Genomic DNA, 55615 nt, shown 5'->3' on the forward strand with positions numbered 1-55615 from the left:
GGGGGGGTTGGGTGGGCTTTGCCCCCCCTCCAGGGCAGATGGGGCTCTCTTGGTTTGGGGGGGGGGTGTGGGGGAGTTTTTTGGGGTTTTTGGTGGCCGGTTTTTCGGTTGTGGCCGCTCCCTGGGCCCCCCCCACGGCGGTGATCACCCGCACCGGGGACGACCCCTTCGGCACCTATCTGCACCAGGAGCTGAAGTCCTTCGGCGTCGACGACCGTTGGGTCACCCCGGTCGAGGCGTACCCCACCCCGATCACGTTCTGTGAGATCTTCCCGCCCGACGACTTCCCGCTGTACTTCTACCGCCGGCCCAAGGCCCCGGACCTGGAGATCCAAACCGACGAGCTGGACTTCTTCGCGATCCGCGGGGCCCGCATCTTCTGGATCACCGGCACCGGCCTGAGCGAGGAGCCGAGCCGCTCCGCCACGCTCGCCGCCCTCAAGGCCCGTGACAAGTCGGGCACCACCGTCTTCGACCTCGACTGGCGGCCGATGTTCTGGCGCGACCCCGACGAGGCCCGCCCGTACTACCGCGAGGCACTGCGCCACGCCACGGTCGCGGTCGGCAACCTCGAGGAGTGCGAGATCGCCACCGGCGTGCGCGAACCGCAGGCCTGCGCCGACGCGCTGCTGGAGGCGGGCGTGGAACTCGCCGTCGTCAAGCAGGGCCCCAAGGGCGTGCTCGCCGTGCACCGGGACGGCACCCGGGCCGAGGTGCCGCCCGTGCCGGTCGAGGTCGTCAACGGCCTGGGCGCGGGCGACGCCTTCGGCGGCTCGCTCTGCCACGGTCTGCTCTCCGGCTGGGACCTGGAGAAGATCATGCGCCACGCCAACGCCGCCGGCGCCCTCGTCGCCTCCCGCCTCGCCTGCTCCTCCGCGATGCCGACCGAGTCCGAGGTCGCCGGCCTCCTCGCCGAGGCGCCGTCGCCGAGCACGAGCCTCTGAAACGGAGCCCGCATTGAACATCGGCATCCCCGACCTCACCACGGTCAGAGCCCGTAACCCCGAGGCGGTCGCCGAAGCGGCCGCCCGCCGGGTGCGCCGCCCGCTGATCGGCGACAGCGGCCGGCTGATGATCGTGGCCGCCGACCACCCGGCGCGCGGCGCCCTCGCGGTCGGCGACCGGCGCCTTGCCATGGCCGACCGCGCCGATCTGCTGGAACGGCTGTGTGCCGCGCTGTCCCGGCCCGGCGTCGACGGGGTGCTCGCGACCGCCGACATCCTGGAGGACCTGCTCCTGCTCGGGGTGCTGGAGAACAAGGTCGTCATGGGCTCGATGAACCGCGGCGGCCTCGCCGGGGCCTCCTTCGAGATGGACGACCGTTTCACCGGTCACCGCGCCGAGGACATCGCCCGGCTCCGCTTCGACGCGGGCAAGCTCCTGGTGCGCATCGACTACGACGACCCGGGCTCGCTGACCACCCTGGAGTCCACGGCCCGTGCGGTCGACGCCATGGCGGCCCACCGGCTCCCCCTGTTCGTGGAGCCGTTCATCTCCCGGCGGGTCGACGGCAGGGTCCGCAACGACCTGTCCGCCGACGCGGTCACCCGGTCCGTCGCCATCGCCTCGGGGCTGGGCGGCACCTCCGCCTACACCTGGCTGAAGCTGCCCGTCACCGACGACCCGGACGACATGGCCGAGGTGCTGGAGACCTCCACGCTGCCCGTCGTCCTGCTCGGCGGCGAGGTGGGCGAGGACCAGGAGGGTGCCTACGAACGCTGGCGCAAGGCCCTGCGCCTGCCCACCGTCCAGGGGCTGGTCGTCGGGCGTTCGCTGCTCTACCCGGCCGAGGGCAGCGTGGAACAGGCGGTGGACACGGCCGTCGGCCTGCTGTGATTCAAGTGGCACCTGCTGTGATCCGAAAGGCACACGATGACGTATCACCTTCCCGCGGGTAAGGCCCTCGGCGGCCCCTACATCGTCGACGTCACTCCTGAGAAGGCGGGCTGGGGCCATTCCAGCCTGCGGATCCTGGAGCTGCCGCCGGGCGGCACGCACTCCTTCGAGACCGGCGACAGCGAGTGGATCGTCGTCCCGCTGAGCGGCGGCTGCACCGTCGCCGCGGCGGACGACTTCGGCCAGGACACCTTCGAACTCCAGGGCCGCCGGGACGTCTTCAGCGGCGTCAGCGACTTCGCCTACGTGCCGCGCGACGCCCGCGCGAAAGTGACGTCCGCCGCCGGGGGACGGTTCGCGCTGACCGGCGCGCGCTGCGACCGCCGGCTGCCCGCCCGCTACGGAGCGGCCTCCGACGTGCCCGTGGAGCTGCGCGGCACCGGGAACTGCTCCCGGCAGGTCAACAACTTCGGCGCGGCGGGCGTGTTCGAGTGCGACAAGCTCATCGCGGTCGAGGTGATCACGCCGGGCGGCAACTGGTCGTCATTCCCGCCGCACAAGCACGACGAGCACCGGCCGGGCGAGGAGTCCGTGCTGGAGGAGATCTACTACTTCGAGTTCGCCGGCCACGACGGCACGCCGGGCCTCGGCTACCAGCGGGTCTCACCGTCCGGGCAGGGCCGGGGCACCGATGTGCTGGCCGAGGTCCGCGACGGCGACGTGGTCCTCATCCCGGACGGCTGGCACGGGCCCTCGATGGCCACCCCCGGCCACCACATGTACTACCTCAACGTCATGGCGGGCCCGGAGGCCGAGCGCGCCTGGCTGATCTGCGACCACCCCGACCACGCCTGGGTCCGCGACACCTGGCCGAACCAGCCGGTCGACCCCCGCCTCCCCCTCTACACCGCCCCGGAGACCTCCGCATGAACGCCCGCACCCGCCGACTGACGACCGCCCAGGCCCTGGTGCGGTTCCTGTCCGCCCAGTACACCGAGCGGGACGGCGTGCGGCGCCGGCTGATCGCCGGGACCTGGGGCATCTTCGGCCATGGCAACGTTGCCGGGGTCGGCCAGGCCCTCCTCGAGGCGGGCGAGGAGGTCATGCCGTTCCACCAGGGCCGCAACGAGCAGTCCATGGTGCACGCCGCCGTCGGCTACGCCCGGCAGCTCAACCGTCTGTCCGCGCAGGCCGTGACGACCTCCATCGGCCCGGGCGCCACCAACCTGGTCACCGGCGCCGCGCTGGCGACGATCAACCGGCTGCCGGTGCTGCTGCTGCCCGGCGACTACTTCGCCTCGCACGCCCCCGACCCGCTGCTCCAGCAGCTGGAGCACCCCGTCGAGGCGGATGTGTCGGTCAACGACACGCTGCGCCCGGTGTCGCGGTACTTCGACCGGATCACCCGACCCGAGGCCCTGATCCCGTCGGCACTCCAGGCCATGCGCGTGCTGGCCGACCCGGCCGAGACCGGCGCCGTCACGCTGGCCCTGCCCCAGGACGTGCAGGCGGAGGCGTACGACTGGCCGGAGCAGTTCTTCGCCGAGCGCGTCTGGTACGTACGGCGTCCCGCGCCGGACCCGGTGGAGTTCACGGCCGCCGTCGAGGCGATCCGGTCGGCCGGGCGGCCGCTGATCGTGGCGGGCGGCGGCGTCCACCACAGCGAGGCAGAGGGGGCGTTGAAGGCACTCGTCGACGCCACCGGCATCCCGGTCGCCTCCACTCAGGCCGGCAAGGGATCGCTGCGCTACGACCACCCCGCCGACCTCGGCGGCATCGGCCACACCGGCACCGCCGTCAGCGACGACCTCGCCCGCACCGCCGACCTCGTGATCGGCGTGGGCACCCGCTACACCGACTTCACCACGGCCTCCGGCACGCTCTTCCAGAACCCGGAGGTGCGGTTCCTCAACCTCAACATCACCGGCTTCGACGCGCACAAGCTGGCCGCGCGCACACTGGTCTGCGACGCGAGGTCCGGCCTGGAGAAGCTGCTGGAGGCGCTCTCCGGTCACCGTGTGAGCGAGGCGTACGAGGCGGAGTACCGCGCCGGCAAGGACCGCTGGGAGGAGATCGTCGAGGCCGTCTACCGCGCCGACGACGACAACGCCGTACCCACCCAGACGCAGGTGCTCGGCGCGCTGGACGCGGCCGTCGGCGACGACGACGTGGTGATCAACGCCGCCGGCTCGCTCCCGGGCGACCTGCACAAGCTGTGGCGCACCCGCAGCCCGCGCCAGTACCACCTGGAGTACGGCTACTCCTGCATGGGCTACGAGATCCCGGCCGGCATCGGCGTCCAGCAGGCCGCCCCGGGCACCCCGGTCTGGGCGCTGGTCGGCGACGGCACCTACCTGATGATGCCGACGGAGATCGTCACGGCCGTCCAGGAGGGCCTGCCCGTCAACATCGTCCTCATCCAGAACCACGGCTACGCCTCCATCGGCGGTCTGTCGCAGGAGACCGGCGGCGAGCGCTTCGGCACCGCCTACCGCTTCCGGGCCGCCGACGGCACCTTCACCGGCGCCCCGCTCCCCGTCGACCTGGCCGCCAACGCCGCCAGCCTCGGCATGGACGTGCTCCGCGCCAAGACCGTGCGCGAGCTGCGCGAGGCACTGGCCGCGGCCCGCGCCTCCGACCGGCCGACATGCGTCTACGTCGAGACCGACCCGGCACCCACCGCTCCCCCGGCCGAGGCCTGGTGGGACGTGCCGGTGGCCGAGACCGCCTCCCGCGAGGCCGCCGTGGAGGCCCGCGAGCGTTACGACCGCCAGGTCGCCGATCGCCGCCGCCACCTCTGAACTCCCCGCTGACATCACGCTCCACGAAAGGCCCCGCACACGATGAAGACCATCACCCACTGGATCGACGGCAAGCCCGTCGAGGGCACCTCCGGCCGCTTCGGCCCCGTCTACGACCCGGCCACCGGCGCCCAGGAGAAGCAGGTCGCCTTCGCGACCGTCGACGAGGTGGACGCCGCCGTCGCCTCCGCCAGGGCCGCCTTCGAGAGCTGGGGCGAGTCCTCCCTGGCCAAGCGCACGGCGATCCTGTTCAAGTACCGCGAGCTGCTCGACGCCCACCGCGACGAGATCGCCGAGCTGATCACCGCCGAGCACGGCAAGGTGCACTCCGACGCGCTCGGCGAGGTCGCGCGCGGCATGGAGATCGTCGAGCTCGCGTGCGGGATCTCCGTCCAGCTCAAGGGCGAGCTGTCCACCCAGGTCTCCACCCGGGTCGACGTGGCCTCGATCCGCCAGCCCCTGGGCGTGGTCGCGGGCATCACGCCGTTCAACTTCCCGGCGATGGTGCCGATGTGGATGTTCCCGCTGGCCATCGCCTGCGGCAACACCTTCGTGCTGAAGCCGTCCGAGAAGGACCCGTCGGCCTCCTTCAAGCTCGCCGAACTCGCCTCCGAGGCCGGGCTGCCCGACGGCGTCCTGAACATCGTGCAGGGCGACAAGGTCGCGGTGGACCGCATCCTGGAGCACCCGGACATCGAGGCGGTCTCCTTCGTCGGCTCGACCCCGATCGCCAAGTACATCCAGCTCAAGGCCGTCGAGCACGGCAAGCGCGTGCAGGCCCTCGGCGGCGCCAAGAACCACATGCTGGTACTGCCCGACGCGGACCTGGACCTCGCCGCCGACCAGGCCATCAACGCCGCGTACGGTTCGGCCGGCGAGCGCTGCATGGCCGTGTCGGTCGTGGTCGCGGTCGGCGACATCGGTGACGACCTGGTCGGCAGGATCACCGAGCGGGCGAAGAACCTCCGCATCGGCCCCGGCAACGACCCGGCCTCCGAGATGGGCCCGCTGATCACCCGCGAGCACCGCGACAAGGTGGCCTCGTACGTGGCGAGCGCCGCCGAGCAGGGCGCCGAGGTCGTCGTCGACGGCACCGGCTACTCGGTCGAGGGCCATGAGGACGGTTTCTTCCTCGGCGTTTCGCTGCTGGACCGGGTGCCGCTGACGGCGGACGCGTACCGGGACGAGATCTTCGGCCCTGTGCTGGCCGTCGTGCGCGCGGAGACGTACGAGGAGGCCATCAAGCTGATCAACGACTCCCGCTGGGGCAACGGCACCGCGATCTTCACCCGGGACGGCGGCGCCGCCCGCCGCTTCCAGCTGGAGGTCAAGGCGGGCATGGTCGGCGTCAACGTGCCGATCCCGGTCCCGGTCGGCTACCACTCGTTCGGCGGCTGGAAGGACTCCCTCTTCGGCGACCTGCACATCTACGGCAACGACGGCATCGCCTTCTACACCCAGGGCAAGGTCATCACCACCCGCTGGCCGGACCCGTCCGACGGCGGTATCAACCTCGGCTTCCCGAGCAACTCCTGACGCCCGGAGGGGGGTTCATCCATGGCGAAGACCGGTGACCGGGCCCGCACCACGGCCGCCCCGGCGCTCAGCTCACTGGACTTCGCCCTGGACCGGGGCAGTCCCGTGCCGCTGTACCACCAGCTCGCGCAGCAGCTGGAGGCCGCGATCGAGCACGGGGTCCTCATCCCGGGCAACCTCCTGGGCAACGAGGTCGACCTCTCGGTGCGCCTCGGCCTGTCCCGCCCCACCGTCCGTCAGGCCATCCAGTCCCTCGTCGACAAGGGGCTGCTGGTCCGGCGGCGCGGAGTGGGCACCCAGGTCGTACACAGCCAGGTCAAGCGCCCGCTGGAGCTGAGCAGCCTCTACGACGACCTGGAGGCGGCCGGGCAGGGGCCGGCCACCCAGGTCGTGCGCCACGAGGTCGTCCCGGCGTCCTGCGACGTCGCGGCCGCACTCGGTGTCGCGGAGGGCAGCGAGGTCACCGCCCTGGAACGGCTGCGCAGCACGCACGGCCAGCCGGTCGCCCTGCTGTGCAATTACCTGCCGTCCGCCCTGCTGGACCTCGACAGCGCCCGCCTGGAGTCGACGGGCCTGTACCGGATGATGCGCTCGGCCGGCATCACCCTGCACAGCGCCCGTCAGACCGTCGGCGCCCGCGCCGCCACCGCGGAGGAGGCCGCCCGCCTGGACGAGGAGGAGGGCGCGGCGCTGCTCACCATGCAGCGCACGGCGTACGACGACACCGGCCGCCCGGTCGAGTACGGGACGCACATCTACCGGGCGTCGCGCTACACCTTCGACTTCCAGCTTCTGGTGAGGCCGTGAGGGGAGCCGGTCACCTCTTGCGCAGCATCCGGCTGAACGGTGTGTCCGGGCGCTCCAGGCGCTCGCCGTCCAGCGTGATGTCCACGGTCTCGTTGAAGAAGGCGAGGCGCCCCCGCACCGCCGCCACCGCGGGCAGCGGGGCGGCGTAGCTCCACAGGATGTTGGGCGGCACGTCGCCCTCGCCGCGCCAGGACCAGTACTCGGCGGTGCCCTTGTAGGGGCATCCGGTGCTGTGGTCGGTGGCGTCGAACAGGTCGAGGCGGACGTCCTCGCGGGGGAGGTAGTACCGGGTCGGCAGGGAGGTTTCGAAGAGCAGGACGGGATCCCGGGTGTCCGCGACGACCTGACCCTCGATCTCGACCCGGACGTGGCGGCTGCTCGGCAGCGCGTCCACGCGTTTGTGCGGGTCGCGGGGGTGGATGAAGATCTCCTCGTCCTCCTCGTACCAGTGGTCGAGTCCCGTGTCGGTGCGCAGGAACCACTCGAAGGCGATGTGACCGGCCAGGTCGTCGGCGGGGAACGTCCAGGCCGCGTTGGAGCGGACCTCGCCGTCGGCCTCGAGGTCGTAGAAGATCCGGGAGCCGGTGTGCTTGCCGGTGGGCGGGTTCTTCGCCGGGCGGAGGAGGTCGGTGCGGACGTCCGCGCGCGGGAAGACGTACTGCGGCACCGGCAGGTGGGGCTCCCAGACGAGCACGGGGTGCCGGCTGTCGACGACGGTGACGTCGCCCTTGCGGCCGCGCACCCAGCGGTCGCTGGGCTCCCACATGAGGCCTTCGGGGGTGGTCCTGATCGTCGGGGCGGGGGTGTGGGCCGGGCGGATGGTCATGGCCGGTGCTCCTTCCGGAGGTCCGGATGTCCGGTTCCTTCCACGGTCCCACGGTCCCGACGCCCAGGGCCGGGCCTAAGCTGTAGGGACCGTACTTCAGGCCATGAGGCGCTCGTGATGGCAGGAGAGAGGCGAGGGCAGCATCCCAGGCAGCCGCAGCTGCCCGACCTGCATGTGCGCCTGCGTACCGAGCTGAACCAGATCGACGAGCAGTTGCGCGCCCTGCTGGACGCCATGGACCGGATGCAGGGCCTGCTGGACGCGGTGGTCGCCATCAGCCGGGAGACGGAGCTGACCGCGGTGCTGCACCGCATCGTGACCACCGCCATGGACCTGGTCGGCGCCCGCTACGGCGCGCTGGGCGTGCTCAACGCGTCCGGCGAGCGCCTGGAGGAGTTCATCACCGCCGGTCTGTCCGAGCGCGAACTCGACGACCTGGCCGGCACCGAGCTGCCTCGCGGGCTGGGGGTCCTCGGCCACCTGATCAGCCACCCCGAGCCCCATCGGATCGACGACATCCTGGCCCATCCGTCCTCCGTCGGCTTCCCGCCCGGCCATCCGCGTCTGCGGACGCTGCTCGGCGTCGCCATCAGCGTCCGCGGTGAGATCTACGGCGATCTGTACCTCGCCGAGCGGAGTGACGGACAGCCCTTCGACGTCCAGGACGAGAACGTCGTCACCGCCCTGGCCAGCGCCGCCGGCATCGCCATCGAGAACGTCCGACTGTTCGAGCAGGTGCGGCTCGGAGCCGAGCAGTTCCAGCGGCTCCTGCTGCCCGCCCTGCCCGACCTGCGGCCCTTCAGCGCCGCCGCCGTCTACCGGCCGGCCGCCGAGCCCAGCAAGCTCGGAGGGGACTGGTACGACGCGATCCCGCTGTCCGGCGACATCGTGGCGGTCGTCATCGGTGACGTGGTCGGCCACGATCTGAGGGCGGCGGCCGCCATGGCGTCCACCCGCAACATGCTGCGGGCCCTGCTGTTCGACCGGGGCAGTACGCCGGGCGCGCTCCTGGCCCGGCTCGACCGCACCCTCCAGGCCATCACGACCAACCCCGTCACCACCACCGCCCTGGCCCGCATCGAACCGGAGGGGCCGGGCTGGCGCATCCACTGGAGCACCGCGGGCCATGTCCCGCCCCTGCTGATCAGCCCTGCCGGAGAAGCGGAGTACCTGACGGCCGAGCCCGGACTGCCGCTCGGTGTCGACCTGGAGGAACCTCGCCCGGACCACTCCCGCTTCCTCCTCCCGGACGCCACCGTCGTCTTCTTCACCGACGGGCTGATCGAACACCCGGCCCACCCCATCGACGAGAGCCTGAACGAACTCGCGTGGCTGGCCACCGCCCATGCGCACCTGCCCCTGCACGAGTTCGTGCGGGCGCTGGCCGATCACCACCCGAGCGACGGTCACGACGACATGGCCGTCCTGGCGCTGCGCACCCCGCCCGCCTGACGTGGCGTGGAGGTTCGGACGGAACCGGCGGATGATGGTCGAGGGGATGTCGATGCGGAGGTCCCCGATGACTGTCGCGCGGCATGCCGGGGCCCGGCGTGGTGGCGCGGTCGCCCTGGAGATCTGCGCCGTCGCCGCGCTGTACTGGGGCTCGGCCGAGATCGGACTGCTCCAGCAGCAGGTACGCGGCCAGGTCACCCCGATGTGGCCGCCGAGCGGTATCGCGCTGGCCAGTCTGCTCCTGCGCGGCCCGCGGATCTGGCCGGGGATCGCGCTCGGGGCGTTCCTGGTCAACATCTCGCTGGGGCCGTCGTTCCTGGCCGTACTCGCGATCGCGGCGGGCAACACGCTCGCCCCCGTCTGCTCGTACGCCCTGCTCCGCCGCGCCCGGTTCCGCAGGGAGATGAACCGCCTGCGGGACGCCCTCGCCCTGATCTTCCTGGGCGCGTTCACCGGCATGCTGGTCAGCGCCACGGTGGGCACCGGGACGCTCGTCCTCACCGGTGTGCTGGACACCGGCGGCTTCTGGCCGACATGGTCGGTCTGGTGGACCGGCGACGCGGTGGGCGTCCTGGCGGTCACACCGGTCGTGCTCCTTCTCCGCTCGGCGCGATGGCCAGCGGGCGCTCCGCCGTCCCGGTGGGCGGAGGGGATCCTGCTCCTGGCCGCCACTGTCTGCATCGGCTTCGTCGAGACCAGCACCACGCCGCTGCTGTTCCTCGGCTTCCCGCTGCTGATCTGGGCGGCCTTCCGCTTCGGGCTGGCCGGGGCCGCGCCCTGTGCCCTCGCCGTGTCGACCTTCGCGATCATCGCGGCAGCGCAGAACACGGGCCCGTTCGCCGGGCATGACCTCTTCACCAACATGATCACCCTGCAGGCGTTCAACGGTTCCGTCTCGCTGACCGCCCTCCTGCTCGGAGCGGCGGTCAACGAACGCGCCCAGACCGCGCGGGAGATCGCGCAGGCCTGCGGACAGCTCGCCGAGATGGTCACGAGAATCGCCGCCAGTGACCGACGCCCCGCCCTGGGTCCCGAAATGACGAAGGGCCCCGCCCCACCGAAGTGAGGCAAGGCCCTGCCCGGGGAGAACTCCCGGTCACTCTGTCGGGACGACAGGATTTGAACCTGCGACCCCTTGACCCCCAGTCAAGTGCGCTACCAAGCTGCGCCACGTCCCGATGCGCGCCCACTCGCGGACAAACCGCGTGATCGCGCGAACAGCACCTTACCCCACCCCCTGGCCGCGCCGAAAACGGCCCGGGCGGGACAATCGGCGTATGGGCAGCACAGACAGCAGGGGAAGCAGGGACGACACGGGAGGCACGGGGAGCACCTCCGCGGAGCGGTCGGGCGACGCCCGGGACCGCGACAGCGAGGGGCGGGCCCGCAACGCCCGGCCACGGGACGGTCTCGGGCGGCCCCTGCCTTACGGCGCGGACGGCGTCCCCCGGCAGCCCGAGGGCGTGGTCCGCACGCCGCAGGAGACCGTCGCCGAGGCGCAGCGGCTGCTGGACGAGGGGAAGCCGTTCCACGCGCACGAGGTCTTCGAGGACGCCTGGAAGTCGGGCCCCGACACGGAGCGGGAGCTGTGGCGCGGTCTCGCGCAGCTCGCCGTGGGCCTCACCCACGCCGCCCGCGGCAACCTCACGGGCGGGGCCCGGCTGCTGCGGCGCGGGGCGGGCGCGACCGAGACCTGGGCCTCCGGCTCCGGTCAGCCGCTGCCGCACGGCATCGACCTCGCGGCCGTCGCCGCCTGGGCCCGGGAACTGGCCCAGGACGTGGAACGCGACGGCCTCGCCGTCGACGCGGGGGCTCGGGCGCCTCGGCTACGGGGAGCGGGTACGGGGCGTTGACCCGGGGCGCGGTGCGGGTGCCGGCACCGGTGTGCGGCAGACTCGGGGTGTGCGAAGGATTCATGTCATCGGTATCGGCGCGGGCGACCCCGAGCAGCTGACCCTGCAGGCGGTCAGGGCGCTGCGGAGCACGGACGTGTTCTTCATCCTGGACAAGGGCGAGGTGAAGGCGGACCTCACCCGGCTGCGCCGGGACATGCTCGACACGCACCTCCCGCGGGGGACGTACCGCGTCGTCGAGGCGCGGGACCCGGAGCGGGACCGGGCCGCCGACGGCGCGGCCTACTCCCCCGCCGTCGGGGACTGGCGCAGCGCCCGCGCCGGCATCTACGAGCGGCTCATCGCGGAGGAACTCGGCGAGCAGGAGACCGGCGCGTTCCTGGTGTGGGGCGACCCCTCGCTGTACGACAGCACGCTGGGGATCCTGGAGGAGGTGCTGGAGCGGGACGCGGTGGCGTTCGATTACGACGTGGTCCCCGGCGTCAGCAGCGTCTCGGCGCTCGTCGCCCGGCACCGGACAGGGCTCAACCGCATCGCACGGCCCGTGCAGATCACCACCGGGCGGCGGCTCGCCGAGGGCTTCCCGGAGGGCGTGGACGACGTGGTGGTGATGCTCGACGCCCACCAGGCCTTCCGGCGGTACGCGCAGGAGGACGTCGACATCTACTGGGGCGCCTACATCGGCACTCCGGACGAGATCCTCGTCTCCGGCCCGATCGCCGAGGCCGCGCCCCGCATCGAGCGGTTGCGTGCCGAGGCCCGTGAGCGCAAGGGCTGGATCATGGACACGTATCTGCTGCGCAGGCGCCCCCGGGACTGACCCGGCTATCGTCCGGACATGGAGTCCGTGCGTGCCGCGCTCATCGACATCGACGGGGTGCTCACCGTGTCGTGGCGGCCCTTGCCCGGGGCCGTGGAGGCGTTGCGGGAGATCAGGGCAGCCGGGCTCGCCGTACTGCTGGTCACGAACACGACCTCCCGCACCCGGGCCTCGATCGCCGGGACACTGGCGGACGCGGGGTTCCCGGTGTCCGCCGAGGACATCCTGACCGCCCCCGCGGCCACCGCCGCGTATCTCGCCGAGCACTGTCCCGGCGCCCGGTGCGCCCTGCTGAACAGCGGCGACATCGAGGAGGACCTCGACGGTGTGACCCTCGTGGACGCGGCGGACACCGGGACCGTGCCGGATGTGGTGCTGGTCGGCGGGGCCGGTCCCGAGTTCGGCTGGGAGGCGCTGGACCGGGCCTTCGGGCAGCTGCGGCGCGGGGCCCGGCTGGTGGCGATGCACCGCAACCTGTACTGGCGTACGGACGAGGGGCTGCGGCTGGACGCCGGTGCGTTCCTGGCCGGTCTCGAGCGGGCCGCCCGGGTGGAGGCCGAGATCACGGGCAAGCCGGCACGGGCGTTCTTCGAGGCGGCGCTCGCCCGGGTGGGTGCCGGTGCGGGCGAGGCCGTGATGGTGGGCGACGACGTCGAGTCCGACGTGCTCGCGGCGCAGCGGGCCGGTGTCACCGGGGTCCTCGTGCGGACCGGCAAGTTCCAGCCGGAGGCGCTGCGGGCCGCCGACGGCACGCCCGACCACGTGATCGACTCCTTCGCGGACCTGCCCGGGCTGCTGCGGGGGTCAGCGCAGCAGTAGTTGCAGACCGCCCACGACGGTCGCCGCGATGACCAGCTGTTCGAACAGCCGCTGGTTGATCTTGTTCACCGCCCACTTGCCGAAGAGCGCGCCGGGCACGACGAACACCACGAGCGCCAGGTCGAGCAGGAGCGAGCGGGCGTCGATCAGGCCGAGTCCGGCGCTGAAGGGCAGCTTGGAGACGTTGACGATCAGGAAGAAGAAGGCCGACGTGCCGAGAAAGCCGAGCTTGCGGAAGCCCGCGGACAGCAGGTACATCGACATCACCGGGCCGCCCGCGTTGGCGACCATGGTGGTGAAGCCGCCGAGCACGCCGTAGGAGCGGGCTTTGACCCGGCCCGCCCTGCTGGTGACCGAGTCCGGCTGCCGCTCCGCGTCCTCTGTACGCCGTCGCCACACCGTCACGGCCGCCATCAGCAGCAGGATCGCGCCGATCGAGGTCCTTACGATCGCGTCGTCCGCCCACATCAGGAACACCGTGCCGACGACGACGCCCGCGGCGACCGCCGGGAACAGCCGCCACAGGGTGGGCCAGTGGGCGTGCCGCCGGTAGGTGGCGACGGCCAGCAGGTCCCCGGCGATCAGGATCGGCAGCAGGACACCGGTGGAGGCGCGGGCGGGCAGCACCGCGGCGAAGACGGCGAGGCTGACCGTGTTGGCCCCGCTCACGGCGGTCTTCGAGAATCCGACGAGGAGGGCCGCGAAGGCGAGTGCGGCGAACTCCCAGCCGGTGATGTTCCAGAGCGTCATCGTGTTCATGCGAACACTGATGCTATGTGCACCGAACAGGGCGCCGCAGTGCCGTCTCGCCTGGTGGTTGCGGGGCCCGGTACTACCCCCGCTCGACGAGCAGCGCGCTCCCCTGCCCGACCCCCACACACATCGTCGCCAGCCCCCGCCCCGCTCCCGTACGCCGCATCCGGTGGAGCAGCGTCGTCAGGATGCGGGCGCCCGAACAGCCCAGGGGGTGGCCGAGGGCGATGGCGCCGCCGCTCGGGTTGACGAGGTCGGGGTCGATGCCGAGCTGGTCCACGCAGGCCAGGGCCTGGGCCGCGAAGGCCTCGTTGAACTCGGCCTCCTCCAAGTCGCCGACGCTCCAGCCGGCCCGGGCCAGGGCCTTGCGGGTGGCGGGGACCGGGCCGATGCCCATGACGTCGGGGTGGACACCGGCGGAGGCGCCGGCGACGTAGCGGCCCAGGGAATGGAGGCCCAGCTCGTTCAGTGCCTCCTCGCTGACCAGGAGGAGACCGGCGGCGCCGTCGTTCATCGGGGAGGCGTTTCCCGCGGTGACCGTGCCACCGTCCCGGAAGACCGGCTTCAGCCGGGACAGCTTCTCGTGCGAGGTGTCCTCGCGGACGCACTCGTCGGTGTCGACGAGCACGCCGTCGGGGCGTTCCACGGGCAGGAGTTCGTCGTCGAAGTGGCCGTTCTTGCGGGCGAGGGCGGCCCGTTGGTGGCTGCGCAGGGCGAAGTCGTCCTGGCGTTCGCGCGCGATGCCGTACCGCGCGGCGACCTCCTCCGCCGTCTCCCCCATGGACAGCAGGTCGTGCAGGTCCCGCATCGCGGGGTTGACCAGGCGCCAGCCGAGACGGGTGTCGACGGTCTCGATGCGATGGGGCAGGGCCTCGTCGGGGCGGGGCAGGACGAAGGGGGCGCGGCTCATCGACTCGGAGCCGCCCGCGATCACGATGTCGGCCTCGCCGGCGGCGATGGTGCGGGCGGCCGTGGTGACGGCCTCCAGGCCCGACGCGCAGAGCCGGTTGACCGTCGCCCCGGGGACGGACTCGGGGAGGCCCGCGAGCAGGGCGGCCATGCGGGCGACGTTGCGGTTGTCCTCGCCGGCCTGGTTGGCGGCGCCCCAGTAGACGTCGTCGACGCGGGCCGGGTCCAGCGCGGGCACGTCGCCGACGAGCGCGCGGACCACGGTCGCGGCGAGGTCGTCGGGCCGTACCGAGGAGAGGGATCCCCTGAGCTTGCCGATGGGGGTGCGGCGGGCGGCCGCGAAGTGGACGGGACGCACGAGAGGCTCCTCACACCGCACATTAATTAGCACTGCTAGTTTCGGACTATAGACCCTCGTCCCGCCGCCTGTGAAGGCGTCACGGGTCGCGTTTGCACCCATGCGCCCGGGGCACCCGCGCGGTCATGGAGTGGTTGCGGAGCGCCGCCTGCGTGGACGAGGACCCCGAGTTGTTCTTTCCCGTGGGCACGGCGGGTCCGGCCCTGCGGGACGTCGCGGCCGCGAAGCGGGTCTGCGCGCGCTGCCCGGTGACCGACCAGTGCCTGAGCTTCGCGCTGGGCAGCGGCCAGGCCTCGGGCGTGTGGGGCGGAACCTGCGAGGAGGAGCGCGACGCACTGCTCCGGACCACGAGGAACGACGCGAGAAGGAGAAGCGCCCTATGACGGCCGTGAGGAGCACGCTGCCCGACGAGGCCCGCCGGGTTTCCTGCGAGGCACTTCAGGACACCCTGGTCGACCTGCTCGGACTCTCGCTGATCGGGAAACAGGCGCACTGGAACATCGTCGGACCGCGCTTCCGGTCCATCCACCTCCAGCTCGACGAGGTGGTGTCGGCCGCTCGGAACTTCGCCGACACGGTCGCGGAACGGTCCGCGGCGCTCGGTGTGCCGCCGGACGGCCGGCCGGAGACCATCGCCAAGACCTTCACGCTGCCCGCCCCCAAGGAGGGCTGGGTGCGTGACTCGGACGCCGTGCAGGTGATGGTGGAGTCCCTCCAGGACGCCGTCGGCCGGCTGCGTGAGCGCATCGACGCGACCGAGAAGGCGGACCTGGTCACCCAGGACCTGCTGATCAGCATCACCGCGGAGCTGGAGAAGCAGCGGTGGATGTTCGACGCCGAGAACGTCCCCCGCGAGGGCTGACCGGCGCGCGCACGTACATACGGAAGGGGCACCCGATGACCGACGCCCTTGAACTCGACGCGCTGTGGGAGGACTTCCACCGCGTGGTGAACATGACCTCGCAGGAGCTCGCGGCCTGGCTGCGGACGCGGGACGCCGACGAGGACGCGGAGCCGCTGCCCGACCAGGCGGGGAGCGAGACCGGACAGCACGTCCTGGCGATCCTCCAGAAGCGGCGCACCGACCTGACCGCGGACGACCTGCGCGTGATGCGGAACGTCGTGGACAGGGTCACCTCCCAGGTGGACCTGGAGAACGAACCGCTGCCGGAGGTGACGGCCGAGGACACGCGCCGTCGGCGCCGGCTGATGACGGTCGGCCACGATCCGCTGAAGGGATAGCCGTGGCCCGCCAGGAGCGCGTGGTACGCGAACTCCTCGGCACGCACGGCAGGACGTACGCCGACGAGGCGGGCATCCGGCTGAAGGACACCCCGCAGCCGCTGTACCGGCTGCTGGTGCTGTCCCATCTGCTCAGTGCCCGTATCCGCGGCTCGATCGCGCTGGCCACCGCCCGTGCCCTGCACGAGGCGGGGCTGCGCGATCCGCGCCGCATGGCGGCGGCGGACTGGCAGGAGCGGGTGGACGCGCTCGGCCGGGGCGGCTACCGGCGCTACGACGAGCGTACGGCCACACAACTGGGCGACGCGGCCGAGCTGTTGAACGAGCGGTGGGGCGGCGATCTGCGGCGGCTGCGCCGGGAGGCGGACGGGAAGGTGCCCGAACTGCGCCGCCTCCTGCGGGAGTTCCCCGGGATGGGACCGGCCGGCAGCGACATCTTCTTGCGTGAGGCCCAGGGTGTCTGGCCCGAGACAGCGCCCTACCTGGACGGCAAGGCCCTCCAGGGCGCCGAGCGGCTGAAGCTGCCGAAGGATCCGGAGCGCCTCGCCGAACTGGCCGGAGGAACCGACCCGGCCGTCCTCGCCGCCGCGCTGGTGCGGGCGGCGGTGGACAAGGAGATCGCCGAGGAGACCCTGCGGCGGGCCGGGTGACCCGCCGGGCCCCCGGCCCGGAAGCTCACCCCAGCAGCCAGCCCCCGTCAACGCTGAGTTCGACCGCGTTGACCGAGCGGTTGCGCAGCAGGAAGTCGACCGCGTCCACCACGTCCGCCATCGTGGCGAGGCGGCCGGTCGGTGTCTCGGTGCGCAGCGTGGTGAGCACCTTCTCCGGTTTGGACTGCCAGTACGGGCTGTCGCCGACGACACCCGGATGCACGGAGTTGACCCGGACCGGAGCGAGTTCGACGGCGAGGGAGTTCATCAGGCCGCGCACGCCCGCGTTGACGGTCGCCACCGTCGTCGCGCCCGGATAGGGGCGTTCCTTGGCCTGTCCGCCGAACAGCACGATGGCGCTGTCGTCGTGCAGCCGGGTGCGCAGCGTGTGCACGACCTCGGTGTAGCCGACGAGCTTGAGGGTGACCAGCCGCAGGGCGGCGTCGATGTCGTACTCGGTCACCTTGTTGTCGTCCCGGGAGACACCCGCGATCACCAGATGGTCGACGCGCCCCATGCCGGCCAGCGCCGCCGCGACCTCCAGTGGTCGTGCCAGGTCGAGGGCGAGGCCCCGGGCACCGAACTCCTTGGCGAGCGTGTCGGCCCGGTGGGCGTCGCGGCCGGTCAGGACCACGTCGTCCCCGCACCGGGCCCGGGTCCGGGCGAACTCGAGGCCGATCCCCGACGTGCCTCCGACGACAAGGACACTGCTCATGACTCCTCCTCAAGCGCCTGGCGCAGGTAGTCCCAGTCCCGCGTGAACCGGTAGGAGTGTCGCGACGGCGGCTGCGGCGCCTGGGTCTCCAGCCACCTCAGTGGCCCCTGCCCGGCGTTGACGAACCCATGCACACAACCGGCGCCCGCCCACGCGAGGTCCCCGGGTTCCAGCCGGTACCGCTCGCCGTCGAGGGTGGCCTCCGCCACGCCCTCGAGGATCAGATACGTCTCCTCGAAGGGGTGGTCGTGCGTGCCGATGACGCCGTCGGACGCGTACCGCACCATGAACATCGTCGAGGCGACCGCGCCCAGGTCACCATCGACCATCATCTTCACGGTGATGCCGCTGTAGACCAGCAGCGCGGTCCGCATGCTCGCCGTCACGGCCAGCAGGTCCTGGGACTGTTTGCCGGGATCCATCTGGTCGGGCTCGAAGTGTCCGAAGGTCCGGATGCGGGGGTCGCGGACGTCGACGGGGACGGGGTCGCGAGCGGGCAGCTCCGGCACCGCCTGGGTGTCGTGCCCGTAGCGCGCCCGCGGCACGGGGGCCAGCATGTCCGCCCAGCGCCCGCCGGTGTCCCCGGCCCCGCGCCAGGCGTGCGGGACACCGGTCGGCAGGAGGCCGTAGTCGCCCTCCCGCAGGAGGTACGCCCCCTCGGGCACGTCCAGGATCACGGCCCCGTCGAGGATGTGGAAGGTCTCCTCGTACGAGTGCACATGGGCGGGCACACGGCCGTCCGGGCGCAGCTCGCAGAGGCCGAAGCCGGTGTGCACACTGCCGTCGTCCTCGCCGACCAGCGTCCGCCGCCGGTGGCCGTGGCCGTCGTACGGCGGATCGGGCCGGTCTGCGGCGCGGCGCACCAGGTGGTTCGTCATGCCGTGGCCCTCTCCCCCTTCGCCTCCTTCGCCGCGAGGAGCCGGTCGCGGGACTCCTCGACGAGCCGGCGGGCCCGCCCGGTGTCGGCGAGCAGCCTCCCGTCGCGCTTGTGGATCACGCCGTCGACCAGGACGGTGTCCACGTTGGACACGTCCGCGCAGAGGGTCACCGCGGCTGCCGCGTCGTGCACCGGGGAGACGTTCGGCGCGGTGGCGTCGATCGCGACGATGTCGGCGCGCTTGCCGGGCGTCAGGGAGCCGGTACGGTCCTCGAGACCGGCGACGTGGGCGCCGTTGACGGTGGAAATCTCCAGCATCTGGCGCGCTGTCAGCATGGTGCTGGGCACCGCCATGTTGGCCTGCCAGCAGTCGGCGTTGACCCGGGCGCGTTCGGCGCCGAAGGCGGCCCGGATCTGGGTGAACATGTCGCCGGGCACGGTGGTGACGACGTCGATGCTGAGCGAGGGCCGCAGACCGTGCTCGATCGCCTGCATCACGGGCGGCCAGCCGTGCCCCATCTGGAGCTCCACCTGCGGCGCGACCGACACCGTACCGCCGCTGTCGGCGACCATCCGCCACTCCTCCTCGCTGAAGTAGCAGCAGTGGACGTAGGTGGTGTCCGGGCCGAGGAGCCCCATGCCGTGCAACTGCTTGACCATGCCGAAGCGGCCGGCGAGACGCCCCATGGCCACGTGCACGGTGATCGGGATGCCCAGTTCGCGCGCCAGGGCCCACTCGGCGGCGACGACGTCGTTGACGCAGAAGCCGGGTCCGCGCGTGGCGAGGCCCATGGTCAGCAGGCCGTCGTCGGACGCGAAATACGTCGACCGGATCCGCCGTACGTCGTCCGCCGGGATCGCGATCTTGCTCTCGAACCAGTAGTCGGCGAGGGAGGTGTTGGCGCTGCCGTACGCGTACTGCGCCCGGATGCCGGATTCCTTCAGGCCCTGGATCGCGGCGTCCGGGTGCTCGGGGGTGTTGTTGATGTGCGACCAGTCGACGAGCGTGGTGATGCCGGCGTTGAGGCATTCGAGCGTGCCCGCGAGGTTGCCGGCGTAGACGTCCTCCGGGGTGTAGAGGGGGGCGAAGCTGTCGAGGACGTCGACGAAGTAGTCGTCGAGGGTGGCGTCGGGTGCGACGCCCCGGATCGGGGCCTCCCAGGTGTGGCGGTGGGTGTCGACGAAACCGGGGATGACGATGCGGCCGGTCATGTCGAGGATCTCGGCGTCGGCGCTGATCTCGGGCCGCACGGCGGCGATCTTTCCGTCTTCGACGAGGACGTCACCCCTCGGCAGGTCCCCGACCGCGGGGTCCATCGATATGACATGCCCGGCGCGAAGGAGTGTCCGATCAGTCATCGCGGTTCCTTCCATGGGGTGTTCAGTACGCGGCGAGGCTGCGGACCGCCGCCACGACCTTCTCTGCGGTGGGGATGACCTGCTCCTCCAGCGCGTCGGCGAACGGCAGCGGGACGCACTCCCCCGCCACCCGCCGCACGGGCGCGTCCAGCAGGCCGAAGCCCTCGTCGGCGACGACCGAGACGACGGTGGCGCCCCAGCCGCCCTGGTACGGGTTCTCCTCGACGGTGACGAGCCGCGAGGTCCTGCCCAGTGAGGCGAGGACGGTCGCGGTGTCCAGCGGAACCAGCGAGCGCAGGTCGACCACCTCCGCCTCGATCCCCTCCCCCGACAGCACGTCGGCGGCCCGCAGGGCCAGCGGCACCATCGAGGCCAGCGCGACGAGCGTGACGTCCGCGCCCTCGCGCACGACGGCGGCCTGCCCCAGCTCGACGACGTGACCGGGCGGTGGCGGGGTGCCCTTGGTGGCCAGGAGGGCCTTGTGCTCGAAGAAGACCACGGGGTCGTCGCTGCGGATCGCCGCCGCCAGCATGCCGATGACGTCGGCGGGCGTCGCCGGTGCCGCGATCTTCAGGCCGGGGACGGTCAGCGCCCAGTTCTCGGTGGCCTGGGAGTGCTGGGCGCCGAAGCCGAGTCCGCCGCCGTTGGCGGTGCGCACGACGAGCGGCACGGTCACCTGGCCGCCGGTCATGTAGCGGACCTTGGGGATCTCGTTGGCCAGGTAGTCCCAGCAGCAGGCCAGGAAGTCGGAGAACATGATCTCCGCGACGGGCCGCATCCCGGTCATGGCGGCGCCCATCGCCGCGCCCACGATGGCCTGTTCGGAGATGGGCGTGTCCCACACCCGCTCGGGCCCGAACTCCTCGTGCAGCCCCACGGTCGTCTTGAACACCCCGCCGGCCGCGCCGATGTCCTCCCCGAGGCACACCACCGACGCGTCCCGGCGCATCTCGCGTGCGATGCCCTCGGCGACCGCCTCCCGGTAGGTGATCACGTCCGCCATGCGGCACCCCCGTCGGCCCATACGTCGGTCAGTGCCTCCCGCGGGTCGGGCGGCGGCGCGGCCTTCGCCGCCTCGACGGCCCGCTCCACGGCGGCCCGGGCCCGCTCGTCGGCCTCCGCTACGGTCTCCGTCCCGATGCCCAGCTCGGCGAGCCGTCCCCGGGCGAGGTCCAACGGGTCGTGCTTCAGCCACCGTTCGACCTCCTCGGCCGGGCGGTAGGTCGCCGGGTCGGTGCGGCTGTGCCCGAAGTGCCGGTAGGTCTCGGCCTCCAGCACGGCGGGCCCGTCTCCGGCCCGCGCCCGCCCGGCGAGCCGCCCCACCGCCTCCGCCACGGCCACGACGTCATTGCCGTCGACCACCTCGCCCGGGATGCCGTACGCGGGCGCCCGGTCGGCGGCGGGCCGGGGCACGGCCGTGACGTCGGCGATGGGCGTGTACTCCATGTACAGGTTGTTCTCGCACACGAACAACACGGGCAGTTTCCACACGGCCGCCAGGTTGAGCGACTCGTGGAAGGCGCCGATGTTGGTGGCGCCGTCGCCGAAGAAGGCGACCGCGAGCTGGTCGGACCGCCGCAGCCGGGCCGACCAGGCCGCGCCGACCGCCATGGGGAGGTGGGAGCCGACGATGGCGTAGGAGCCGAGCATGCCGGTGGCCGCCTTGGTCAGGTGCATGGAGCCGCCCTTGGCCCGGCACAGCCCGGTCGCCCGGCTCATCAGCTCGGCCAGGCACTCCTCGGGGGTGGCGCCCCGGGCGAGGGCATGGTGGTGACCTCTATAGGTGGCGAACACATAGTCGTCGGGGCGCAGGGCGGCACTCGCGCCCACGGCGATCGCCTCCTGCCCGGCGGCGAGGTGGGTGGTGCCTTTCACCAGGCCTTGCAGGAACAGGTCGTGGGCGGCCTTCTCCGTACGGCGGATGACGGCCATCCGCTCGTAGGCGTCGAGGAGCCCGGCCGGTTCCATCAGCCCGCCCCGTCGCCACGGGAGGTGTTGAGATGGGACTGCGCCTCGCGGCGGGTGTTCAGCTCGCCGCCCACCGTCCAGTACTTGCGCCCGGCCACCAGCAGCTCCTCGGCGGGGAACTTGGTGATGACCTCGCAGCCGTCGGCGGTGACGACCAGTTCCTCCTCGATGCGGGCGGCGGACCAGCCGTCGGCGGCCGGCCAGTAGGTCTCCAGGGCGAACACCATGCCCTCCTCGAGGACTTCGGGGTGGTCGAGGGAGACCAGTCGGCTGAAGATCGGCTTCTCCCAGATCGACAGGCCCACGCCATGGCCGTACTGCAGGGCGAAGGCGGCGGTCTCGTCGGCGAAGCCGAACTCCTCGGCGCGCGGCCAGACCTGGACGATGTCGGCGGTGGTGGCCCCGGGCCGGACCAGGGCGATCGCCTGGTCCATGTACTCCCGGCAGCGCACATAGGCGTCCCGCTGCGCGCGGGAGGCGCTGCCCACGGCGAAGGTGCGGTAGTAGCAGGTGCGGTAGCCGAGGTGGCTGTGCAGGATGTCGAAGAAGGCCGGGTCGCCGGGGCGGATCAGGCGGTCGCTGTAGACGTGCGGGTGCGGTGAACAGCGCTCGCCCGAGATGGCGTTGACGCCCTCGACATACTCGCTGCCGAGGTCGTAGAGGACCTTGCTGACGACACCGACGCACTCGTTCTCACGGACCCCGGGGCGCAGGTAGCCGTAGAGCTCCTCGTAGGCCGCGTCGACCATGGCGCAGGCCTGGGTGAGCAGGGCGATCTCGTCGCCGGTCTTGATCCGGCGGGCCTCCAGGAAGACCTGCTGTCCGTCGACGACGTCGATGCCTTCGGCGCGCAGGGCGGTCAGGATCGGCATCTCGGCGACGTCGATGCCGAGCGGTTCGTTCGCCAGCCCGTGTTCGCGCAGCTCGGCGGCGATCTTGGCAGCCACGTCCTCGGCGATCCCGGCGTCCGGGTGGAAGGCGCCGCGCAGGGTGGAGATGCCGGCGCGGGCGCCGGTGGGTGGTCCGCCCTTGCCGTCGCTGTAGTCCAGCCACGGGTTGTACAGCTGGTGGTGGCGGGCGGCGGAGCCGAAGTCCCAGACGACCGGTTCGCCGTCGCGCACCAGCAGGGCGAAGCGGATCAGCTTGTCCATCGCCCAGGTGCCGATGTGCGTGGCCGTCATGTAGCGGATGTTGGCGAAGTCGAAGCTGAGCACCGCGCCCAGCGCGGACCGGTTCAGGGACTCGTGCAGCCGGGCCAGCCGCTGCCCGCGCAGCCGGTCGAGGTCAATGCGCTCTTCCCAGTCGACGGCGTTGGGTCCATATGTGCGGATCGCCATGGCGACCACCCCCACTTCGGAGTGAACGCCCGGGTGACAGGAGTGTCAAGTGTCACTGAACATCGCCGGACACGAACCAGACGCCCACAGCGGGTACCTCTCCATCGTTGCGGTATCGGTGGGGAGTCGTCGACTCGAAGCAGACGGCGTCGCCCGGGCGCACCGTGTACTCGTCGAAACCGAGGGTGAGGATCAGCTCGCCGGAGGTCAGATAGCCGTACTCGGTGCCCCCGTGCCGCATCAGTTGGCCGGAGCCCGCGGAGGAGCCGCCGGGCCGGTAGGTCACCAGCAGGAAGTCGACATCCGCGCCCGGCACCCGCCCGAGGCGCTCCCACACCACCCCCGAGTCCAGCTCCAGCGTCTCGCGCTCACCCACGCCGGTCAGCGGGCCGATGCGCCGGCCCGGGTCGGCGGCGAAGGCCGCGAGGGCGTGCGGGAGAAAACCGGGCGTGCTCGCACCCACGGGCGACGAGGCCCGGGCGTCGAAGAGGGACTCCACGGAGATGCCGAGGGCCGTCGTGATCGCGTACAGCGTGCTGACCGAGGGCTGGCTCTTGCCGGTCTCGATCTGCGACACGAGACTCGCCGACACGCCGACCTCCCGGGCCAGCGCGCGCAGGCTCGTGCCGCGCTCCAGACGGGCCTGCCGGATACGCGCGCCGACGGGCGGCACGACGGCGGGTGGCACGGGCGGCTCCTCTCTCGCTCGGCGGGTGTACAGCGGTGTACAGCTTCATTGAACAGCGTGCGGGAGCCCGGAAGCCAGGTGCGGAGCGGCTCGCTCACTGCTTCCCCGCCGGGAACACCGCCCGCACCTGCCAGCCCGCGCCCGCTTCCCCGGCCGGGCCCCCGTGCGGCCCGGCACGCAGTTCGCCGCCCAGCGCGGTCACCCGTTCCGTCAGGCCGACCAGGCCGAAGCCACCGCCGTGGGCGGCCTCCGGGAGCTGGGTGCCGCCATGGCCGTCGTCCGTCACCGTGACCTCCAGCCGGTCGCCGGGGCGGGCCAGGCGGACGGTGACCCGTGTGGCGTCGGCCGCGTGGCGCCGTACGTTGGTCAGCGCCTCCTGGACCACCCGGAAGGCCGCCGCCTGCACCTCGTGCGGCAGGTCGTCGGAGACGGCAGGGTCGCGGTGCAGGACGGACTTCTGGACGGGGCTCGCGAAGCGTGCGACCAGGTCGGAGATGCCGGCCAGGTCGCCGACGGGGCGACGGTCGGCGGCCTCGGGACCGGTGTCCCGCAGCACGCCGACCGTGCGCCGCATGGAGGCCAGCGCCTCGGTCGCGGCGCGCTCGATACCGGCGAGGACGGGATCCAGGTCCTCCTGCGGCCGCCGGTCGGCCATCATGCGGGCGACCTGCGTCTGCACGAGGATCCCGGTGACATGGTGGGCGACGAAGTCGTGCAGGTCGGCGGCGATCGCGACGCGTTCGGCGCGGCGGGTCTCGCTGACCGCGACGGTACGCCGGTAGTCCAGGGAGCGCAGGTACGCGGCGAGTCCGGCGGTGAGCCCGATCAGGATCAGCCCGATCACGGCGAAGGCCAGCACCTCGTCCTGCAACGACCGGAAGTACCGCACCGGCAACAGCAGCAGGGCCACCCCGTCGAGCACCCCGCACAGCAGGGCCCACGGCCACGGGCAGTGGCGTACGGCGATGAACAGCAGGCTCAGCAGGATCGCGACCTCGCCCGGCCCGAACGGCACCTCCGCGCGGTCCGTCAGCAGCACGCCCGCCGTGAAGAGCACGGAAACCAGGGCGGGCCCGGCGGTGCGCAACTGCGGGGTGAGCCACGGCGGCCGCCGGTCGGCGGGCCACAGCACCGCGGCGAACCCGGTGAGGAGCACGGCCACCGGCAGCCAGAGGCCCTCACCGAAGCTGCCCGCGATCAGCAGGTCGTAGACCGCGGCCGCCACGAGGAACCCGACGGCGAAGCCCCGCGCGCAGCCCCGGGGGGAGGTGGTTCTCATGCGGATCACGGTAGGCGAGCCCAGGCACGACGGGATCGGCCGAACGGCCGAGGGCCCGCCCCCTGCCCTGGCCGTTCGGCGGAGGCGGGCGCACGGTGCCGCGGGCGAGGATGGAGGCCCTTCCGGAAGATGGAGCCTCTGCCACCTCACGCCCCTGCCCGGCCCCCACCCTGAGGCATGATCGACCCATGACGACCCCCGTCCCACCGGGCCCCGGCGCCGCCGGTCGCTCCGGCGCTCCCATCCGGGTGCTCATCGCGGACGACCAGGACATGGTCCGCACCGGATTCCGTTTCTTCCTCGACGCCCAGCCGGACATCACCGTGGTCGCCGAGGCGCGGGACGGCGAGGAGGCCCTGGCGCTGGCCCGCCGTGAGCGGCCGGACGTGTGCCTGCTGGACATCCGGATGCCGAAGCTGGACGGCCTGGAGGCGACCCGGCTGCTGGCCGGGCCTGACGTCGCCGATCCCCTGCGGGTCGTCGTGGTCACCACCTTCGATCTCGACGAGTACGTGTACGGCGCGCTGCGCGGCGGCGCCTGCGGCTTCCTGCTCAAGGACTCCGGGCCGGCCCTGCTCGCGGAGGCCGTCCGTGCCGCCGCCGCGGGCGACTCGCTGGTCTCCCCTTCGGTCACGGTCCGGCTGCTCAGGCACATCACCGCGGCGCCGGCCGCCGAGAGCACCCCGCGGCCGGTGTCCCCTTCCCCCGCGGCCCCGCTCCGGGAGCCGCTGACCGAGCGCGAACTGGACGTGGTCCGCCTGGTCGCCCTCGGCCGCACCAACGCCGAGATCGCGGCCGAACTGTACGTCTCCCTCTCCACGGTCAAGACGCACCTGTCCAGCGTCCAGCTCAAACTGGCCGCCCGGAACCGCGTGGAGATCGCGGCCTGGGCCTGGCAGAACGGCCACGCGCAGGCCGGGGCGTGAGGCGTCCGCGCTCCGGGGCGCGCTCACCCGATCAGTCCGGTGCCGGTGGTGGGCCGTCGGTGCCAGTGGTGCGCTGAGGACACGCGTCACGTTCTCAGGAGGCACTCCCGATGACCCGTCGTCCGTCCTCGCTCGCCCGTGTTCTCTCCTCCGCCCTGGCGGCAGGCGCCCTGCTGACCACCGCCGCCTGCACGGACGAGGGCGCCGAAGAGGGTTCGCGGGCGTCGGGCATCACCGCGACACAGGTCGCCGGGAAGCAGCAGACCCCCTCGCCCACCGCCACCCTCACCGAGGACGGCGCCCGGGCCGCGCTGATCACCGAAGCGGACATCGAGGACGACTGGACCCAGGTCAAGGACACGGAGGCCGAGAACTGGAACGACAGTCTGGTCATCGGCACGGTCGACGTCTCCGACTTCCTCACCGCCAAGACCGACGCCGCCGACTGCCAGCGCCTCATGAACTCCCTGTTCGACGACGATCTGCTCGGCAGGCCGTCCGGGGCGAACGCGCTGCGCGGCTTCGGGCAGGGCGACTCACGCCTGCTGTACCAGGTCGCGTCCTATGACCGGACCGACCCGCAGGACTCCCTGAACTGGATGGCGACCCTGCCGGAGAAGTGCGACCAGTTCACCGTGACCGAGGACGGCGAACAGCGCACCGTCCAGGTCATCGAGACCTCGCTGCCGAAGGTGGGCGACGCCCGTGAGGGCCTGCGCGTGACGGTGCAGGGCACGACCGGGGGTGCGGCCGCCACGCTGACGCTCACTGTGGCGGCCGTACGCGTCGGCAACGACGCCATCACCGTCACGGCGGGCGGACTCGACGGGGACGAGCAGGACTCCGCCGAACAGGCGGTGAAGATCGGCACTCAGAACCTGAAGGACGTGCTGGCCGGCAAGACGCCCTCTCCGGACCCCAGCGAGGTCGAGTAACACGGCCGCCGCTCTCCCCCACTGCCGCCCCGCCGAGCGTCTGTCCGCCTCTGCCGATTCCCGGGACAGCGTGATCACCGGAACGGCACAATGGCGGCGATGACCGGTCCTCCGGTCGCTCGTGCGAGGAGAGGAAGAACGTGAGTGAGAGCCACACCCCGCCGAGCGGCTCGGCGCGGCTGAACACCGGTGTGGCGCACAACGCGCGCGTGTGGAACTACTGGATCGGCGGCAAGGACAACTACGAGGTCGACCAGCGGGTCGGCGAGCACGTCGCCGGCATGTTCCCGATCATCCGGGACATCGCCCGGGCGGACCGGGAGTTCCTGGGCCGGGCCGTGTCGTTCCTGGCCGGCGAGCGCGGAGTGCGGCAGTTCCTCGACATCGGCACGGGGCTGCCGACGGCGGACAACACCCACGAGATCGCCCAGCGGATCGCGCCCGACTCACGGATCGTCTACGTCGACAACGACCCGATCGTGCTGGTGCACGCCCGCACCCTGCTGACGGGCACCCGGGACGGCGTCACCGCCTACCTCGACGCCGATGTGCACGACCCGGACGCCATCGTCGAACGGGCGGGGCACACCCTCGACCTCACCCGGCCCGTCGCCGTCATGATGCTGGGCATCCTCAACTTCGTGCTGGACACCGAGAAGGCCCGGGACATCGTGCGCCGCGTGATGGCCGCGGTCCCCTCCGGCAGCTTCCTGGTCCTCACCCACCCCACCTTCGACGACGAGCTCGGCGGCGCGGGCCAGATCCCCGCCATGAAGTTCTGGAACGAGAACGCCACTCCCCCGATCACCGCCCGCAGCGGCGCGGACATCGCCGCGTTCTTCGACGGTCTCGAGCTGCTCGAACCGGGCATGGTGTCGTGCGGGCAGTGGCACGCCGAGGCCGGCTCGGGCGTGCTGGTACCGCAGTTCGGCGCGGTGGCCGTGAAACCCTGACCGCGGCGCCGCCCGTCGAGGGGACGAGGAGGACGAGGAGGACGTATGACCACCCTGGCCGATCCCGTGCCCGGCGGCCGCCCCGGCGACGTCGAGCGGGCCACCGCGCTGAGCGGCGAGCTCTCCGGCCGGGGTGTGCACGGCGTCGTGCTGGCCTACGTCGACACCGCGGGCATCGGCCGGGTGAAGACCGTCCCCACGGCCCGGCTCGCCTCCGCCGCGGCCTGGGGCGTCGGCATGTCCCCGGTGTTCGACACGTTCCTGGCGAACGACTCCATCGTCACCACCGACGTCCTCGGCTCCCCCGACGGCGACCTGCGCCTCTACCCCGACCTCGACCGGCTGGTGGTGCTGGCCGGGCAGCCCGGCTGGGCGTGGGCGCCCGTCGACCGGATCACGCAGGACGGGGAGCGGCATCCCGGCTGTACGCGCACATTCCTGCGCCGGATCGTCACCGAGGCGGCCGAGCACCACGGCCTCACCTTCCGTGCGGCCATCGAGATCGAGTGGACCGTGGCCCGGGGCGACCAGCCCGGCGACTCCTTCGTGCCCGCGACGACCGGACCGGCCTACGGGGCCGCCCGGCAGGTCGAGCTCGGCGACTACACCGCCGACCTGCTCGCGGCCTGCGCGGCGCAGGGCATCGATGTCCAACAGGTCCATCCCGAGTACGCGGCCGGGCAGTTCGAGATCTCGGTGGGTGCCGTCGATCCGGTGGCGGCGGCCGACCGCAGCGTGCTGGTACGGCAGACGGTCCGCGCGGTGGCCCAGCGGCACGGGTTCCGGGTCTCCTTCGCCCCGGCCGTCGTGGGCCAGGGCGTCGGAAACGGCGGCCATGTCCACCTCTCCGCCTGGCGTGACGGCGCGAGTCTGCACTCCGGGGGCGAGGGCCGGTACGGCATGACGGCCGAGGCGGAGTCGTTCACGGCCGGTCTCCTCGCCCATCTGCCCGGCCTCACGGCCGTGACCGCACCGAGCCCGGCGAGCTATCTGCGGCTCAAACCCTCCCAGTGGGCCGGGGTGTTCACCGCCTGGGGCCGCGAGACACGGGAGACGGCGCTGCGCGTCATCACCGGCACCGCGGGCCTGCGCGATCAGGCGGCCAACCTGGAGATCAAACCCGTCGACCTGGCAGCCAACCCCTACCTCGCGATCGGCTCCCTGATCGCCGCCGGACTGGACGGCCTGTCCTCGTCCGCCGCCCTGCCCGGGGAGATCACGGGTGACCCGGTACGGCTGGCGGAGGCGGACGCGGCGGCCCGCGGCGTGCGGCGGCTGCCGGTCTCGCTGCAGGAGGCCGTCGAGGAGTTCCGCGAGGATGAAACGCTGCGCGCGGCACTCGGACCGGTCCTGGCCGACGCGGTGATCGCCGTGCGGCGGGGCGAACTGGCGTCCGTGGCCGGGCTGGACGACGACCAAGTGGCGGCGGCGTACCGCTGGAAGTACTGACGTGAGCGCGGTCCGCGAGGCGCTCGACGCCCTGAGGCTCGTCGACCACCACTGCCACGGCACCGTCACCGCCGACCTCGACCGCGCGGACTTCGAGTCCCTCATCACGGAGGGCGAGGTCTGGCCGGGCATCTCGCCCTTCGACAGCCCCGTGGGCGTGGCCGTGCGCCGCCACTGCGCTCCCCTGCTGGACCTGCCCCGGCACGCTCCCGCCGAGGAGTACCTCGCCCGGCGCTCCGAACTGGGATGGGACGAGGTGCGGCGGCGCTTCCTGCGCGCCGCGGGCACGGACGTCCTCTGCGTGGACACCGGCCTCGCCCCCGACCGCCTCACCACCCCGCCCCAACTCGCCGAGGCCGCGGGCGGGTCCGCTTACGAGGTCGTACGGCTGGAGAGCGTCGCCGAGTCGGTGAAGGCCGCAGGGGTCGAGCCGGACGCGTACGCGGACGCCTTCCGCGCGGCCGCGCTCGACGCGGTGCGGCGGCCCGGGGTGGTGGCCGTGAAGTCGGTGGCGGCCTACCGCACCGGCTTCGACCTGGACCCGGCCCGCCCCTCGGACCCTGAGGTCACCGAGGCGGCCCGGCGCTGGTCGGCCCGGGGCGGCCGGCTGGCCGATCCGGTCCTCGTACGGCACGTGCTGTGGACGGCCGTCGACCTCGGCCTGCCGCTCCAGCTGCACACCGGGTTCGGCGACAACGACATCCGGCTGCACCGGGCCGACCCCAGCCACCTCACGGACTGGCTGCACCTGACCGCCGGGACGATCCCCGTCCTGCTGCTGCACTGCTGGCCCTACCAGCGGCAGGCCGCCTACCTCGCGGCGGTCTTCGAGCAGGTGTACCTCGACGTCGGTCTCACGCTGCACTACGTAGGCCCCGCCCGGGCCGGTGCGGTCCTCGCGGAGGCCCTGGAGATCACACCGTTCCGCAAACTGCTGTACAGCTCCGACGCGTACGGTGTGGCCGAGTTCTTCCACCTCGGGGCGCTCGCCTTCCGGCAAGGGCTCTCGGGGCTGCTCCAGGAGCGGGTGGACGCCGACGAGCTGTCCCTGCCGGACGCGCTGCGGATCGCGCGCTGGGCCGGGCGGGACAACGCCCTGCGGGTCTACCGGCTCCCGGACGACGGTGCGGGAGGGGATTAGGACGGCGTGGGGCCGGTCACAGTTCCCCTGGAGCGGCTATCCAGGAAGTCCGAACGGCTGAAAGTATGATCAAGCGATGTCTGACATGACCGATACCACGCCCGGCTGGCTGTCCTCCGACGAACTGGAGATGACACGCGCCCGCATGCCGATCCTGTACGTCGAGGCCGTCCCGGTACGCGTCGACGACAGCGGCGAAGTCACCAGTGTCGGTGTGCTGCTGCGCATCGGGCCGGACGGAACGGTCAGCCGGACGCTGGTCTCCGGCCGCGTGCTGCACCACGAGCGCGTCCGCGACGCCCTCCTGCGCCATCTGGAGAAGGACCTCGGCCCGGTCGCGCTCCCCCGCGTCCCGGCGTCGCTCCAGCCCTTCACCGTCGCGGAGTACTTCCCGACCCAGGGCATCACGGCGTACCACGATCCCCGCCAGCACGCGGTGTCGCTGGCCTACATCGTGCCGGTGACGGGCGACTGCCGGCCCCGGCAGGACGCGCTCGACCTGGTGTGGTTCAGCCCGCAGGAGGCCGTCTCCGAGGCGGTGCAGAGCGAGATGCCGGGCGGACACGGAGTGCTGCTGAAGCAGGCGCTGGCCCATGCGGGCTGTGTGATCTGACGGGGGCGGACCTCACGAAGGGGTGAGTTGATGCGGCTTCCCGACATGCCGTTGCACGATCCGTTCGTCGTCGCCGACGGCGAGACCCGCACCTATCACCTCTACACCTCCAACGTCCCGTCCGTGTCGGGCGTGGACGGCACCGGCACCATGGTCTACCGCAGCCAGGACCTGCTGGACTGGACGCGCCCCGTGGTGGTGTTCAGTACCGCCGGGCAGGAGGGCATCTGGGCGGCGGACGGCGCCTGGGCGCCGGAGGTGCACGCGTGGGACGGCAGGTACTACCTGTTCACCACGCTGCACAACGAGGACAGGCCACTCCCGGTCCCCTCACCCGGCCAGTGGGGCGTCCCGTTCCGGACCCCGACCCATATGCGCGGGACGATCACGGCGGTCTCCGACTCACTGCTCGGCCCGTTCACCGTGCTCGACCCCTCGCGCCCCGTCCCTCCCGAGCACCTCATGACCCTCGACGGCACGCTGTACGTCGACCCGTCCGGGCAGCCCTGGATGGTGTACGCGCACGAGTGGCTCCAGACCATCGACGGGACGATGGAGGCGATCCGGCTGACTCCGGACCTGTCCCGGACGACCGGCGACCCGGTCTACCTCTTCAAGGCCTCGGACGCGCCCTGGACCGCCGAACAGATCCCCGCCGGCGTCCCGCACCAGCTCCCGCCCTACATCACCGACGGCCCCCAGCTGTACCGCACCCCTGACGGGTCCCTGCTCATGCTGTGGTCGACCTACGAGAAGGACACGGCCGGCGAGAACGGCACCGTCAGCGGCGGCTACGTCCAGACCTACGCCGTGTCCCGGTCCGGGGACATCCAAGGTCCCTGGCAGCAGCACCGGCCCCTGGTCCGCGAGGACAGCGGCCACGGCATGCTGTTCCACACCTTCGACGACCGGCTGATGATGATCCTCCACCGGCCCTTCGAGAACGCCCGCGGCAAGCTGTACGAGATGGAGCTGCGCGGCCACGAGCTGGAGGTACTGCGCCGACGCGACGACCTCGACGGCGGCGGCTGACGCCACAACGCAATCAGCGGGCCTGCCTTCCGGCAGACCCGCTGGTCGATTCTGTCGGGACGACAGGATTTGAACCTGCGACCCCTTGACCCCCAGTCAAGTGCGCTACCAAGCTGCGCCACGTCCCGTTGCCCGTCTGACCTGGGGGTTCCCCCGGCCGAACGCGCAGGGAAACAATACCGCACTCGCGCCGGTGATCGCGCATCCGTTTCCCGGGGGCCGGCCCTCGGGGACATCATTCCGCCGCTGGGAGTCCCAGGCGGGGATGCGCCTCCAGGAGCCGGTTCGGGGCGGCCTGGCGCCAGGAGTCGGCGAGGATGTCACGTAGTTCGTCCTCGCCCTCCAGCGCGTCCAGCCTGGCCCGCACCCAGGCGAACGACGCCTCGTGGTCGGCGATCCAGAATTTCTTCGGCTCGGCGAGCACGAGTTCGTCCCGCTCCACCTTGGGACAGCGCACGGCGATGGACGTCTCGTCCTCGGGCAGTGTCGCGAACATCTTTCCCGCGACCCGGAACGTGGGCATGCTCCAGGCGACCTTCTCCGTCGTGTCCGGGAAGGAGAGGGCGATACGTCGTACGTCTTCGGCATCCGGCATGGTGGGCACGGTAGCCGCTCCCACTGACAATCACCTGGTGAGAGCGTCTGCCGGTACGTGCTTGTAGTAGATCGTCGTCGGGCGGAGCACTCCGTCGGGGCTCGCCGCGTAGTCGGGGATCGCTCCGATCGGTGTCCAGCCGGCTGACCGGTACAGATGCTCGGCGGGGCTGCCGGTCTCGGTGTCCAGGTGCAGGAGGGTGACCCCGGCCGCCGCGGCGGCGTCCTCCGCGGTCGCCAGCAGCCTGCGGCCGAGGCCGCGTCCGCGGGCGTCCGGGCCCACCATGAGCTTGACGAGTTCGGCGCGGTGGCGGCTGTTGGCCTTGCCGGGGAAGGCGAGGCTCACGGTGCCCAGCACCCGGTCCCCGTCGTACGCCGCCCACAGAGCAAGCCGGCCCGCGGCGACGTCGGCGGCCCGCTCCTCCCACCAGGCGTGAGCCTCCGCGCGGTCGAGCGGGGAGAGGAAGCCGACCGAGGCGCCGGCGTTGACGGTGTCGGCCAGCAGGCCCGCCAACTCCCCTACGGCCTTGCGGAGTTGAGTTTCGTCGAGACGGGTGACGATCACGGCCGCACCACCGCCAGCAGATACCGCACGCCCTCGGGAGCGGCGCACCGGAACCGGGTCGCCCCCCACACGCGCATGCGGAGGCAGTCGCCGGCGCCGAGGTGGTGTCCGGTGTCCTGCACGGTCACGTCGAGGGCGCCTTCCAGGACCCAGATGTGCTGCTCCAGGCCGGCGACGGGCGGACGGTCGTAGGCGATGTCGGCGCCGGGTGAGAGGCGGGCCTCGACGAGTTCGCCGCGCAGGGCGGAATGCGGCGGGGAGACGGACCGCCGTACAAAACCGGATGCCTGGTCCTGCCACCGGGGCTGCTCCTTCGCCCGCACCACGGGGGCGGGCTCGGCCTCGACCTCGCTGAGCAGCTGGGACATGGTCCGCCCGTAGACGGCGCACAGACGGTTCAGCAGCGAGGCCGTGGGGCTGATCTCGGCCCGCTCGGCCCGGGACAGGGTGGACCGGCTCACTCCGCTGCGGTCGGCCAACTCGCCCAGCGACCAGCCGTGTTCGGCCCGCAGCTCGGCCAGGCGGACACCCAGCCGGGTGTCGACGGGGTCCGCGCCGGCGTCATCGTCACCGTTTCTCATATTCGGGACACTATCCCGGATATGAAACACCCAGATTTCGCGGTCCTCACACCGGCAGCGGCTGCGCCTGGGCCGCCGCGCCGAGTGCGTCCAGCACCGGGCGGATCAGGGGATGCTCCTCGGCTCCCCGGCGTACGGCGGCGAAGACCCGCCGGGTGGGGGCGGTGCCGTCGACGGGACGGACGACCACGCCCGTGAGGTCCATGCCGCGCAGCGCGGAGCGCGGCACGAGGGCGACGCCGGCGTCGGCGGAGGCGAGGGCGACGACCGCGCGGAAGTCGTCCGAGGAGTGCTCCATGCAGGGCTGGAAGCCGGCGTTCTCGCAGGCCAGGACCACCACGTCGTGGCAGGGGTTGCCGGGGTACGGGCCGATCCAGGGGTCCTTGGCCAGTCCGGCGAGCGGGATCTCCGGCGCGCCGGACAGACGGTGGGCGACCGGCACGACCGCGTCGAAGGGCTCGGCGTACAGCGGCAGGTGGGCCAGTCGCGGATCGTCGGCGGGCGGGGCACCGCGGTACTCGACGGCGACGGCGACATCGACCTGCCGGTCCAGCACCATCGGCAGGCTGGCGTCGCCCTCGGCGTCCTGGACGCGGATACGGATCCCGGGCGCGGACTCGGCGAGCCGGGCCACCGCGGGCGCCACGACCAGGGCGATGCCGGTCGCGAAGGAGGCGACCGTGACGGTGCCCGCCGCTCCCGAGCTGTATGCGGCCAGTTCGGCCTCGGCCCGCTCCAGCTGGGCAAGGACCGCGTTGGTGTGGTTGAGCAGGATCTCGCCGGCGGGGGTGAGCCGTACGCCCTTGGCGCCGCGCTCGACGAGCCGGTGCCCGGTCTCCTGTTCCAGCGCGGCGAGCTGCTGGGACACGGCCGAGGGGGTGAGGTACAGCGCGGCGGCAGCCGCCGTCACCGTGCGGTGGTCCGCCACCGCACGGAGGATGTGGAGCCGCCGCGCTTCGATCATGCGATCGATTGTCTCAAATGCGCCGCTCAGTCCTGCTCGGCGTCCAGCTCGGCCCGCGCCGCCACGAACGCGTCCACCGCGCGGTTGACGTCCTCCGTCGAGTGCGCGGCCGAGAGCTGCACCCGGATCCGGGCCTGTCCCTGCGGCACGACCGGGTAGGAGAAGCCGATCACGTACACGCCGCGCTCCAGCAGCAGCTCCGCCATACGGCCCGCGATCGCCGCGTCACCGATCATCACGGGTGCGATGGCGTGGTCGCCGGGGAGGACGTCGAAGCCCTCCTCGGTCATGCGGCCGCGGAAGAGGGCGGTGTTCTCGGCGAGGCGGACGCGCAGGTCGTCCGCGGACTCCAGCAGGTCGATGACCTTCAGGGAGGCCGCCGCGATCACCGGGGCGAGCGTGTTGGAGAAGAGGTACGGCCGGGAGCGCTGGCGCAGCAGGGCGACGATCTCGGCGCGGGCCGCCACGTAGCCGCCGGACGCGCCGCCGAGCGCCTTGCCGAGGGTGCCGGTGATGATGTCGACGCGGTCCATGACGCCGTGCAGCTCGGGCGTGCCCCGGCCGCCGGGGCCCACGAAACCGACCGCGTGCGAGTCGTCGACCATGACCATCGCGTCGTAGCGGTCGGCCAGGTCGCAGATCTCGCGCAGCGGCGCCACATAGCCGTCCATGGAGAAGACGCCGTCGGTGACGATCAGCCGGCGGCGCGCGTCCGACGCCTCCTTCAGCCGGGCCTCCAGCTCGGCCAGGTCGCGGTTGGCGTAGCGCAGACGGCGGGCCTTGGACAGGCGGATGCCGTCGATGATCGACGCGTGGTTGAGCGCGTCGGAGATGACCGCGTCCTCCGGGCCGAGCAGCGTCTCGAACACACCGCCGTTGGCGTCGAAGCAGGAGGAGTACAGGATCGTGTCCTCCTGGCCGAGGAACGCCGACAGCCGCGCCTCGAGTTCCTTGTGCACCTCCTGCGTGCCGCAGATGAAGCGGACGGAGGCCATGCCGTAGCCCCAGCGGTCCAGGGCCTCGTGGGCGGCGGCGACGACCTCGGGGTGGTCGGCGAGGCCGAGGTAGTTGTTGGCGCAGAAGTTGAGGACCTCGCCGGGGCGGCCGCCGGCGGTGACGTTCACGGTGGCCGACTGCGGGGTGCCGATCACGCGCTCGGGCTTGTGCAGCCCGGCGGCGCGGATCTCGTCGAGGGTGGCGCGCAGGTCGTCGCGCACGGAGTCGAACATGAGAGGGCTCCTGACGTGGTCGCGGAGAGAAGTCGTCGCGGAGAGAAGTCTTGAGGAAAGGGGGAGTTACGCAGTCCAGTCGAGGATGACCTTGCCGCCGCGGCCGCTCGCCGCGTCGGCGAACGCCGGCTCGAAGTCGCGGAAGCCGTACCGGCCGGTGATGACGGGCGCGAGGTCGAGTCCGCCTTCCAGCAGCACGGACATCGCGTACCAGGTCTCGAACATCTCGCGGCCGTAGATGCCCTTGACGGTGATCATCGAGGTGACGATCCGGGCCCAGTCGACGGGAAACTCCTCGGCGGGCAGGCCGAGCATGGCGATCCGGCCGCCGTGCGTCATGTTGGCGATCATGTCGCGCAGGGCCTCGGGGCGACCGGACATCTCCAGGCCGATGTCGAAGCCCTCGCGCAGACCGAGCGCGCGCTGCCCGTCGGCGACGGTGGCGCCGGAGACATCGAGCGCGAGGCTCACCCCGACCTTGCGGGCCAGCTCCAGCCGCTCCGGGCTGACGTCGGTGATCACGACGTTGCGGGCGCCGGCGTGCCGGGCCACGGCGGCGGCCATCAGACCGATGGGTCCCGCACCGGTGATCAGCACGTCCTCGCCGACGAGCGGGAACGACAGCGCGGTGTGCACGGCGTTGCCGAACGGGTCGAAGATCGCGGCCACGTCGAGGTCGACGGGCACCCGGTGAACCCAGACGTTGGCGGCGGGCAGCGCCACGTACTCGGCGAACGCACCGTCCCGGCCCACACCCAGCCCCACGGTGGCCCGGCACAGATGACGGCGGCCCGCGAGGCAGTTACGGCACTTGCCGCACACCAGATGGCCCTCGCCGCTCACCCGGTCGCCGATGCCGATGTCGGTGACGTCCCGCCCGGTCCCGACGACCTCGCCGACGAACTCGTGCCCGAGCACGAGCGGCGTACTGATGGCCTGCCGCGCCCAGCCGTCCCACGCTCTGATGTGCAGGTCGGTGCCGCAGATACCGGTGCGCAGCACCTTGATCAGCACGTCGCCGGGCCCGACGGCGGGCTCGGGGACGTCAGTGAGCCACAGCCCGGGCTCCGCCTTCTGTTTGACCAGCGCCTTCACCGCTACGGCTCCTGGGGGTGAGTCCCGGCTCCGGGCACGCCGAAGGAGCCCCTGGGCCGGGAGAGGAGTGGGATCGCACTGCAATCTGCCGTACGGCGGCCGCACCGGTCCATCGAGGATTTCTTAAGCGCCGCCTCAGCTTTCCTTCACGCCCTCGGGAGACTCCGGGAAACACGGACGTTCAGTAGGGCAGCGAGCCGTCCAGGCCCTCCAGCCGCAGGACGAGCTGCGCGGCGTGTTCCTTGATGGCCGTCAGGCCCGGCTTCCCCCAGGCCCGCGGCTCGACGTCCGCGACACTGACCGTGCCCAGCACCAGCCCCGTACCGTCGAGGAGCGGCGCCCCCAGATAGGAGCGGATGCCGAACTCGTCGACCACCGGATTGCCCGCGAACCGCGGGTAGTCGCGGACGTCCTCCAGGACCAGGGCCTTGCGTCGCGCCACCACATGGGGGCAGAAGCCATGGTCGCGGGGCAGGGCACGGCCCACCTGAGGGCTGGTGCCGTCACCGCGCACCACCGGCGCGACAGCCGGGACGTACAGGCCCGCGTAGAACTGCCGCTGCTCGTCGGGGAAGTTGACCATGGCGTACGGCGCACCGGTGAGCTCGGCCAGGCGGTACGCGAAGGCGTCGAGTGCGGGTTCGGGGCGCTCCCCCAGACCCAGCCGGCGCAGTCGGTCGGTGCGGGCGGGGGCCTCCTTGTCCTCGGGCGTGAGCAGCAGACGACCGGCCGGGCGCGGCGGGTCGTAGCTCATGGGCGTACTCGCGAAGTGTGGGCATGCGTCATATAGAGGCTCCGTGGCAGGTGTGAGGGGGTCACATATGGGCGCCGTACCCCGTCGTGGGGGCCGGGGTGTGGGCGATGAGGTGGCGCACGAGGGTCAGCAGGGTCCGGACCCCGGAGCTGGAGATCCGGGCGTCGCAGCACACGACAGGGACGTCCACGGTCAGGTCGAGGGCCGCGCGCACCTCCTCGGGGTCGTAGCGGTGGGAGCCGTCGAACTCGTTGACGGCGACGATGAAGCCGAGGCCGCGCTGTTCGAAGAAGTCGACCGCCGCGAAACACTCCTCCAGACGGCGGGTGTCGGCGAGGATGACCGCCCCGAGGGCGCCCTCGCACAACTCGTCCCACATGAACCAGAACCGCTCCTGGCCGGGTGTGCCGAACAGGTACAGCACATGTTTCGGGTCGAGGGTGATGCGGCCGAAGTCCATGGCCACGGTCGTCTCGACCTTGTTCTCGATGCCGTCGAGGTTGTCGGTCGCGGCACTGACGGTGGTGAGCAGTTCCTCCGTGCTGAGCGGCGCGATCTCGCTGACCGCGCCGACGAAGGTCGTCTTGCCCACGCCGAACCCGCCCGCGACCAGGATCTTGAGTGCGGTGGGGAACGGATCGGCGCCGCCGCGCGGTCCGTCGGCGTAGTCAGAGCTGTCGTCGTAGTCCATCGAGCACTGCCTCCAGAAGGGCCCGGTCCGTCGGGTTGTGGTAGAACGCGGGGGGCTTGGTGGTCAGCGCCCCGCAGTCGACGAGGTCCGCCAGCAGCACCTTGGTGACGGCCACCGGCAGTTTGAGATGGGCGGCGACCTCGGCGACCGCGACGGGCGCGCGGCACAGGTCGAGCGCCTGCGTGTGCTCGGGGCCGAGATAGCCGAGGGGGGTCGCCCCGGTGGCCATCAGCTGCGACATGAGGTCGAGCGCGACGGTGGGACGGGTGCGGCCGTTGCTGACGGTGAACGGGCGCACCAGCCGCCCGGCCGCGTCGTCGAGCCAGGGCCCGTCACCGGCCGCCGTCACGGTCAAGGCCTCATCGCCGGGGATTCGACGGACTGCTGCCGGGGAGCGGTGACCAGGTAGGGGCGGACGCTCTTGACGAGCATCGCCATCTCGTAGCCGAGCACGGCCGCGTCGGCCTCGCGGCCGGCGAGCACGGCCAGGCAGGTGCCGGAGCCGGCGGTGGTGACGAACAGCAGGGTCGAGGCGAGTTCGACGACGACCTGCCGAACGTCGCCGCCGTCGCCGAAGCGGACACCGGCGCTGCGGCCGAGGGAGTACAGGCCGGAGGCCAGGGCGGCCATGTGGTCGGCACTGTCCGGGTCGAGGCCGTGCACGGACTTCACGAGCCCGTCGCAGGACAGGAGCACGGCGGCGTTCGTGTGCGGTACGCGCTGCACGAGGCCGCTCATCAGCCAGTCGAGATCGGATACCTGGGCGGTCGGCGCATCGCTCGCCATGGTGGATCGACTCCTTGGGGTACGAAGGTCTGCGGGAGCGCTGGGGGTGGGGGTGGAAACGGGGGTGGTCATCCGGCGGGTGCGCTCCCGTCCCGCCGGGTGGTGGTGGTGCTGTGGTCGGTGTGCACCGGCTCCAGGTGTGCCGGCTCGATGTGCGTCGGCCGCTTGCTGTCGCCTCGGCTCATGTCCCCGGACTCCATGTGCTGTTGCGCCTCGGCGAGGCTGATGCCGCGCTGGAAGGCCGCCATCAGACCGGGGTCGTGGCCGACGAGGTACTCGGGGTCCTGGCGCGGCGTGGGACCGTCGCGCAACTGGGGTGCGATGTGTTCCTGGGCGCGGCGGCGGGGCAGTTGGGGTTTGCCCATGGTGCCGCGCACGGCGCCGTTGCGGGGGGTGGGCGGATCGGTCACGTTCCCGGCGAGGACGCGCCGGTCGTCCGGGCTGATCCCGGGCCGTGCCTCGGCCGGGGTGGGGCGCTCCCGGTGGGTCCCGCGCACGGGCAGGGGCGCGGGGTGGCCGTTCTTCGGGGTTCCGCCCAAGTCCGGTTCGGTTTCGCGCTGGTGGGCTCGGGACGCGGCGGGTGCGGAGGGCGGGGCCGACGGACGTGCCTCGGACGCGGCACCCGACACGGACGAGAACCCGTACACCGTCGAGGACCCTGACGCGGGCACGGAGCCGGCATCGGGCGAGCCGCCGGGGCCGACGCCGCCGGACCCCGCCGCCTCGGCCGGGGACGGCTTCCGGGAATCCGCTCGGGCGCCGCCCTCGGGCACCGTCCGGGCACCGCCTCCGGCTCCGCTCCCGGTCCCGGTCCCGGTCCCGGTCCCAGCTCCAGCTCCAGCTCCAGCTCCAGCTCCAGCTCCAGCTCCAGCCTGCCCGCCCTGCGGCTGTGCGGTGCCCGCCGGCGCACCCGGTTCAGCCCCGAGCAGCGCCTGCGGCACGACGAGCACCGCCTGCACTCCGCCGTAGATGTTGGTCTGGAGGCGGACGTTGATGCCGTGCCGCCGGGCGAGCTGTGAGACCACGAACAGGCCGATGCGGCCGTCCGCCAAAAGCCGGGCGACGTTCACCTGGTCCGGGTCGGCGAGCAGGGCGTTCATCCGCGCCTGCTCCTCGACGGGCATGCCGAGTCCGCGGTCCTCGACCTCCACGGCGAGCCCGGAGGTGACGAGGTTGGCGCGCAGCAGCACCTGGGTCTGCGGGGCGGAGAACACCGTGGCGTTCTCGACGAGTTCGGCCAGCAGGTGGATGACGTCCGCGACGGCGTGGCCGCGCAGGGTACCGTCGATCGGCGGCACGAGTTTGACCCGCGAGTACTGCTCGACCTCGGCGATGGCCGAGCGCAGGACCTCGGTCATGGAGACCGGGTTGCTCCACTGGCGGCGGGAGACCGCCCCGCCGAGCACGGCGAGGTTCTCCGCGTGCCGGCGGATACGGGTGGCGAGGTGGTCGACGTGGAAGAGCCCCTTGAGCAGTTCGGGGTCCTCCATCTCGTTCTCCAGCTCGTCGAGGATGGAGATCTCGCGGTGCACCAGCGATTGCAGGCGCCGGGCGAGGTTGACGAACACCTCGAGCTTCTGTTCACTGCCCGCTTGGCTGGAGAGCTGCGCGGCCTCGACGACGGCGGTGAGGGCGCCGTCGTGCGCACGGGTCAGGTCGGCCGCGAGCAGGTCGAAGTCGCCGGCGTCCTCGGCGGGACCGCCGCGCTGATCGTCGGGAGCGTGCTGTGGCGGGCCGTCGCCGCGGCGCAGCGTCTCGACCAGGCCGCGCAGGTCGGCTTCGCGTCGCGCGGTGGTGCGGCGCAGGGCGCCGATGCGGTCGTGCACGGACCGGGCCGCCCGGTTGGCCGCCACCGCGGCGACGACGATGCCGACCAGGGTGACCGAGACCGCCCCGGCGAGCACGGCCCACAGGGTGAGGCCCGGCCGCGCTCCGGTGGACCGGACGGCGAAGAGGACGGCGGCACAGCCGCTGAGGGCGACGGCGACGGGCGGCAGCACGGCGAGGCGCAGCAGCTGGGGCCGTATATGAGTCTCGGGCAGCGCGGGTGCGGTGCGGGCGGCCGGCCGCCCGTGCCGCCCGCCCTCACGGCGGTCTGCGCGTGTGGCCGGGGCGCGGAGGTGAGACATCGGTGTCCTCGTACTGGTCCGTCGGTGCTGGGTGCCAGGGGGGCTCGCGGGCGTGCGATCGGGCTCGCGTGGTGGCTTCCGCGCCCTGCGGGCCGCCGGCCCGGACGCTCCCCGCTTCCGACCGGCTCCGGCGCGACCGGAATCCGGGTCCCGTTCCGGGCCGGAGGCCACGGCCGTAGCCGTACCGGCGTCGGTGGTGCGTGGGCGGCGGGGATCCCCGCCGCGTCGACTCCCTCGTCCGCCTTGCGCCTGCACGTGCCGGTCCCCGCTCCCTGATCCGCCCTGTTTCCCGACGGCCACTGACAGTAGTCGCCAGCGCATCATGTGCGGTGGGCAGTTGACAAACTCATACGGTGAGCGTCCTGCTCTGGTATGAGGTCTCGTACGACAGACCGATAACTTCGTCCCGCACTCGGCCATGAACGGACGCAGCACGATCCGACCTGGTCAGAAGCGGTCACACGGAAACGGCGAGGGCCGGGGAGCCTCTCGCTCCCCGGCCCTCGCCGTCTACCTGCCGTCTGCTCCCCGTCAGCCCGCCGGGAGCGTCTCGGGGTCCTCGGTTCCCTTGGCCGGCCCACCCCGGCCATCACTCACCGTATCGGCCTGGGCCACAGCTACCGTGTCCGACGCGGTCGTGATCGTGGCGTCCGGGAGGGCCTCCCCGGCCGGGAATCCACCCGCCGGGGCGAGCGCCACCCCACGCCACCACGGCTCGGACGGCACGGTTTCCGCCGTGGGCTCGAAGGGCTCGCCGGGGCGGGGCAGGGCGACCCGGGCCCCCACCGCGCGGGCGGCCGCGACCGTCCCCTCGCCGGGGTCCGCCCACGGATGCGTCGCGAGATTGAAGGTGGCCCAGTGGATCGGCAGCATCGGACCGTGCTCCGGTCCGCCCTGGAGGTCGAGGTGGGCGCGCATGCCTTCCTCGGGGGTCATGTGGATGTCGGGCCAGAAATCGGAGTACGCGCCGATCTGGATCATCGTGGCGTCGAACGGCCCGTGCTCGGCGCCGATCTCCTTGAAGCCCTCGAAGTAGCCGGTGTCGCCGCTGTGGTAGATCCGGTGCTCCTCCCCGGCGACGACCCAGGAGGCCCACAGGGTGTGCTGGGTGTTGCGCAGGCCCCGGCCGCAGAAGTGCCGGGCCGGGGTGGCGGTCAGGGCGAGGCCGCCGATCTTCGTGGTCTCGTGCCAGTCCAGTTCGCGCAGCCGGCCGGCGGACACGCCCCAGTGCTCCAGGTGCGCGCCGACGCCGAGCGGCACGGCGAACTGCGTGTCCGTGCCGGCCAGGGCCTTGATGGTGGGCATGTCCAGGTGGTCGTAGTGGTCGTGCGAGACGACCACCACGTCGACCGGGCCGAGCGCGGCCAGCGGCAGGGGCGCCGGGTGCAGCCGCTTGGGCCCGGCGAAGGGGAAGGGGGAGCAGCGCTCGCCCCACACCGGGTCGAACAGGACCCGTCGGCCGTCGATCTCCGCGAGCACGCTGGAGTGCCCCATCCAGGTCAGCCGCAGCCCCGTGGCCGGGGGTCTGGAGATGTCGGCGAGGGTGGTGGAGTGCAGCGGCACCGTGCCCTTCGGGCTGCGTCGGGGCCGGGTCTCCTTGTCGAAGAAGACCTTCGCGAAGTCCAGGGTGGAGCCCGAGGGCCGGGTCCGCGCGGGGCCGCCGGGGTTCTGGAAGACCCCGTCCGCGAAGTGGGGCGATCTGCGGATGCGCGCCATGCGCTCACCGCGCGGATCCGCGCCGAACGCCTCGGGCCGCAGCGCACGGAGCCCGGTGCTCAGGGAACGGAAACCGGCCACGGTACCTCCAAGTGGAGTCGGTCAGGCTTTCCATTATGGTCGGCCCCTCCGACAACACCGGGGCACCGGGGTCCCTCCGGGGGTGATACTGACCGGTGATTCAGTAACCCCCTCAGCGACCCCGGCGAAGGAGCCCGAATGGCCGGCCCCCTGCTGTCCCTCACCTGGACCGACCACCTCACCGGCCACCAGGGTTTTCTGGTCGTCGACCGGCTGGTGCGCGGTGTCGCCAGCGGCGGTCTGCGGATGCGCGCGGGCTGCACCCTGGAGGAGGTCACGGGCCTGGCCCGCGGGATGACCATGAAGGAGGCCCTGCACTACGACCCCGAGAGCCGCTACGTCCCGCTCGGCGGCGCGAAGGGCGGCATCGACTGCGACCCCCGGGACCCGGAGGCGTACCCCGTGCTCGTGCGCTACCTGCGCGCGATGCGGCCGTACATCGAGAGCTGCTGGACGACGGGCGAGGATCTCGGGCTCACCCAGGACCTGGTCGACCGGGCCGCCGCCGAGGCGGGCCTGGTCTCCTCCATACAGGCCGTGTATCCGCTGCTGGACGACGAGGCCGAGGCGCGGCGGCGGCTCGGGGACGCGTTCGCGGTCGAGGTGGACGGCCTGGGTCTCGACGAGCTGGCCGGCGGCTGCGGTGTGGCCGAGGCGGCCCTCACGGCCCTGGACCGGGCCGGCGTGCCGTACGCGGGGACGCGGGTGGCCCTCCAGGGACTGGGCACCATGGGCGGGGCGACCGCCCGCTTCCTCGCGCGGGCGGGGCTCACGGTCGTGGCCGTCGCCGACCTCAAGGGCACGATCGCCAACCAGGAAGGCCTGGACGTCGAGGCGCTGCTCGCCGCGCGGGACGCCCACGGCACCGTGGACCGCTCCGCGCTGCGGCGCGGCGACCGCGACCTGCCCGGGGACGCGTGGCTGTCGGCCGACACGGACGTGCTGGTACCCGCGGCCGTCTCGTACGCGATCGACTCCGGGAACCAGGAGCGGATCACCGCGCGCTGGGTCGTCGAGGCGGCCAACATGCCCGTACGACCGGAGGCGGAACTGCTGCTGACCGCGCGCGGGGTGACCGTGCTGCCGGACGTGGTGGTCAACTCCGGGACGAACGCCTGGTGGTGGTGGACGCTCTTCGGGGACATCGGCGCCGACGCGCAGGAGGCGTTCGCCCACATCCGCGGCTCGATGCGGGCCCTGGTCGAGCGGATGCTGGCCCGCGCGCAGGCCGACGGCACGACACCGCGAGCAGCCGCCCACGCCATCGCGGCGGACCGGCTGCCACTGATCGCGGAGCGCTTCGGCTGGTACCGATGACGGCCACGCGCCCCCTGCCGGAGCGGCCGAATCCACACGTCAAGAGGGTGCACGCGGGTGTGTAGGGTGACGGCGTGACGAGAGTCCGGTTGAGCGTGGCGGAACGGCGCGGTGATCTGCTGCGGGCCGCCGTCGAGCAGATCGAGGCGCGGGGCGTGACGGCGGTCAGGATCGCCGACATCGCCTCGGTGCTCGGGGTGAGCAACGCGCTGGTCCTCTATCACTTCTCGACGAAGGAACAGCTGGTGGCCGCCGCGTTCCGGCACGCGGCGGAGGGCGACCTCGCGCAACTGAACAAGCTGCTGGGCCGCCGTACGTCCGCGCTGCGCCGGCTGCGGTCGGCCGTACGGTGGTACGCCCCCACGGGCCAGGCCAAGGGCTGGCGGCTGTGGATCGAGGGCTGGGCGGCGGCGCTGCGCGAGCCGGCGCTGCGGGAGGTCGCCCAGGATCTCGACCGGCAGTGGAAGGCGGCCATCGCCGAGGTCATCGCGGAGGGCGTGGCGGCCGGCGAGTTCCGCTGCCCCGACCCGCACGGCACGGCCCTGCGCCTCACCGCCCTGCTCGACGGGCTCGCGGTCCAGCTGACGTCCTACGAGGGCGCGGTGCCGCGGGCCCGGGCGCAGGAGTGGGTGGAGGACGCGCTGTCGCGCGAACTGGGCCTGGATCCGGCGGCCTTGTCGTAGGCAACCGGGCGGTGCCGCTGAGGCCGGGGGCTCCGCAGCCCGCGGAGCGGGGTGCCGCTGCGCCCACCCGTACCGCCCCCAGCGGCACGCGTGCCCGCGGCTGGGGCGGCAGCCACGACGGGCCCACACTCCCAGACGCGGCCCCGGCCCACGACGAACCGCAGGCGCTACGCCACCGACCCGATCCGCATCCTGATGTCCTCCGGCGACAGCGCCCCCTTGGCCGTCACATGGTCCCCCGACGACTCCCCGCGCAACCGGCGTCCGATCCACGGCACCAGGAACTCGCGCGCCCAGTGGACGTCGTCCCGCCGGACGTCGAGCGTGCCGCGGGGCGGCAGCGGAGGCCACTCCTGTTCGGGGTCGGCCGGGACCTCGAGGCCGAGCACCTGGCCCGCGCGGAGCGCCACGCGCGTGTGCCCGTCGGGCGACAGGTGCAGCCGGTCGGCGTCCCAGGCCCGGCGGTCCTGGACACTGCGCAGGGACCACAGGTCGAGCACCGGGCAGCCGTAGCGGTCGGCGATGGCCCGGACGTGCCCGTTGTAGGTGGCGATCTTGCCGCGCAGATGCCTGAGCACGGGCACGCGACGGGTGTCGAACCCGGTCGTCACCATCACCGTGCCGGCCACCGCGGCCAACTGGGCGACGGCCCGCTCGAACCGCTCGGCCACCTCGTCCGGATCGGTGCCGGGCCGGATGATGTCGTTGCCCCCGGCGCAGAACGAGACGAGGTCCGGGGCCATGTCGACGGCCCGCGGAAGCTGGTTCGCCACGATCTGGTCGAGGAGTTTTCCGCGTACGGCCAGGTTGGTGTACCGGAAGTCGCCTTCGGGCCTGCGGTCGGCGAGCAGCACGGCGAACCGGTCGGCCCAGCCGACGAACGCCCCGTCGGGGCCGGGATCGCCGACGCCCTCGGTGAAGCTGTCCCCCACCGCCACGTACGACCCGATCACTGCTCTGCTGTCACTCTTCGAATCGTCTGCCACAGCCGCTCATAATTCACCCTCGAATGTGACCTACGCGACCGTAGGAAAGGGTTGACGGGCGGTGAGATAAGCCACTCCTAAAGTGTTCGCCAACTCCGGAATAGGCCACCCCTCACGGACGTTGCGGGGTCAGTCGCCACACCCGGAAGCCCGTGATCCGGAAGTGGCTCCACACGGTCCGGAAGGCGAAGTGCCCGCTCGTGTACGGCTGCGGGTCGGTGTAGTCGAAAACGAGCCGCCCGTTGTTCCACCACCGCACCGTCGACCCGTTCGAGACGATCCGGACCCGGTTCGGCTCGCCCGGGACCAGCAGCGGCTCGGTGTAGTCGTGGATCAGGGGACGCACACCGGCCTGGCCCACATAACGCCGCAGCCGGGTCGTGGTGTTGTAGTTGGCGCCGTATCCGGCGTAGTAGGTCGTCAGGTGGTCGTACTCCTCCAGCGCCCCGCCACGTGGCGTGGCGAAGAGGTCGTCCGGGGAGCGGACGTCGGTCGCGTTCCAGAAGTTGTTGAGGTCCGAGACCCGGTCGTTGGCCCCGCCCTCGGAGACGGGCGTGGCGGTGTATTCGAGGACGTACGGTCCCTCGAGGCGCCGTCTGTACCAGACGGTCGCCCCGGCCGGTACGTCGATGTCCAGGACGCCTCGGGAGGCGGTGACGGACCCGCCGTCCTGGAGTTCGGTCGCCCACTGACCGAGTCCGTGGCAGAAGTCGTCGTGGGCGATGAGGCGCCGGTTCCGGGGTGCGGCGTTCGCGCTCTGCATCGGGGCGAGGGCCGCCAGCGCGGCTCCCGCCGTCAGGGCTCCCAACATTCTGCGGGTGGTCGGCACGGAACACAGCTCCTTCAGAAAGCGCTTGCACTCACGACGGGATCACTGTGGCCCAACTGCCGCCCCCTGTCGATCCCTTGAGTGGCGATCCCTTGAGGGTCCATCCCTTGAGTCGATCGGCAGCCGCACACACCGAAGGCCTGACCCGGGGATCGGGGTCCGGCCTTCGGCTGCGTGTCAGGCAGGGGGTGTCGCGGTCGGTCAGCCCACGGAGACGCCGTGCGAGCGCAGGTAGGCGACCGGGTCCACGTCCGAGCCGTAGTCCGGCGAGGTGCGGATCTCGAAGTGCAGGTGCGGTCCGGTCACATTGCCGGTCGCACCGGACAGGCCGACCTGCTGCCCGGCCGTCACGGTCTGGCCGGCCGAGACGGAGAGCTGGGACAGGTGGGCGTACTGCGCGTACTTGCCGTCCTCGAGCTGGATGACGACCTGGTTGCCGTACGCGCCGCCCCAGCCGGCGGAGACGACCGTGCCGGCGCCGACGGCCTTGAGCGAGGTGCCGGTCGGGACGACGAAGTCGACACCGGTGTGATAGCCGCTGGACCACATGCTGCCGGACATGTGGTACGGGGTGCCGACGGCGGCGCCGTCCACCGGGAGGCTGAAGCCGGAGGCCTCGGCGGCCGGCTTGGCGGCGGCCGGCTTCGCGGCGGTGCCGGCCTTCGAGGACGACTCGGCGGCGGACGACTTCTCAGCCGACGCCTTCGGCTTCTCGGCCGCCTTGGGCGCGGACGACTGCGTCTTGGGCGCGCTCGCCGCCTTCTTGCCGATCGAGAGCTTCAGGCCCGGGTGGATCAGCGACGGGTCGGAGCCGACGGCGTCACGGTTGTCGCTGTAGAGCTTCTTCCAGCCGCCGCTGACGTTCTGGTCGTCGGCTATCTTCGCGAGATAGTCGCCGGCCCTCACGGTGTACGTGTGGGCGCCCGTGGCCTTTTCGGCGGCCTTCTTCTCGGCGGCCGGAGCGGACTGGACGGCCTTTTCCGGAGCCGACTGCGGGGTCGCGGCGTGGGCGCCGGTGGCCCCCATGAGCGGAAGGGCGAGGGCGGCGCCACCGGTTCCGGCGACGGCGATGGAGCGGGTGAAACGCTGGGACTTCGGGCGGCGGTGCTTACCCTTCGCGGGCATGGCGAATTCCTCTCCGGCGCCTGCGAGGTGAGCTGTCGGGTGCGGGCTGGAGATGCCCGGCCGCACCGAAGTGCGGCTGAACCCCAAGCCGTTCCGGGAACCGGAACAGGCGTCTTACCTGTGGGTCCCCCGCTCCTGCCATACACGGGTGAGTGTGTGGGGCTCCGGGCGGCGGCAGGATTAGGCGTCCGTCCGGATTGGTGTGGAACGTAAGCGACCAAGACGCAATGGGACAAGCTTGCGGTTGCCTGTGACCGCGTTTCTCTGGACGCATCGGCATATTTACCGTCACCGAGCGTGGATTACCGATCTCCCGGTTTCCTCAATGTCCCTGAATAGCGCGAGAATTACGTGCACATGACGACAACACATCGTCACGAATATGACGATGGTCACGCACCCCGACCACATCTCCTTTACGATCGGGGCACGTTACACCGAAACACCTGAAGCGCCTTATTCGCCTTATCTACCCGATCCGGACAGAACGGCTACTTACGCCTAAGGCGGACGACCGTGGCATCCAGGTCCCCGCGCAGGCCGATTCGCAGCCCGTGATGAGTAAGTACGGCCCCTCGGTGAACTTCGCCCGTTTCGGGGCATTCATACACTGCTGTCGGGTCGAGGCCCCGCAGCCGGAGCGCCGGAACGGGCTCGCCGTAGCGCTGCGCCTGGAGCCAGACGAGGACGACGGTCTCGTCACCGAGGACGTACTGCACCGCGCTCGAGCCGCCCTCCGGCGCCCGCAGCCGGTACAGGTCGCCGCGCTGCACCACGGGCCGGATCTCCTTGTAGAGCTCCACCCAGCCCCGGGCCTCGGCGAGCTCCTCCGGCGTCCACCGCGTGAGGTCGCCGCCCACCCCGAGCACGCCGGCCATGGCACTGACGAACCGGAACCGCAGGGAGCTGGACCGCTGGTTGAGCATGGCGTTCGGGCTGTCGGTGACCCAGGCGGCCATGACCCGGGCCGGATGGATCTGGCTGAAGCCGTGCTGGATGGCGAGCCGGTCGAGCGGGTCGGTGTTGTCGGAGGTCCACACCTGGTCCGTGCGGCCCAGCACCCCGAGGTCGATCCGGCCGCCACCACCCGAGCAGGACTCGAAGGCCACACCGGGGTGCGCCGCCCGCAGCCGGTCCAGCAGGGCGTACAGGGCATGTACGTGGTCGACCCAGAGCCGCTGCGGGTAGGGGTCGTCCGGCCAGCCGGCGTCGGTGAAGCAGCGGTTGAAGTCCCACTTGACGTAGTCGATGGGGGCGCTGGAGAGCAGCCCGTCGAGCTGCTCCCACAGGTACTCCTGGACGTCCTCGCGGGCCAGGTTCAGTACGAGCTGATTGCGGAACTCCGTCCGCTTTCGTCCCGATTGATACTGCACCCAGTCGGGGTGGGCGCGGTACAGGTCGCTGTCCGCGTTGACCATCTCCGGCTCGACCCAGATCCCGAACTGCATACCGAGACCGTGCACATGGTCGGCGAGCGGCTTCAGTCCGCCCGGGAAGCGGTCGGGGTTGGGCGTCCAGTCACCGAGCCCGGCCCGGTCGCTGGTCCGGGACCCGAACCAGCCGTCGTCGACCACGAACAGCTCGACACCCATGGCCGCCGCCCGCTCGGCGAGCGCCCGCTGCTGCTCCTGCGAGATGTCGAACTCGGTGGCCTCCCAGGAGTTGAACAGCACCGGCCGGTCCCGGTCCGCGTCGGGGACGACGTGGGTCCGCTGCCAGGCGTGCCAGGCGCGGCTCGCCCCGCCGAAGCCGCCGTCGCTCCAGAGCCCGGCGAAGACGGGGGTCGTGTACGACCCGCCCGCGCCCAGCCTCAGCAGGCCCGAGTCGTCGTGTCCCGCCCCGCCGGTGATCTGCACGCGGGCGTCCGGGAGTTGGGCCACCGCGATCCGCCAGGACCCGGACCAGCCCAGGGCGCAGCCGTAGACCTCCCCGCGCTCCTCGGTCGCGTCGGAGTCGAGCGCGACCCAGGGCAGATGCTGGTGGGAGGTGTGGCCGCGGCGGCTGCCGATGATTTTCTCGCCGTAGGTGAGAGCGGAGCGCGTCAGCCGGGACTCGGCGCCCCAGCGGCCGTGCAGCTGGGACAGCCGCCAGGTGTCGCGGTCGGGCAGCGTCCAGGTCGCGGAGTCGGCGCGCAGCACCTCGACGTCGGGTCCATGGTTCTCCAGGGTCACCCAGCGCTCCACGACATCGGCCGAGGAGCGCATCCGGTAGTGCAGCGTGACGGCGAGGTCCCCGTCACGGAAGCGGAGCCGCAGCTCGCCGTCGCCGGTGTCATGGCCCTCGTAGGACCACTCGGTGCCGCGACGCTCGGCGGTGCGCACGGACAGGGCGGGCCGGGCGAAGCGGGGGCCGCCCTCGACCGGGTACTCCTCGCGTCCGTCGAGCGGGGACTCGAAGGCCCAGTAGTCCGGCAGCGGCCGGACGGCCAGGGCCTCGGCGTCGGCGAGGCCGATCCGGGCACCCCAGTGCAGGTGCAGCAGCTCGTCCCGGTCGGTGACATGGACGGCGTAACTGCTGGCCGGCCCCGAGAGCACCCATGTACGACCGTCTTCGGAGATCTCCAGCATCAAGCCCTCACAGATTCGAACAGGCCCGACCAGGTGCGACCAGGCCCCAACATCATCAAGGGCTTAGGGGGCTTCCGGCAACGCCTGTGGACAACTCATTGGCCCTGGCAGGCATGTCGTATCGTCAAGTAGTGCCCGTCGACGAGCCGCGCCGACGGCACCGAGTGGGAGGAGCCCCCGTGACGCAGCAGGTCCCCTCGACCGAACCCGAGCTGGCCGCAGTGCGCAACTTCCGTGATGTGGGCGGACTGCCGACCGTGGACGGACGGCGGGTGCGGCCGGGAGTGCTGTTCCGCAGCGGCCACCTCGCGCACGCGACCAGTGAGGACGCCGCCTTCCTTGCCGGTCTGGGCCTGCACACGATCTTCGATTTCCGCAACGAGGCCGACCAGAAGCTCGAAGGGCCGGACGTCGAGCTTCCGGGAGTGCGCAATGTGAACCTGCCGCTGAGCGACCCCGCCGACGGCGCCGAGTTCTGGAAGCTGGTCCGCGACGGCGACCTGGAGCAGTTGCGCGCGATCCTCTCGGACGGCAAGGGCGCGGGCCGGATGATCGCCTCCTACCGCACGATCATCAAGCACCGCACCGGCGAGCACTCGAAGGTGCTGCACGCGCTGGCCGAGGACAGCGTCCCCGCGCTGATGCACTGCGCGGCGGGCAAGGACCGCGCGGGCCTCTCGATCGCGGTGACGCTGCTCGCGGTGGGCGTCGAGCGCGAGGCGATCGTCGAGGACTACCTGAAGTCGAACGCCAAGCACCGCCGCTACAAGGTGCGCCGCAGCGGCTCCGCCGACTCGGCCTACTCCCCCGAGGTCATGGAGCTGCTCAGCCCTCTGTTCGACGCGCGCGCCGAGTATCTGTCGGCGGCCTTCGACACCATCGAGGAGACCTGGGGCGGCGTCGACGCCTATATGGAGAAGGGGCTCGAGATCGCTCCGGAGACGCGTGAGCGACTGCGCGAGCGGCTTCTCGACTGAAGTAACGGGTCAGCGGGCCCCCGCCTCGAAGAGGAAATAGACGAACGCGGCGAAGACATGCCCCATCACGAGGTAGATGAACAGCCGCACCCACAGGGCGCGCGGGAACTTGTCCTCCATGTCGCTCAAGGCGTCTCTCCAGGGGTGGGGCCCAGGCACAGGGTGGCCGTGGGACTCTGCAACAGGGTGTGGACGAAAAGCAGCTCGACGCCGTCCTGGTCCTCGGCGGCGATCCGGTGCGGGGTGAGCGAGTCGAAGTGGGCGCTGTCGCCGGGCGCCAGCCGGTGCGTGGTGTCCCCGAGGCGCAGCCGCAGCCGGCCCCGCAGCACATGGAGCCACTCCTCGCCCGGGTGGACGCGCACGATGTCGCCCTGGGAGCCGTAGGGCACATGGACCCGCAGGGCCTGCATCCCGCGTCCGGACGCGCCGGCCTGCCAGTACGTCCAGCCGCCCGCCGTGGTCGGTTCCATGTCGGCCGCGCGGACGACGGCGTCCCGGTCGGCGACCGTCTCACCGAGCAGTTCGGCAACGGTCGTACCGTAGACACGGGCGAGCGCGAGCAGCATCGGCAGCGAGGGCTGGCGCTGTCCGGTCTCCAGACGGGAGAGGTGGGCGGGCGACAGCCCGGCGGCGCGGGCCGCGGCCTCCAGCGTCAGGGAGGCCTGCCGCCGCAGCGCGCGCAGCTGCGGGGCCACGGCGGGCAGCGCGCCGGGCTGTTCGGAGGAACTCATGCCTCCATTCAGTCGGAGCTTTGCCCTTGCGGCAACTTTCTTGCCTCTGAGGCAAAGTCCGCCGAACCCGCGCCTACCGGTTGGCCACCGCCTGCTTGACCAGGGTCTTCCCGAAGTCCCACACCAGACCGCCGTTGTGCGCGTCGTCCATCACGGCTGTGAAGGCGTCGACGAAGCGGTCCACCTCCCGCTCGCCGATGATCAGCGGCGGGATGAGCTTGATCACCTCCATGTGGTCGCCGGAGACCTGGGTGAGGATCCGGTGCCGCTGAAGCAGCGGTACGACGACCATCTGCGCGAACAGTCCCTTGCGCGCGGCCTGGAGCATGGTCCAGCGGCTGCGCAGCTTCAGCGACTTCGGCCGGCCGAACTCGATGCCGATCATCAGTCCCCGGCCGCGGACGTCGGAGAGCATCTCGTACCGGTCCGTCAGCGCCGCCAGCCGGGACCTGAGCTGTTCTCCGACGGCCCGGACGTTGGCCACGACCTGCTCGTTCTCCATCACCGACAGCACCGCGAGGCCCGCCGCCATGGCCTGCGCATTGGAGCCGAAGCTCGCCGAGTGGACCAGCACCCGGTCCATCGACGAGTAGACCTTCTTGAAGATCCAGTCCTTGCCGATCGTGGCGCCGACCGGCACATAGCCGCCGGAGAGCGCCTTGGCCACGCACACCAGGTCCGGTTCCACACCCTCCTCGTGCTGGTAGCCGTAGAAGTCGCCGGTGCGGCCGAGACCGGTCTGCACCTCGTCGGCGATGAGCAGCGCCTTGTGCCGGTGCAGCAACTCCTGGGCGGCGGGCAGATAGCCGGTCGGGGCCGCCAGCACGCCCTTGCCCTGGATCGGCTCGACGATCAGCGCGGCGACATCGCCCTTCTTCAGCTCCTTCTCCAGCGCGTCGAGGTCGCCGAGCGGTACGGCCGTGTCGGGCAGCAGCGGGGCGAAGCCGTCGCGGAAGCCGGACTCGCCGTTCACGGAGAGGGAGCCGGTGGTCAGGCCGTGGAAGGCGTGCGCGCAGTACAGGATCCTGGGTCTGCCGGTGACGAACCGGGCGAACTTCAGCGCCCCCTCGACCGCCTCCGTGCCGCTGTTGCCGAAGAACACCCGGTCCAGATGCGGGCTGTGCGCGAGCAGCTTCTCCGCCAGCAGGCCCGGCAGCGGCTGGCAGTCGAAGCGGGTGAGATCGGCGAGACCGGCGTCCAGGACGTCGTGCAGTGCCTTGCGTACGACGGGGTGGTGGCGGCCGATCCCCATCACCCCGAACCCGGCGAGCATGTCGAGGTAGTCGTTGCCGTCCGCGTCGTAGAAGTAGGCGCCCTCGGCGCGCTCGTAGACCTTGTCGAAGCCGATGGTGTGCAGCATGCGCGGGAGCTGGTGGTTGAGGTACCGGGTGTGCAGCTCGTAGCGCTCGGCCGCGCGCTCGGCCAGCAGCTTGCCGAGGTCGAACTCCCCGGCCTGCGACGACTCCGACGCGGACTCGGCGGTTGTCATTCCAGTGGCTCCTTGGACAGCTCTTGCGTGACGGCCAGGCTTGCGCTGATCCGTCCGGCGATCTCGACGGGTGTCAGGCCGATGTCGGCGAGCACCTCGCCGCGCTTGGCGTGCGCGAGGAACTGCTCCGGGATGCCGAAGCGCCGTACCGGTACGTCGACGTCGGCGTCACCGAGGGCCAGCGCCACGGCCGAACCGACCCCGGCGGCCCTGCTGTTGTCCTCGACCACGGCGACCATGCGGTGTACGGCGGCGAGGCCCGGGAGCGCCGGGTCGACGGGCTTGACCCAGCGGGGGTCGACGACGGTGCAGCCGATCCCGCGGGCTTCGAGCAGGTCGGCGGCCTGGAGGCAGACGGGCGCCATCACCCCCACGGCCACCAGGAGAACCCGCGGCTCTGGAGCGCGGTGCAGCACGTCCAGTCCGCCCACCCGGTCCAGAGCCGGGACCGACGGGCCGACGGACTCCTTCGGGAAGCGCAGCAGGGTCGGGGCGTCGTCGACGGCGACCGCCTCGCGCAGCTGGGCGCGCAACTGGTCGGCGTCGCGCGGCGCGGCGATCCTCAGGCCGGGCACGACCTGGAGGACGGACATGTCCCACATGCCGTTGTGGGAGGCCCCGTCGACGCCGGTGACTCCGGCCCGGTCCAGGACGAAGGTCACCCCGCAGCGGTGCAGGGCGACATCCATGAGGAGCTGGTCGAAGGCGCGATTGAGGAAGGTCGCGTAGACGGCGACGACCGGGTGCAGGCCGCCCGTCGCCAGGCCCGCCGCGGACACGGCCGCGTGCTGCTCGGCGATGCCGACGTCCCACACCCGGTCCGGGAACCGCTCGGCGAAGGAGCCGAGGCCCACCGGATGCAGCATGGCGGCGGTGATCGCCACCACGTCGTCCCGCTCCTCGCCGATCCTGACGATCTCGTCGCCGAACACCGAGGTCCAGGAGGGGCCGCCCGCCGGTGAGAGCGGCGCGCAGGTCAGCGGGTCCATGACGCCGACGGTGTGGAAGTGGTCCTCCTCGTGGGCGAGGGCGGGTTCGTAGCCGCGGCCCTTCTCGGTGAGGCAGTGGACGAGGACCGGCCCGTGGAAGCGTTTCGCGCGCCGCAGGGCGGACTCCACGGCCCCGATGTCGTGCCCGTCGATCGGGCCGACGTACTTCAGGCCCAGGTCCTCGAACAGGCCCTGCGGGGCGAAGGCGTCCTTGAAGCCCTTCTTGGCGCCGTGCAGGGCCTCGTAGAGGGTGTGGCCGACCAGGGGCGTGCCCTGGAGCACGTCCTTGCCCCAGGCCAGGACCCTCTCGTAACTGTCGGTCGTGCGCAGGGTGGCGAGGTGGTTGGCGAGGCCGCCGATGGTGGGGGCGTAGGAGCGTTCGTTGTCGTTGACGACGATGATCAGCGGCCGGTTCTTGGCGGCCGCGATGTTGTTCAGGGCCTCCCAGGCCATGCCGCCGGTCAGGGCGCCGTCGCCGATGACCGCGACGACATGGCCCTTCTCCCCCTGCACCTGGCGGGCCTTGGCCAGCCCGTCGGCCCAGCCGAGGGCCGTGGAGGCGTGGCTGTTCTCGATGACGTCGTGCTCGGACTCCTCACGTGAGGGGTAGCCGGACAGGCCGCCCTTGCCGCGCAGTTTGGAGAAGTCCTGCCGTCCCGTCAGAAGCTTGTGGACATAGCTCTGGTGGCCGGTGTCCCACAGGATGCGGTCGACCGGTGACTCGAAGACCCGGTGCAGGGCAACGGTGAGCTCCACCACGCCCAGGTTGGGTCCCAGATGGCCCCCGGTCCTGGCGACCGCGT

55 protein-coding genes, 2 tRNA genes, 1 pseudogene and 1 riboswitch (1 of these 59 cut by a window edge) are annotated in these 55615 nt (G+C 71.9%); of the genes and pseudogenes, 25 read left to right on the forward strand and 33 right to left on the reverse strand.

Features of this window, described 5'->3' with window-relative positions:
* Positions 1–131: 131 nt before the first annotated feature.
* The 6 genes and pseudogenes from iolC to AC07DF_RS34305 all read left to right on the forward strand — a co-directional run.
* Positions 132–944: pseudogene (iolC, locus tag AC07DF_RS34280) on the forward strand (5-dehydro-2-deoxygluconokinase); the annotation flags it as partial.
* 13 nt (positions 945–957) lie between these two features.
* Positions 958–1836 carry a Cgl0159 family (beta/alpha)8-fold protein gene (locus AC07DF_RS34285; protein ID WP_478980234.1) on the forward strand — a complete coding sequence of 293 codons (879 nt, stop codon included), beginning with the start codon at positions 958–960 and terminating at the stop codon, positions 1834–1836.
* Positions 1837–1872: 36 nt separating this feature from the next.
* The gene (gene iolB / locus AC07DF_RS34290; RefSeq protein ID WP_478980237.1) at positions 1873–2766 is read left to right on the forward strand and encodes a 5-deoxy-glucuronate isomerase; all 894 of its coding nucleotides are present in this window, start codon (positions 1873–1875) and stop codon (positions 2764–2766) included.
* Entirely contained in the window at positions 2763–4637 is a 1875-nt protein-coding gene (gene iolD, locus AC07DF_RS34295) for a 3D-(3,5/4)-trihydroxycyclohexane-1,2-dione acylhydrolase (decyclizing) (RefSeq protein WP_478980239.1), read from the forward strand. The genes iolB and iolD overlap by 4 nt, the downstream gene beginning before the upstream one ends.
* Before the next feature lie 42 nt (positions 4638–4679).
* Positions 4680–6173, forward strand: coding sequence for a CoA-acylating methylmalonate-semialdehyde dehydrogenase (locus tag AC07DF_RS34300; protein WP_478980241.1), 1494 nt, complete (start codon positions 4680–4682; stop codon positions 6171–6173).
* 21 nt (positions 6174–6194) lie between these two features.
* Positions 6195–6980, forward strand: a complete 786-nt coding sequence (locus AC07DF_RS34305) for a GntR family transcriptional regulator (protein ID WP_478980243.1) — start codon at positions 6195–6197, stop codon at positions 6978–6980.
* A gap of 10 nt (positions 6981–6990) precedes the next feature.
* On the opposite strand, the gene AC07DF_RS34310 is transcribed toward AC07DF_RS34305, so the two are convergent.
* Positions 6991–7806, reverse strand: coding sequence for a DUF427 domain-containing protein (locus AC07DF_RS34310; protein WP_478980245.1), 816 nt, complete (start codon positions 7804–7806; stop codon positions 6991–6993).
* 117 nt (positions 7807–7923) lie between these two features.
* Here AC07DF_RS34310 and AC07DF_RS34315 point away from each other — a divergent pair, with 117 nt between their 5' ends.
* Together AC07DF_RS34315 and AC07DF_RS34320 are read left to right on the forward strand one after the other, a co-directional pair.
* Complete coding sequence (locus AC07DF_RS34315) at positions 7924–9258, forward strand: PP2C family protein-serine/threonine phosphatase (protein ID WP_478980247.1); 1335 nt, start codon at positions 7924–7926, stop codon at positions 9256–9258.
* A gap of 67 nt (positions 9259–9325) precedes the next feature.
* Positions 9326–10324, forward strand: a complete 999-nt coding sequence (locus AC07DF_RS34320; RefSeq protein WP_478980250.1) for an MASE1 domain-containing protein — start codon at positions 9326–9328, stop codon at positions 10322–10324.
* Between the two features lie 38 nt (positions 10325–10362).
* Here the strand turns inward: AC07DF_RS34320 and AC07DF_RS34325 are convergent.
* Positions 10363–10436: transfer RNA gene (locus AC07DF_RS34325), tRNA-Pro, on the reverse strand.
* A 99-nt stretch (positions 10437–10535) separates the two neighbouring features.
* Between AC07DF_RS34325 and AC07DF_RS34330 the strand changes: the two genes are divergently transcribed.
* The 3 genes from AC07DF_RS34330 to AC07DF_RS34340 are packed head-to-tail and all read left to right on the forward strand — an operon-like array spanning position 10536 to position 12750.
* Entirely contained in the window at positions 10536–11111 is a 576-nt protein-coding gene (locus tag AC07DF_RS34330) for a DUF309 domain-containing protein (protein ID WP_478980252.1), read from the forward strand.
* A 49-nt stretch (positions 11112–11160) separates the two neighbouring features.
* Entirely contained in the window at positions 11161–11931 is a 771-nt protein-coding gene (gene cobF / locus AC07DF_RS34335) for a precorrin-6A synthase (deacetylating) (RefSeq protein WP_478980254.1), read from the forward strand.
* An 18-nt stretch (positions 11932–11949) separates the two neighbouring features.
* A complete protein-coding gene (locus tag AC07DF_RS34340) occupies positions 11950–12750 on the forward strand; it encodes an HAD-IIA family hydrolase (protein WP_478980256.1) in 801 nt (266 codons plus the stop codon).
* On the opposite strand, the gene AC07DF_RS34345 is transcribed toward AC07DF_RS34340, so the two are convergent.
* Both AC07DF_RS34345 and AC07DF_RS34350 read right to left on the reverse strand, forming a co-directional pair.
* Positions 12736–13509 carry a sulfite exporter TauE/SafE family protein gene (locus AC07DF_RS34345; RefSeq protein WP_478980258.1) on the reverse strand — a complete coding sequence of 258 codons (774 nt, stop codon included), beginning with the start codon at positions 13507–13509 and terminating at the stop codon, positions 12736–12738. The genes AC07DF_RS34340 and AC07DF_RS34345 overlap by 15 nt on opposite strands.
* A 73-nt stretch (positions 13510–13582) precedes the next feature.
* The gene (locus AC07DF_RS34350) at positions 13583–14770 is read right to left on the reverse strand and encodes a thiolase family protein (protein WP_478980260.1); all 1188 of its coding nucleotides are present in this window, start codon (positions 14768–14770) and stop codon (positions 13583–13585) included.
* A gap of 125 nt (positions 14771–14895) precedes the next feature.
* Here AC07DF_RS34350 and AC07DF_RS34355 point away from each other — a divergent pair, with 125 nt between their 5' ends.
* The 4 genes from AC07DF_RS34355 to AC07DF_RS34370 are packed head-to-tail and all read left to right on the forward strand — an operon-like array spanning position 14896 to position 16662.
* A complete protein-coding gene (locus AC07DF_RS34355; RefSeq protein WP_478980262.1) occupies positions 14896–15153 on the forward strand; it encodes a WhiB family transcriptional regulator in 258 nt (85 codons plus the stop codon).
* Positions 15150–15632: a Dps family protein gene (locus AC07DF_RS34360; RefSeq protein WP_478980264.1), complete on the forward strand. Its 483-nt coding sequence runs from the start codon at positions 15150–15152 to the stop codon at positions 15630–15632. The genes AC07DF_RS34355 and AC07DF_RS34360 overlap by 4 nt, the downstream gene beginning before the upstream one ends.
* Positions 15633–15667: 35 nt before the next feature.
* Positions 15668–16012 carry a DUF3140 domain-containing protein gene (locus AC07DF_RS34365; protein ID WP_478980266.1) on the forward strand — a complete coding sequence of 115 codons (345 nt, stop codon included), beginning with the start codon at positions 15668–15670 and terminating at the stop codon, positions 16010–16012.
* A 2-nt stretch (positions 16013–16014) separates the two neighbouring features.
* Positions 16015–16662 carry an HhH-GDP family DNA glycosylase gene (locus AC07DF_RS34370; protein WP_478980268.1) on the forward strand — a complete coding sequence of 216 codons (648 nt, stop codon included), beginning with the start codon at positions 16015–16017 and terminating at the stop codon, positions 16660–16662.
* Between the two features lie 25 nt (positions 16663–16687).
* Here the strand turns inward: AC07DF_RS34370 and AC07DF_RS34375 are convergent, their stop codons facing one another.
* The 8 genes from AC07DF_RS34375 to AC07DF_RS34410 form a co-directional block, all read right to left on the reverse strand.
* Entirely contained in the window at positions 16688–17377 is a 690-nt protein-coding gene (locus AC07DF_RS34375; protein WP_478980270.1) for an SDR family oxidoreductase, read from the reverse strand.
* Entirely contained in the window at positions 17374–18255 is an 882-nt protein-coding gene (locus AC07DF_RS34380) for a cupin domain-containing protein (protein ID WP_478980272.1), read from the reverse strand. Before AC07DF_RS34380 ends, AC07DF_RS34375 begins: the two co-directional genes overlap by 4 nt.
* Entirely contained in the window at positions 18252–19613 is a 1362-nt protein-coding gene (locus tag AC07DF_RS34385; RefSeq protein WP_478980274.1) for an amidohydrolase family protein, read from the reverse strand. The genes AC07DF_RS34380 and AC07DF_RS34385 overlap by 4 nt, the downstream gene beginning before the upstream one ends.
* A gap of 22 nt (positions 19614–19635) precedes the next feature.
* The gene (locus tag AC07DF_RS34390) at positions 19636–20616 is read right to left on the reverse strand and encodes an alpha-ketoacid dehydrogenase subunit beta (RefSeq protein ID WP_478980276.1); all 981 of its coding nucleotides are present in this window, start codon (positions 20614–20616) and stop codon (positions 19636–19638) included.
* The gene (locus AC07DF_RS34395; protein ID WP_478980278.1) at positions 20604–21581 is read right to left on the reverse strand and encodes a thiamine pyrophosphate-dependent dehydrogenase E1 component subunit alpha; all 978 of its coding nucleotides are present in this window, start codon (positions 21579–21581) and stop codon (positions 20604–20606) included. Before AC07DF_RS34395 ends, AC07DF_RS34390 begins: the two co-directional genes overlap by 13 nt.
* Positions 21581–22918 (reverse strand): M24 family metallopeptidase, encoded by a 1338-nt coding sequence (locus AC07DF_RS34400; RefSeq protein ID WP_478980280.1) that lies wholly within the window; start codon positions 22916–22918, stop codon positions 21581–21583. The genes AC07DF_RS34395 and AC07DF_RS34400 overlap by 1 nt, the downstream gene beginning before the upstream one ends.
* Before the next feature lie 52 nt (positions 22919–22970).
* Complete coding sequence (locus tag AC07DF_RS34405) at positions 22971–23606, reverse strand: helix-turn-helix domain-containing protein (RefSeq protein WP_478980282.1); 636 nt, start codon at positions 23604–23606, stop codon at positions 22971–22973.
* A 94-nt stretch (positions 23607–23700) separates the two neighbouring features.
* Entirely contained in the window at positions 23701–24885 is a 1185-nt protein-coding gene (locus AC07DF_RS34410) for a sensor histidine kinase (RefSeq protein ID WP_478980284.1), read from the reverse strand.
* Between the two features lie 188 nt (positions 24886–25073).
* Between AC07DF_RS34410 and AC07DF_RS34415 the strand changes: the two genes are divergently transcribed.
* From AC07DF_RS34415 to AC07DF_RS34445, 7 genes are all read left to right on the forward strand, one after another.
* Positions 25074–25811, forward strand: a complete 738-nt coding sequence (locus AC07DF_RS34415; protein WP_478980286.1) for a response regulator — start codon at positions 25074–25076, stop codon at positions 25809–25811.
* Positions 25812–25921: 110 nt separating this feature from the next.
* Positions 25922–26746 (forward strand): hypothetical protein, encoded by an 825-nt coding sequence (locus AC07DF_RS34420; RefSeq protein WP_478980288.1) that lies wholly within the window; start codon positions 25922–25924, stop codon positions 26744–26746.
* A gap of 140 nt (positions 26747–26886) precedes the next feature.
* Entirely contained in the window at positions 26887–27699 is an 813-nt protein-coding gene (locus AC07DF_RS34425; protein ID WP_478980290.1) for an SAM-dependent methyltransferase, read from the forward strand.
* Between the two features lie 45 nt (positions 27700–27744).
* Positions 27745–29148 carry a type I glutamate--ammonia ligase gene (locus AC07DF_RS34430; RefSeq protein ID WP_478980292.1) on the forward strand — a complete coding sequence of 468 codons (1404 nt, stop codon included), beginning with the start codon at positions 27745–27747 and terminating at the stop codon, positions 29146–29148.
* A gap of 1 nt (position 29149) precedes the next feature.
* Positions 29150–30289 carry an amidohydrolase family protein gene (locus AC07DF_RS34435; protein ID WP_478980294.1) on the forward strand — a complete coding sequence of 380 codons (1140 nt, stop codon included), beginning with the start codon at positions 29150–29152 and terminating at the stop codon, positions 30287–30289.
* Positions 30290–30365: 76 nt separating this feature from the next.
* Positions 30366–30902 carry an NUDIX hydrolase family protein gene (locus AC07DF_RS34440; RefSeq protein ID WP_215117242.1) on the forward strand — a complete coding sequence of 179 codons (537 nt, stop codon included), beginning with the start codon at positions 30366–30368 and terminating at the stop codon, positions 30900–30902.
* Between the two features lie 30 nt (positions 30903–30932).
* Positions 30933–31934, forward strand: coding sequence for a glycoside hydrolase family 43 protein (locus AC07DF_RS34445; RefSeq protein WP_478980297.1), 1002 nt, complete (start codon positions 30933–30935; stop codon positions 31932–31934).
* Between the two features lie 54 nt (positions 31935–31988).
* Here the strand turns inward: AC07DF_RS34445 and AC07DF_RS34450 are convergent.
* The 13 genes from AC07DF_RS34450 to AC07DF_RS34510 form a co-directional block, all read right to left on the reverse strand.
* A tRNA-Pro gene (locus tag AC07DF_RS34450) sits at positions 31989–32062 on the reverse strand.
* Between the two features lie 107 nt (positions 32063–32169).
* Positions 32170–32529, reverse strand: coding sequence for an MmcQ/YjbR family DNA-binding protein (locus AC07DF_RS34455; RefSeq protein ID WP_478980299.1), 360 nt, complete (start codon positions 32527–32529; stop codon positions 32170–32172).
* A gap of 30 nt (positions 32530–32559) precedes the next feature.
* Positions 32560–33093 carry a GNAT family N-acetyltransferase gene (locus AC07DF_RS34460; RefSeq protein ID WP_478980301.1) on the reverse strand — a complete coding sequence of 178 codons (534 nt, stop codon included), beginning with the start codon at positions 33091–33093 and terminating at the stop codon, positions 32560–32562.
* Positions 33090–33674, reverse strand: a complete 585-nt coding sequence (locus AC07DF_RS34465; protein ID WP_478980303.1) for a helix-turn-helix domain-containing protein — start codon at positions 33672–33674, stop codon at positions 33090–33092. Before AC07DF_RS34465 ends, AC07DF_RS34460 begins: the two co-directional genes overlap by 4 nt.
* Positions 33675–33720: 46 nt before the next feature.
* Positions 33721–34638 (reverse strand): LysR family transcriptional regulator, encoded by a 918-nt coding sequence (locus AC07DF_RS34470; protein ID WP_478980305.1) that lies wholly within the window; start codon positions 34636–34638, stop codon positions 33721–33723.
* 26 nt (positions 34639–34664) lie between these two features.
* A complete protein-coding gene (locus AC07DF_RS34475; protein WP_478980307.1) occupies positions 34665–35867 on the reverse strand; it encodes a glycine C-acetyltransferase in 1203 nt (400 codons plus the stop codon).
* A gap of 66 nt (positions 35868–35933) precedes the next feature.
* Positions 35934–36962 (reverse strand): L-threonine 3-dehydrogenase, encoded by a 1029-nt coding sequence (tdh, locus tag AC07DF_RS34480; protein WP_478980309.1) that lies wholly within the window; start codon positions 36960–36962, stop codon positions 35934–35936.
* 181 nt (positions 36963–37143) lie between these two features.
* Complete coding sequence (locus AC07DF_RS34485; protein ID WP_478980311.1) at positions 37144–37716, reverse strand: GAF domain-containing protein; 573 nt, start codon at positions 37714–37716, stop codon at positions 37144–37146.
* Between the two features lie 61 nt (positions 37717–37777).
* Complete coding sequence (locus AC07DF_RS34490) at positions 37778–38407, reverse strand: GTP-binding protein (RefSeq protein WP_478980313.1); 630 nt, start codon at positions 38405–38407, stop codon at positions 37778–37780.
* Complete coding sequence (locus AC07DF_RS34495; protein WP_382486274.1) at positions 38385–38756, reverse strand: DUF742 domain-containing protein; 372 nt, start codon at positions 38754–38756, stop codon at positions 38385–38387. Before AC07DF_RS34495 ends, AC07DF_RS34490 begins: the two co-directional genes overlap by 23 nt.
* Before the next feature lie 2 nt (positions 38757–38758).
* On the reverse strand, positions 38759–39193 hold the full coding sequence (locus AC07DF_RS34500) for a roadblock/LC7 domain-containing protein (RefSeq protein WP_478980316.1): 435 nt from the start codon (positions 39191–39193) through the stop codon (positions 38759–38761).
* Between the two features lie 68 nt (positions 39194–39261).
* Entirely contained in the window at positions 39262–41322 is a 2061-nt protein-coding gene (locus AC07DF_RS34505) for a sensor histidine kinase (RefSeq protein ID WP_478980318.1), read from the reverse strand.
* Between the two features lie 531 nt (positions 41323–41853).
* Positions 41854–43119 carry an MBL fold metallo-hydrolase gene (locus AC07DF_RS34510; RefSeq protein ID WP_478980320.1) on the reverse strand — a complete coding sequence of 422 codons (1266 nt, stop codon included), beginning with the start codon at positions 43117–43119 and terminating at the stop codon, positions 41854–41856.
* A 138-nt stretch (positions 43120–43257) separates the two neighbouring features.
* Here AC07DF_RS34510 and AC07DF_RS34515 point away from each other — a divergent pair, with 138 nt between their 5' ends.
* Together AC07DF_RS34515 and AC07DF_RS34520 are read left to right on the forward strand one after the other, a co-directional pair.
* Positions 43258–44436, forward strand: coding sequence for a Glu/Leu/Phe/Val dehydrogenase dimerization domain-containing protein (locus AC07DF_RS34515; RefSeq protein WP_478980322.1), 1179 nt, complete (start codon positions 43258–43260; stop codon positions 44434–44436).
* Positions 44437–44510: 74 nt separating this feature from the next.
* Positions 44511–45119 (forward strand): TetR/AcrR family transcriptional regulator, encoded by a 609-nt coding sequence (locus AC07DF_RS34520; protein WP_478980324.1) that lies wholly within the window; start codon positions 44511–44513, stop codon positions 45117–45119.
* Positions 45120–45286: 167 nt separating this feature from the next.
* Here the strand turns inward: AC07DF_RS34520 and AC07DF_RS34525 are convergent, their stop codons facing one another.
* The 4 genes from AC07DF_RS34525 to AC07DF_RS34540 form a co-directional block, all read right to left on the reverse strand.
* On the reverse strand, positions 45287–46072 hold the full coding sequence (locus AC07DF_RS34525) for an SGNH/GDSL hydrolase family protein (RefSeq protein WP_478980764.1): 786 nt from the start codon (positions 46070–46072) through the stop codon (positions 45287–45289).
* Between the two features lie 145 nt (positions 46073–46217).
* Positions 46218–46934: a DUF6250 domain-containing protein gene (locus tag AC07DF_RS34530; protein WP_478980326.1), complete on the reverse strand. Its 717-nt coding sequence runs from the start codon at positions 46932–46934 to the stop codon at positions 46218–46220.
* A 201-nt stretch (positions 46935–47135) separates the two neighbouring features.
* A complete protein-coding gene (locus tag AC07DF_RS34535) occupies positions 47136–48059 on the reverse strand; it encodes a M23 family metallopeptidase (protein WP_478980328.1) in 924 nt (307 codons plus the stop codon).
* Positions 48060–48061: 2 nt separating this feature from the next.
* Positions 48062–48220, reverse strand: a riboswitch (cyclic di-AMP (ydaO/yuaA leader).
* A 330-nt stretch (positions 48221–48550) separates the two neighbouring features.
* Complete coding sequence (locus AC07DF_RS34540) at positions 48551–50626, reverse strand: alpha-galactosidase (RefSeq protein WP_478980330.1); 2076 nt, start codon at positions 50624–50626, stop codon at positions 48551–48553.
* A 179-nt stretch (positions 50627–50805) separates the two neighbouring features.
* Here AC07DF_RS34540 and AC07DF_RS34545 point away from each other — a divergent pair, with 179 nt between their 5' ends.
* The gene (locus AC07DF_RS34545) at positions 50806–51603 is read left to right on the forward strand and encodes a tyrosine-protein phosphatase (protein WP_478980332.1); all 798 of its coding nucleotides are present in this window, start codon (positions 50806–50808) and stop codon (positions 51601–51603) included.
* A gap of 9 nt (positions 51604–51612) precedes the next feature.
* Here the strand turns inward: AC07DF_RS34545 and AC07DF_RS34550 are convergent, their stop codons facing one another.
* The 4 genes from AC07DF_RS34550 to dxs all read right to left on the reverse strand — a co-directional run.
* Positions 51613–51732, reverse strand: coding sequence for a DUF6126 family protein (locus AC07DF_RS34550; protein WP_468184472.1), 120 nt, complete (start codon positions 51730–51732; stop codon positions 51613–51615).
* The gene (locus tag AC07DF_RS34555) at positions 51729–52334 is read right to left on the reverse strand and encodes a helix-turn-helix domain-containing protein (RefSeq protein ID WP_478980335.1); all 606 of its coding nucleotides are present in this window, start codon (positions 52332–52334) and stop codon (positions 51729–51731) included. The genes AC07DF_RS34550 and AC07DF_RS34555 overlap by 4 nt, the downstream gene beginning before the upstream one ends.
* 73 nt (positions 52335–52407) lie before the next feature.
* Positions 52408–53823: an aspartate aminotransferase family protein gene (locus tag AC07DF_RS34560; RefSeq protein WP_478980337.1), complete on the reverse strand. Its 1416-nt coding sequence runs from the start codon at positions 53821–53823 to the stop codon at positions 52408–52410.
* On the reverse strand, positions 53820–55615 hold the 3' portion of the coding sequence (gene dxs / locus AC07DF_RS34565; protein ID WP_478980339.1) for a 1-deoxy-D-xylulose-5-phosphate synthase. It continues 100 nt past the right edge of the window; 1796 of the gene's 1896 nt are visible here — the last part of the coding sequence; its start codon lies off the right edge, out of view; its stop codon occupies positions 53820–53822. The genes AC07DF_RS34560 and dxs overlap by 4 nt, the downstream gene beginning before the upstream one ends.

The sequence above is a fragment of the Streptomyces sp. NPDC044719 genome (assembly GCF_056433405.1).

Excerpts from the sequence above, each read along its gene's own strand:
- iolB (WP_478980237.1), top strand. The coding sequence starts at position 1,873 with ATGACGTATCACCTTCCCGCGGGTAAGGCCCTCGGCGGCCCCTACATC.
- iolD (WP_478980239.1), top strand. The coding sequence starts at position 2,763 with ATGAACGCCCGCACCCGCCGACTGACGACCGCCCAGGCCCTGGTGCGG.
- AC07DF_RS34300 (WP_478980241.1), top strand. The coding sequence starts at position 4,680 with ATGAAGACCATCACCCACTGGATCGACGGCAAGCCCGTCGAGGGCACC.
- AC07DF_RS34305 (WP_478980243.1), top strand. The coding sequence starts at position 6,195 with ATGGCGAAGACCGGTGACCGGGCCCGCACCACGGCCGCCCCGGCGCTC.
- AC07DF_RS34310 (WP_478980245.1), bottom strand. The coding sequence starts at position 7,806 with ATGACCATCCGCCCGGCCCACACCCCCGCCCCGACGATCAGGACCACC.
- AC07DF_RS34315 (WP_478980247.1), top strand. The coding sequence starts at position 7,924 with ATGGCAGGAGAGAGGCGAGGGCAGCATCCCAGGCAGCCGCAGCTGCCC.
- AC07DF_RS34320 (WP_478980250.1), top strand. The coding sequence starts at position 9,326 with ATGACTGTCGCGCGGCATGCCGGGGCCCGGCGTGGTGGCGCGGTCGCC.
- AC07DF_RS34330 (WP_478980252.1), top strand. The coding sequence starts at position 10,536 with ATGGGCAGCACAGACAGCAGGGGAAGCAGGGACGACACGGGAGGCACG.
- AC07DF_RS34340 (WP_478980256.1), top strand. The coding sequence starts at position 11,950 with ATGGAGTCCGTGCGTGCCGCGCTCATCGACATCGACGGGGTGCTCACC.
- AC07DF_RS34345 (WP_478980258.1), bottom strand. The coding sequence starts at position 13,509 with ATGAACACGATGACGCTCTGGAACATCACCGGCTGGGAGTTCGCCGCA.
- AC07DF_RS34355 (WP_478980262.1), top strand. The coding sequence starts at position 14,896 with ATGGAGTGGTTGCGGAGCGCCGCCTGCGTGGACGAGGACCCCGAGTTG.
- AC07DF_RS34360 (WP_478980264.1), top strand. The coding sequence starts at position 15,150 with ATGACGGCCGTGAGGAGCACGCTGCCCGACGAGGCCCGCCGGGTTTCC.
- AC07DF_RS34365 (WP_478980266.1), top strand. The coding sequence starts at position 15,668 with ATGACCGACGCCCTTGAACTCGACGCGCTGTGGGAGGACTTCCACCGC.
- AC07DF_RS34375 (WP_478980270.1), bottom strand. The coding sequence starts at position 17,377 with ATGAGCAGTGTCCTTGTCGTCGGAGGCACGTCGGGGATCGGCCTCGAG.
- AC07DF_RS34380 (WP_478980272.1), bottom strand. The coding sequence starts at position 18,255 with ATGACGAACCACCTGGTGCGCCGCGCCGCAGACCGGCCCGATCCGCCG.
- AC07DF_RS34385 (WP_478980274.1), bottom strand. The coding sequence starts at position 19,613 with ATGACTGATCGGACACTCCTTCGCGCCGGGCATGTCATATCGATGGAC.
- AC07DF_RS34390 (WP_478980276.1), bottom strand. The coding sequence starts at position 20,616 with ATGGCGGACGTGATCACCTACCGGGAGGCGGTCGCCGAGGGCATCGCA.
- AC07DF_RS34395 (WP_478980278.1), bottom strand. The coding sequence starts at position 21,581 with ATGGAACCGGCCGGGCTCCTCGACGCCTACGAGCGGATGGCCGTCATC.
- AC07DF_RS34400 (WP_478980280.1), bottom strand. The coding sequence starts at position 22,918 with ATGGCGATCCGCACATATGGACCCAACGCCGTCGACTGGGAAGAGCGC.
- AC07DF_RS34410 (WP_478980284.1), bottom strand. The coding sequence starts at position 24,885 with ATGAGAACCACCTCCCCCCGGGGCTGCGCGCGGGGCTTCGCCGTCGGG.
- AC07DF_RS34415 (WP_478980286.1), top strand. The coding sequence starts at position 25,074 with ATGACGACCCCCGTCCCACCGGGCCCCGGCGCCGCCGGTCGCTCCGGC.
- AC07DF_RS34420 (WP_478980288.1), top strand. The coding sequence starts at position 25,922 with ATGACCCGTCGTCCGTCCTCGCTCGCCCGTGTTCTCTCCTCCGCCCTG.
- AC07DF_RS34430 (WP_478980292.1), top strand. The coding sequence starts at position 27,745 with ATGACCACCCTGGCCGATCCCGTGCCCGGCGGCCGCCCCGGCGACGTC.
- AC07DF_RS34440 (WP_215117242.1), top strand. The coding sequence starts at position 30,366 with ATGTCTGACATGACCGATACCACGCCCGGCTGGCTGTCCTCCGACGAA.
- AC07DF_RS34445 (WP_478980297.1), top strand. The coding sequence starts at position 30,933 with ATGCGGCTTCCCGACATGCCGTTGCACGATCCGTTCGTCGTCGCCGAC.
- AC07DF_RS34455 (WP_478980299.1), bottom strand. The coding sequence starts at position 32,529 with ATGCCGGATGCCGAAGACGTACGACGTATCGCCCTCTCCTTCCCGGAC.
- AC07DF_RS34465 (WP_478980303.1), bottom strand. The coding sequence starts at position 33,674 with ATGAGAAACGGTGACGATGACGCCGGCGCGGACCCCGTCGACACCCGG.
- AC07DF_RS34470 (WP_478980305.1), bottom strand. The coding sequence starts at position 34,638 with ATGATCGAAGCGCGGCGGCTCCACATCCTCCGTGCGGTGGCGGACCAC.
- AC07DF_RS34475 (WP_478980307.1), bottom strand. The coding sequence starts at position 35,867 with ATGTTCGACTCCGTGCGCGACGACCTGCGCGCCACCCTCGACGAGATC.
- AC07DF_RS34485 (WP_478980311.1), bottom strand. The coding sequence starts at position 37,716 with ATGAGCTACGACCCGCCGCGCCCGGCCGGTCGTCTGCTGCTCACGCCC.
- AC07DF_RS34490 (WP_478980313.1), bottom strand. The coding sequence starts at position 38,407 with ATGGACTACGACGACAGCTCTGACTACGCCGACGGACCGCGCGGCGGC.
- AC07DF_RS34500 (WP_478980316.1), bottom strand. The coding sequence starts at position 39,193 with ATGGCGAGCGATGCGCCGACCGCCCAGGTATCCGATCTCGACTGGCTG.
- AC07DF_RS34505 (WP_478980318.1), bottom strand. The coding sequence starts at position 41,322 with ATGTCTCACCTCCGCGCCCCGGCCACACGCGCAGACCGCCGTGAGGGC.
- AC07DF_RS34515 (WP_478980322.1), top strand. The coding sequence starts at position 43,258 with ATGGCCGGCCCCCTGCTGTCCCTCACCTGGACCGACCACCTCACCGGC.
- AC07DF_RS34535 (WP_478980328.1), bottom strand. The coding sequence starts at position 48,059 with ATGCCCGCGAAGGGTAAGCACCGCCGCCCGAAGTCCCAGCGTTTCACC.
- AC07DF_RS34540 (WP_478980330.1), bottom strand. The coding sequence starts at position 50,626 with ATGCTGGAGATCTCCGAAGACGGTCGTACATGGGTGCTCTCGGGGCCG.
- AC07DF_RS34555 (WP_478980335.1), bottom strand. The coding sequence starts at position 52,334 with ATGAGTTCCTCCGAACAGCCCGGCGCGCTGCCCGCCGTGGCCCCGCAG.
- AC07DF_RS34560 (WP_478980337.1), bottom strand. The coding sequence starts at position 53,823 with ATGACAACCGCCGAGTCCGCGTCGGAGTCGTCGCAGGCCGGGGAGTTC.